The 57,671-nt window shown below is 61.0% G+C and carries 50 protein-coding genes (1 of these 50 running past the window's edge); 35 read left to right on the plus strand and 15 right to left on the minus strand.

What is annotated here, in order from left to right:
• The coding region (locus tag U1A53_RS07980) for a hypothetical protein (RefSeq protein WP_322280125.1) at nt 1-277 on the minus strand (277 nt) is incomplete at its 3' end.
• Nucleotides 278-336: 59 nt separating this feature from the next.
• Here U1A53_RS07980 and U1A53_RS07985 point away from each other — a divergent pair.
• Together U1A53_RS07985 and U1A53_RS07990 are read left to right on the plus strand one after the other, a co-directional pair.
• Nucleotides 337-1,215: a hypothetical protein gene (locus tag U1A53_RS07985; RefSeq protein ID WP_322280126.1), complete on the plus strand. Its 879-nt coding sequence runs from the start codon at nt 337-339 to the stop codon at nt 1,213-1,215.
• Nucleotides 1,216-1,851: 636 nt separating this feature from the next.
• Nucleotides 1,852-2,607, plus strand: a complete 756-nt coding sequence (locus U1A53_RS07990) for a choice-of-anchor R domain-containing protein (protein ID WP_322280127.1) — start codon at nt 1,852-1,854, stop codon at nt 2,605-2,607.
• Between the two features lie 96 nt (nt 2,608-2,703).
• Here the strand turns inward: U1A53_RS07990 and U1A53_RS07995 are convergent, their stop codons facing one another.
• From U1A53_RS07995 to U1A53_RS08005, 3 genes are all read right to left on the minus strand, one after another.
• Nucleotides 2,704-3,252, minus strand: a complete 549-nt coding sequence (locus U1A53_RS07995) for a cob(I)yrinic acid a,c-diamide adenosyltransferase (RefSeq protein WP_322280128.1) — start codon at nt 3,250-3,252, stop codon at nt 2,704-2,706.
• A gap of 98 nt (nt 3,253-3,350) precedes the next feature.
• Nucleotides 3,351-3,533, minus strand: a complete 183-nt coding sequence (locus U1A53_RS08000) for a hypothetical protein (RefSeq protein WP_322280129.1) — start codon at nt 3,531-3,533, stop codon at nt 3,351-3,353.
• Between the two features lie 16 nt (nt 3,534-3,549).
• A complete protein-coding gene (locus U1A53_RS08005; protein ID WP_322280130.1) occupies nt 3,550-4,536 on the minus strand; it encodes a rhomboid family intramembrane serine protease in 987 nt (328 codons plus the stop codon).
• 94 nt (nt 4,537-4,630) lie between these two features.
• Between U1A53_RS08005 and U1A53_RS08010 the strand changes: the two genes are divergently transcribed.
• Together U1A53_RS08010 and U1A53_RS08015 are read left to right on the plus strand one after the other, a co-directional pair.
• Nucleotides 4,631-5,833 carry a magnesium transporter gene (locus tag U1A53_RS08010; protein WP_322280131.1) on the plus strand — a complete coding sequence of 401 codons (1,203 nt, stop codon included), beginning with the start codon at nt 4,631-4,633 and terminating at the stop codon, nt 5,831-5,833.
• The gene (locus U1A53_RS08015; protein ID WP_322280132.1) at nt 5,830-6,714 is read left to right on the plus strand and encodes a hypothetical protein; all 885 of its coding nucleotides are present in this window, start codon (nt 5,830-5,832) and stop codon (nt 6,712-6,714) included. The genes U1A53_RS08010 and U1A53_RS08015 overlap by 4 nt, the downstream gene beginning before the upstream one ends.
• On the opposite strand, the gene U1A53_RS08020 is transcribed toward U1A53_RS08015, so the two are convergent.
• Nucleotides 6,704-7,618: a LysR family transcriptional regulator gene (locus tag U1A53_RS08020; protein ID WP_322280133.1), complete on the minus strand. Its 915-nt coding sequence runs from the start codon at nt 7,616-7,618 to the stop codon at nt 6,704-6,706. The two genes, U1A53_RS08015 and U1A53_RS08020, sit on opposite strands and share 11 nt — an antisense overlap.
• Before the next feature lie 93 nt (nt 7,619-7,711).
• Here U1A53_RS08020 and U1A53_RS08025 point away from each other — a divergent pair, with 93 nt between their 5' ends.
• The 12 genes from U1A53_RS08025 (at nt 7,712) to U1A53_RS08080 (ending at nt 24,379) form a co-directional block, all read left to right on the plus strand.
• Complete coding sequence (locus tag U1A53_RS08025; protein ID WP_322280134.1) at nt 7,712-8,812, plus strand: CmpA/NrtA family ABC transporter substrate-binding protein; 1,101 nt, start codon at nt 7,712-7,714, stop codon at nt 8,810-8,812.
• The gene (locus U1A53_RS08030; RefSeq protein ID WP_322280135.1) at nt 8,809-10,083 is read left to right on the plus strand and encodes a CmpA/NrtA family ABC transporter substrate-binding protein; all 1,275 of its coding nucleotides are present in this window, start codon (nt 8,809-8,811) and stop codon (nt 10,081-10,083) included. The genes U1A53_RS08025 and U1A53_RS08030 overlap by 4 nt, the downstream gene beginning before the upstream one ends.
• A 23-nt stretch (nt 10,084-10,106) precedes the next feature.
• Nucleotides 10,107-10,991 carry an ABC transporter permease subunit gene (locus tag U1A53_RS08035; RefSeq protein WP_322280136.1) on the plus strand — a complete coding sequence of 295 codons (885 nt, stop codon included), beginning with the start codon at nt 10,107-10,109 and terminating at the stop codon, nt 10,989-10,991.
• Nucleotides 10,992-11,010: 19 nt separating this feature from the next.
• Nucleotides 11,011-11,931: an ABC transporter ATP-binding protein gene (locus U1A53_RS08040; protein WP_322280137.1), complete on the plus strand. Its 921-nt coding sequence runs from the start codon at nt 11,011-11,013 to the stop codon at nt 11,929-11,931.
• Entirely contained in the window at nt 11,928-12,806 is an 879-nt protein-coding gene (locus tag U1A53_RS08045) for an ABC transporter ATP-binding protein (RefSeq protein ID WP_322280138.1), read from the plus strand. Before U1A53_RS08040 ends, U1A53_RS08045 begins: the two co-directional genes overlap by 4 nt.
• A gap of 35 nt (nt 12,807-12,841) precedes the next feature.
• On the plus strand, nt 12,842-14,245 hold the full coding sequence (locus U1A53_RS08050) for an alginate export family protein (RefSeq protein ID WP_322280139.1): 1,404 nt from the start codon (nt 12,842-12,844) through the stop codon (nt 14,243-14,245).
• 172 nt (nt 14,246-14,417) lie between these two features.
• Complete coding sequence (locus tag U1A53_RS08055; protein ID WP_322280140.1) at nt 14,418-15,623, plus strand: MFS transporter; 1,206 nt, start codon at nt 14,418-14,420, stop codon at nt 15,621-15,623.
• 20 nt (nt 15,624-15,643) lie between these two features.
• The gene (locus tag U1A53_RS08060; protein WP_322280141.1) at nt 15,644-17,275 is read left to right on the plus strand and encodes a protein phosphatase 2C domain-containing protein; all 1,632 of its coding nucleotides are present in this window, start codon (nt 15,644-15,646) and stop codon (nt 17,273-17,275) included.
• Nucleotides 17,276-17,297: 22 nt separating this feature from the next.
• Nucleotides 17,298-18,917, plus strand: a complete 1,620-nt coding sequence (locus tag U1A53_RS08065; protein ID WP_322280142.1) for a flavodoxin domain-containing protein — start codon at nt 17,298-17,300, stop codon at nt 18,915-18,917.
• Between the two features lie 22 nt (nt 18,918-18,939).
• Complete coding sequence (locus U1A53_RS08070; protein WP_322280143.1) at nt 18,940-20,649, plus strand: NirA family protein; 1,710 nt, start codon at nt 18,940-18,942, stop codon at nt 20,647-20,649.
• Nucleotides 20,646-22,193 (plus strand): DmsC/YnfH family molybdoenzyme membrane anchor subunit, encoded by a 1,548-nt coding sequence (locus U1A53_RS08075; protein ID WP_322280144.1) that lies wholly within the window; start codon nt 20,646-20,648, stop codon nt 22,191-22,193. Before U1A53_RS08070 ends, U1A53_RS08075 begins: the two co-directional genes overlap by 4 nt.
• A gap of 2 nt (nt 22,194-22,195) precedes the next feature.
• On the plus strand, nt 22,196-24,379 hold the full coding sequence (locus U1A53_RS08080) for a nitrate reductase (protein ID WP_322280145.1): 2,184 nt from the start codon (nt 22,196-22,198) through the stop codon (nt 24,377-24,379).
• 54 nt (nt 24,380-24,433) lie between these two features.
• Here the strand turns inward: U1A53_RS08080 and U1A53_RS08085 are convergent, their stop codons facing one another.
• Together U1A53_RS08085 and U1A53_RS08090 are read right to left on the minus strand one after the other, a co-directional pair.
• Nucleotides 24,434-25,375: a YHYH protein gene (locus U1A53_RS08085; RefSeq protein ID WP_322280146.1), complete on the minus strand. Its 942-nt coding sequence runs from the start codon at nt 25,373-25,375 to the stop codon at nt 24,434-24,436.
• Between the two features lie 51 nt (nt 25,376-25,426).
• On the minus strand, nt 25,427-26,161 hold the full coding sequence (locus tag U1A53_RS08090; RefSeq protein ID WP_322280147.1) for a hypothetical protein: 735 nt from the start codon (nt 26,159-26,161) through the stop codon (nt 25,427-25,429).
• A 224-nt stretch (nt 26,162-26,385) separates the two neighbouring features.
• On the opposite strand from U1A53_RS08090, the gene U1A53_RS08095 reads away from it, so the two are divergent.
• The gene (locus U1A53_RS08095; RefSeq protein ID WP_322280148.1) at nt 26,386-27,537 is read left to right on the plus strand and encodes a DNA-binding transcriptional regulator; all 1,152 of its coding nucleotides are present in this window, start codon (nt 26,386-26,388) and stop codon (nt 27,535-27,537) included.
• Nucleotides 27,538-27,749: 212 nt separating this feature from the next.
• A complete protein-coding gene (locus U1A53_RS08100) occupies nt 27,750-28,157 on the plus strand; it encodes a S4 domain-containing protein (RefSeq protein WP_322280149.1) in 408 nt (135 codons plus the stop codon).
• Nucleotides 28,158-28,198: 41 nt separating this feature from the next.
• Here U1A53_RS08100 and U1A53_RS08105 read toward each other — a convergent pair whose 3' ends face one another.
• Complete coding sequence (locus U1A53_RS08105) at nt 28,199-29,833, minus strand: sulfatase (protein WP_322280150.1); 1,635 nt, start codon at nt 29,831-29,833, stop codon at nt 28,199-28,201.
• Nucleotides 29,834-29,930: 97 nt separating this feature from the next.
• Here U1A53_RS08105 and U1A53_RS08110 point away from each other — a divergent pair, with 97 nt between their 5' ends.
• Together U1A53_RS08110 and U1A53_RS08115 are read left to right on the plus strand one after the other, a co-directional pair.
• Nucleotides 29,931-30,242, plus strand: coding sequence for a hypothetical protein (locus tag U1A53_RS08110; protein WP_322280151.1), 312 nt, complete (start codon nt 29,931-29,933; stop codon nt 30,240-30,242).
• A gap of 57 nt (nt 30,243-30,299) precedes the next feature.
• Nucleotides 30,300-31,706 carry an efflux transporter outer membrane subunit gene (locus U1A53_RS08115; RefSeq protein WP_322280152.1) on the plus strand — a complete coding sequence of 469 codons (1,407 nt, stop codon included), beginning with the start codon at nt 30,300-30,302 and terminating at the stop codon, nt 31,704-31,706.
• Nucleotides 31,707-31,796: 90 nt separating this feature from the next.
• Here the strand turns inward: U1A53_RS08115 and U1A53_RS08120 are convergent, their stop codons facing one another.
• Nucleotides 31,797-34,433, minus strand: coding sequence for a hypothetical protein (locus tag U1A53_RS08120; RefSeq protein ID WP_322280153.1), 2,637 nt, complete (start codon nt 34,431-34,433; stop codon nt 31,797-31,799).
• Between the two features lie 44 nt (nt 34,434-34,477).
• Here U1A53_RS08120 and U1A53_RS08125 point away from each other — a divergent pair, with 44 nt between their 5' ends.
• Nucleotides 34,478-36,562, plus strand: coding sequence for an FAD-dependent oxidoreductase (locus U1A53_RS08125; protein ID WP_322280154.1), 2,085 nt, complete (start codon nt 34,478-34,480; stop codon nt 36,560-36,562).
• Nucleotides 36,563-36,677: 115 nt separating this feature from the next.
• Nucleotides 36,678-39,134 carry a PPC domain-containing protein gene (locus U1A53_RS08130; protein ID WP_322280155.1) on the plus strand — a complete coding sequence of 819 codons (2,457 nt, stop codon included), beginning with the start codon at nt 36,678-36,680 and terminating at the stop codon, nt 39,132-39,134.
• Nucleotides 39,135-39,194: 60 nt separating this feature from the next.
• On the opposite strand, the gene U1A53_RS08135 is transcribed toward U1A53_RS08130, so the two are convergent.
• The 4 genes from U1A53_RS08135 to U1A53_RS08150 form a co-directional block, all read right to left on the minus strand.
• Entirely contained in the window at nt 39,195-40,049 is an 855-nt protein-coding gene (locus U1A53_RS08135; protein ID WP_322280156.1) for a hypothetical protein, read from the minus strand.
• A 19-nt stretch (nt 40,050-40,068) separates the two neighbouring features.
• Nucleotides 40,069-40,860 (minus strand): dienelactone hydrolase family protein, encoded by a 792-nt coding sequence (locus U1A53_RS08140; RefSeq protein WP_322280157.1) that lies wholly within the window; start codon nt 40,858-40,860, stop codon nt 40,069-40,071.
• 70 nt (nt 40,861-40,930) lie between these two features.
• On the minus strand, nt 40,931-41,608 hold the full coding sequence (locus U1A53_RS08145; protein ID WP_322280158.1) for a DUF1080 domain-containing protein: 678 nt from the start codon (nt 41,606-41,608) through the stop codon (nt 40,931-40,933).
• An 83-nt stretch (nt 41,609-41,691) separates the two neighbouring features.
• Entirely contained in the window at nt 41,692-42,396 is a 705-nt protein-coding gene (locus U1A53_RS08150) for a hypothetical protein (protein ID WP_322280159.1), read from the minus strand.
• Between the two features lie 167 nt (nt 42,397-42,563).
• On the opposite strand from U1A53_RS08150, the gene U1A53_RS08155 reads away from it, so the two are divergent.
• The 3 genes from U1A53_RS08155 to U1A53_RS08165 all read left to right on the plus strand — a co-directional run bounded on the left by U1A53_RS08155 (nt 42,564) and on the right by U1A53_RS08165 (nt 46,465).
• A complete protein-coding gene (locus U1A53_RS08155) occupies nt 42,564-44,243 on the plus strand; it encodes a ribulokinase (protein WP_322280160.1) in 1,680 nt (559 codons plus the stop codon).
• Nucleotides 44,244-44,376: 133 nt separating this feature from the next.
• Nucleotides 44,377-45,681, plus strand: coding sequence for a PQQ-binding-like beta-propeller repeat protein (locus U1A53_RS08160; protein WP_322280161.1), 1,305 nt, complete (start codon nt 44,377-44,379; stop codon nt 45,679-45,681).
• Nucleotides 45,682-45,865: 184 nt separating this feature from the next.
• Complete coding sequence (locus U1A53_RS08165; protein WP_322280162.1) at nt 45,866-46,465, plus strand: hypothetical protein; 600 nt, start codon at nt 45,866-45,868, stop codon at nt 46,463-46,465.
• Nucleotides 46,466-46,830: 365 nt separating this feature from the next.
• On the opposite strand, the gene U1A53_RS08170 is transcribed toward U1A53_RS08165, so the two are convergent.
• Together U1A53_RS08170 and U1A53_RS08175 are read right to left on the minus strand one after the other, a co-directional pair.
• On the minus strand, nt 46,831-47,085 hold the full coding sequence (locus U1A53_RS08170; RefSeq protein WP_322280163.1) for an alpha/beta hydrolase-fold protein: 255 nt from the start codon (nt 47,083-47,085) through the stop codon (nt 46,831-46,833).
• A 268-nt stretch (nt 47,086-47,353) separates the two neighbouring features.
• Complete coding sequence (locus U1A53_RS08175) at nt 47,354-48,439, minus strand: substrate-binding domain-containing protein (RefSeq protein WP_322280164.1); 1,086 nt, start codon at nt 48,437-48,439, stop codon at nt 47,354-47,356.
• 64 nt (nt 48,440-48,503) lie between these two features.
• Between U1A53_RS08175 and U1A53_RS08180 the strand changes: the two genes are divergently transcribed.
• The 10 genes in view from U1A53_RS08180 to U1A53_RS08225 are tightly spaced (at most 13 nt apart) and all read left to right on the plus strand, a layout consistent with a single transcriptional unit that may run on beyond the window.
• On the plus strand, nt 48,504-49,265 hold the full coding sequence (locus U1A53_RS08180; RefSeq protein ID WP_322280165.1) for an RraA family protein: 762 nt from the start codon (nt 48,504-48,506) through the stop codon (nt 49,263-49,265).
• 13 nt (nt 49,266-49,278) lie between these two features.
• Nucleotides 49,279-50,388, plus strand: coding sequence for a sialidase family protein (locus tag U1A53_RS08185; RefSeq protein WP_322280166.1), 1,110 nt, complete (start codon nt 49,279-49,281; stop codon nt 50,386-50,388).
• A 5-nt stretch (nt 50,389-50,393) separates the two neighbouring features.
• Nucleotides 50,394-51,578: an SGNH/GDSL hydrolase family protein gene (locus tag U1A53_RS08190; protein WP_322280167.1), complete on the plus strand. Its 1,185-nt coding sequence runs from the start codon at nt 50,394-50,396 to the stop codon at nt 51,576-51,578.
• 6 nt (nt 51,579-51,584) lie between these two features.
• Entirely contained in the window at nt 51,585-52,400 is an 816-nt protein-coding gene (locus U1A53_RS08195; RefSeq protein ID WP_322280168.1) for an aldolase/citrate lyase family protein, read from the plus strand.
• A gap of 7 nt (nt 52,401-52,407) precedes the next feature.
• Nucleotides 52,408-53,352, plus strand: a complete 945-nt coding sequence (locus U1A53_RS08200) for an aminoglycoside phosphotransferase family protein (RefSeq protein ID WP_322280169.1) — start codon at nt 52,408-52,410, stop codon at nt 53,350-53,352.
• A complete protein-coding gene (eno, locus tag U1A53_RS08205) occupies nt 53,349-54,641 on the plus strand; it encodes a phosphopyruvate hydratase (protein WP_322280170.1) in 1,293 nt (430 codons plus the stop codon). Before U1A53_RS08200 ends, eno begins: the two co-directional genes overlap by 4 nt.
• The gene (locus U1A53_RS08210; RefSeq protein WP_322280171.1) at nt 54,638-55,450 is read left to right on the plus strand and encodes an aldo/keto reductase; all 813 of its coding nucleotides are present in this window, start codon (nt 54,638-54,640) and stop codon (nt 55,448-55,450) included. The genes eno and U1A53_RS08210 overlap by 4 nt, the downstream gene beginning before the upstream one ends.
• Entirely contained in the window at nt 55,447-56,187 is a 741-nt protein-coding gene (locus U1A53_RS08215; RefSeq protein WP_322280172.1) for a phytanoyl-CoA dioxygenase family protein, read from the plus strand. The genes U1A53_RS08210 and U1A53_RS08215 overlap by 4 nt, the downstream gene beginning before the upstream one ends.
• Entirely contained in the window at nt 56,184-57,362 is a 1,179-nt protein-coding gene (locus U1A53_RS08220) for a hypothetical protein (protein WP_322280173.1), read from the plus strand. The genes U1A53_RS08215 and U1A53_RS08220 overlap by 4 nt, the downstream gene beginning before the upstream one ends.
• Nucleotides 57,359-57,671: the beginning of a hypothetical protein gene (locus tag U1A53_RS08225; RefSeq protein WP_322280174.1), read on the plus strand. 992 nt of this gene lie beyond the right edge of the window; the window shows 313 of its 1,305 coding nt (coding positions 1-313); its start codon is at nt 57,359-57,361; its stop codon lies off the right edge, out of view. The genes U1A53_RS08220 and U1A53_RS08225 overlap by 4 nt, the downstream gene beginning before the upstream one ends.

Raw genomic sequence — 57,671 nt, forward strand, 5'->3', positions numbered from 1 at the left:
GCGAACGTGGAACCACTGCAACCGCGAGGACGATTCCAAACCATTCATTCTCCCGAATAACTTCAAGAGCAGGCTGGTAAAAGATGGGCGGTAAAAAATGAAAACCGTCATTTTTTACCGCCCATTTTTTACCAGGAAAAAAGACCCAAGTTACTCCCTGCACCACAATCCGCCCACGCGGCGTGCGTATCCTGTTTCCCCAAGGTGATGCCGCGGGGCATGGCACACTGAAAGAGGGGGCTGGGAATGAATGACGAGCCGGGCTCAGTGGTGGCATGCGAAAAACGGAGTTGCCGTTTTTGAGGTGGGACGCTTATCATGGCCCAACTTCATCTCATGAACGCGTCCCACCTCCTTCTGATGATCGGCTGTCTTGTCCCACTGGACTGCCCTGCCTTGGACTTTTGGTTCGTGGGCTCACTGCCGGCCAGCCATGCGGCCTACACTGGGGAGGCGCGATTTAGGCTGGCCTTGATTCCGGTGTCCGCCAATCCGCCCGTGGCGCGCCCCGAATCTCCCGGAAGTCTGCCGCTGCGCGTGGTCAACGGCAGATTTGCCGTGAAGCTGAAAACACCTGGGGGCGCAGCGCATGATTGGATGCTGAAAGCGGATTTTTCGGAAGACGGGAAGACCTTTGCCGCCCTGCCGGATCAGCGCGTGGTGCTCATCACTCTGCACCTGGACAAGGGGGTGCAGGGGCGGCTGCTAGGCCCGACGATCGTCGATCCTTGCACGGACAAGACGGTGCTGGCCATGATCCCGGGGCAAAACTACCAGATGTGCCTCCAGCGGCGGGCGGCGGGAAGCGTTTCCCATTCCAGGTCCGGCTGGTTCTCCATGGACGATGGAACCGCGCTGTTCGACGGGAAGCCGAGCGTCTTCACGGCGGCGAGTCTGACGATCCGTGAGAACGAAACGAAGTACTGGGCGATGCGGGCACCGGTTGTCCCTGTTTCCAAAGGAAAGTCAGCGTTGGGACCTGAAAAAGTATTCGCCGTCCCTCCAGCGCTCGCCATGCGGCAGGCAAGTGCGGATGAATACGGGATCGAACGCCCCTGGACGGACGCGCAGGGCAGAAAACTCATGGCGGCACTCGTAGGGACCGATGCAACGACCGTGATCGTGAGGGTGCCCACCGGTGGGTTGCAATTGATGCCCCTCAATCAACTCTCGCAGTTAGATCAGGACTACGTGCGTCAAGTGGCCCAACCTTGAGCTGGAAGCGCGAGGGAGTCGAAAGTGAAAAGCAGAAAGCAGAAAGGCTGAAAAGCTGAAATGGGAAAGCTGAAATGGGAAAGCTGAGCCGAGCACGGTGGCGACGTGCGAACCGAAGCGCAGCGAAGATAGCCAGCCGAAGGCTGCCCGAAGGGCGAACGCAGTGAGGCAAACAGGCAACGCGCAGCGTTGGGCAAAGCCCGAGATAACCGACCGGAGGGAACCGGAGCGCAGCGGAGATAGCCGAAGGCAAATAGACTGCTGAAAAGCAGCCCGAAGGGTGAGCGCAGCGAATCAACCGTGGGGCGCGAGGGAGTCAAAACTGAAAGGCTGAAAAGCTGAAATGGGAAATCTGAAATAGGAAAGCGGAAAGCGGAATGGCTGAGCAAGCATGGGCAGTTCTCAGATGGCGAAGAAGGCAAGCAGCCGGGGTTCCGACTTGGCCGGGCGGGCCTGAACGTGTCAGCCACGGCATGCCATCGGGGATGGAAACGGGTGTTTCGATGGCAATGAGTCCGAGCTGCCCGGCGCTCCATTGGGGGAAAGAGTTCGCTCCCACACCGGATATGTGGGAATCATAGGGTGGTTAAAATCAAATCGTAAATTCATGACCAAAAACAAATTAAATACAACCTTGTGAAAACATCTCCTCTGAACGCCACCCTGCGGGTGCCCTGCACCCTCAATCCAACCCCCAACGCCTTCTGGGCGGGTCTGCTCCTTCTGCTGACCTCCTGGTGCGTCGTTGTTCCGGCCTCACACGCCGCCCTGACCGTGACCAATCTGTATAACACCCATGCCGTACCCGGTTATGAGATGGTGGACGACATCGGCGGCATCGGCCACGATCTGGCCAATTCTTTCACCACGGGAGGGTCGAGCGTGCTGCTCAACAGCGTCAGTGTGGAGTTTGCCGGCGGTTTTGTCGGTATTGGCAGCGCCTTCACGGCCTATCTTTATAATGATGCGACGGGCATGCCCGGCGCTTCGCTGGTGACTTTCACCGGGAACAGCGATCCCCATAGCGGCGGCACCTTCGCCTACACCCCGTCGGCACCGACCACCTTGCTGCCCAGCACCACGTACTGGCTGGTGTTTAACGCCCAGGCCGGAGCGCCCGATGAGCAGTATCCCATCTACACCACGGCCGATGTAAGCCAGACCGGCGACCCTGGCTGGAGCATCGGTGACAGCTTTGTCTATCGGGATGTGATCAGTGGCACTCCAGGTTCTTGGATTGGCCAAAATGTCCTGGCCCCGCCGAATGCTTTGCAGTTTGAACTGGACACCACCGCTGTGCCCGAACCGTCCCGCACGCTGCTGTTTGGAAGCGGTCTGGCTTCGCTGCTCTTCGTGAGACGCCGCCGCAGCTTCCCCGCCACGCGTCTTTGAGGCTTCTGAGCCGAGAAATGGGAAAGTGGAAATTCGGATCTGATTTCCCATTTCTATTTTCCCCTTTTTGCTTTTCCCGAGCCGAACGGCGGCGCATCATTCCGTTGTTTGTTGCTCCTCCCAGCGTGCGAGGAGCCACAGCACATCGGAGAGGCGGTTGAGGAAGCGGATGATCTCTTCATTGGGCACCCCATCAGGGGTGCCTTGCAGGTCGATGACGCTGCGCTCCGCACGGCGGCAGGCGACGCGGGCGAGGTCGGCATAGGCACCGCTCATGACGCCGGCTTCGCCGGGCAGGGCCCAGCCTTGGAACTTGAGCGCCCCGCCGGCTTCGAGCTTGGCCACCCTGTCATCGAGCCAGAGCACATTTGGGGTCGAGATGCGGTCAGGATGCGTTTCGGCGTAACGTGTTTCAGCGCCGGGGGGCGTGGCGAGCTCGCCCATGAGGCCGATGAGCCAGCGCTGCACCTGCGGCACGATTTCCTTCGTCTCCGTGCGTGCGGCGGCGATGCGCAGCGGGCCGAGGGCGGCGTTCAATTCATCCACGGCACCGAGGGCGTGGACACGAGGGTGGGATTTGGCGAGGCGGCAGCCGAACAGCAGGTCGGTCTGGCCTTGGTCTCCTTTACGGGTGGCGATGGACATGGGGGGAGCGAAGGGCGAAGGGCGAAGAGCGAAGGGCGAAGGGCGAAGGGCGAGGGAGGGAGTGAATGGCGAAAGCGGACGGCGGAATACGTCCGGGATCACTCGTCGGGGAAGACGTTTTTGGGTGGTTCGTTCACCGGGATCTTCACCGGAGCTGTCACGGCGGGCGGGACGGTTGGAATGACGGTCGTTTTGCCCTTGCGATACGCGCGCATCGTCCAGCCAAACAGCAGCACCAGCAGCAGGATGGCGGCGAGACGGGCGGAACGTGAGGCGAGCATGAGACGAAGGGCTGCTTCAACCGCCTGTCTTCTGCCGGTGGCGGTCCAGCTCGCGGCTGGCGCGTTCGAGGGTGCGGCGCTCGTCGTCGGTGAGGCTGCCGATGCCGTGCAGGCCGATCTTGTCGAGGATCGGGTTCACCTCTTCTTCGATCAGGGATTCCACGGGATTGGCAGGACGGACGGGAGGCGGGGACGTGGGTTCATTTTCCAGATCGAGCAGCGGCCGCACGCGTGTGCGTGCCATCTGCGGCTTGCGCATGCGCTGGGACTGCGGGGGCTGCCACTGGCTGGCGTAGGTCATGGGTCTGCCGCCGTAGCCTAGGCTGCGCGCGTAGAACCAGCCCAGCGCGGCACCGCCGAGATGCGCGAAGTAGGCGATCTGCAAGCCCTCCGGCAGGAAGCTGAACAGCACCCCCGCCAGACCGAAGGCGAGCTGAATGAGGAACAGCGCCTTGGCCAGCGTCCACAGCCGCATGCGCACGGGAATGATGAAGTAGATGAAGGCGGTGATCTCCTCTTCCGGCATCACCACCGCCAGCGCCATCAGCAGCCCGAAGACCGAGGCCGAGGCGCCGACGAGCGGCGTGATCGTGTCGCCACGCACATAGCCGTTCACCGCCATCTCCGCCGCCGCGCCGACGATGCCGGCGAACAGGTAGATCAGCGTGAAATGGCGGCTGCCGAAGAGCTGCTGCACGCCGCGACCCGCAAAATAGAGCATGAGCATGTTCAACAGCAGGTGTCCCAGGCTGCCATGCACGAACATGTACGTGAGAAGCGTCCAGAGGTGCCCTCGGGCCAGTTCATCGATGCTCACTCCTCCCAATGGAATCGTTTCTCCATGCAGGGGGTGCCTGAGGACGCCGGTTTCAAACACATACTGCATGACGAACACCGCGATGTTGATCCCCAGGACGATCTGAAATGCCGTGAGATCCCGCAGCATCCGCGTGAGCGGACGGTGCGGGGCTTCGCGCATGTAATCGCGGTCAGACAGGGCCATGGGCGGGAATGTGCGCGCCACCGCGTCCTGTGCGAGGTTTTTTTCGCCCTTGGCGATGACAAGCGCGTATCAGTCGGTTACGCTTTCCAATCGCATGAACTCGTCCTCCGAATCCCTGCTTGCCGCCGTTTCAAAAAGCGGGGCGCACGATGCCGCCGACCTCCTCGAACAAGCCTCGGGAGAGGACGCCGCCAAGGTGCTCCAGCAATTGAACCCCATGGTCGCGCAGCAGGTGCTGGAGGAGATGGAGGAGGAGCCGCGCACCGTGGCGCTCACCTTCGCCCCCATGGACAAGGCGAAGCAGTGGATCAGCAACCGCGATCATCCCGAGGACAGCGTCGGTTGGCTCATGGAACCGCCGGTTGCCGTCTTCAAGCCTGGGGCCACCGCGCGTGACACCATCGAGGAGGTGCGCAAGCTGGCGAAGAAGGCCTTCATCACCTACGGCTACGTCACGGATGATCAGGACCGGCTGCTCGGCCTGCTGGTGATGCGCGACCTCATGCTGGCCGAGCCGGATGCGAAACTGGCGGATGTGATGGTGCAGCATCCCTTCACCCTCGATCCTGAAATGGAGCTCACCGACGCGATGAAGGTGGTGGTGAACAAGCACTACCCGGTCTATCCCGTCTGCGACAAGGAAGGCGTGCTGCTGGGCCTGGTGCGCGGGCAGACTCTGTTTGAAGCGCGTGCCATCGAGATCAGCGCCCAGGTCGGTTCGATGGTCGGGGTGAAAAATGAAGAGCGTCTGTCCACACCGCTGCTGCGCAGCCTGCGCTTCCGTCATCCATGGCTGCAGATCAATCTGCTCACCTGCTTCGTCGCTGCCGCTGTGGTCGGTGTTTTCCAAGGCACGCTCGATCGTCTGGTGCTCCTCGCCGTTTTTTTGCCGGTCCTTGCAGGACAATCCGGCAACACTGGCTGTCAGGCGCTCGCCGTGGCGTTGCGCGGCATGACTCTTGGCGATTTGAAGGCAGGAGATGAGCGCAACCTTGTCCTGAAGGAAGGATTGCTCGGTTTGCTCAACGGCATGCTCGTCGGTGTCTCCGCCGGTCTCGGCATGTATGTGTATGCGCGTATGGAGGGCAATCCCAGCCCTGGTGTGCTCGCCGTTGTCGTGTGGCTGGCGATGGTGGCAAGCTGCGTGGTCAGCGGCCTCAGCGGCGCTTTGATTCCGCTGACGCTGCGCAAGTTCGGCGCTGATCCGGCCACCGCGTCGAGCATCTTCCTCACCACCGCCACGGATGTCATCAGCATGGGCACCTTCCTCGGCCTGGCGACGCTGCTGGTGCCATGATCGTCCTGCATCGCGATGAATGGCGCTCGCGCATGCAGGCGCATCACGCACGAGTTGCCGCCCATGCGGATGCCTTTGTGGACCGCCGCAGTCGTGGTGCGAAGCATCCGGTGCATGATTTTCTCTTCACCTACTACAGCTTCGCACCGGCGAAGTTGAAGCAATGGGTGCCGCAGCATGGCGTGAGCCTTGAAATCACTGCCGCTGATCTTGAAGCATGTCCTTGGCTGCAAAGCGACCGCTTCATTCGCGAGAACGACCTGCTGCGCCTCAACGAGCACCGCTTCATGAATCGTGAGCGTGAATTCGCCGCGTGGGTCGCGATGCTTTGCACCCGCATCCTCGGCAGGGCAGGGCGCTTCACCTGCTTCGGCCTGCATGAGTGGGCCATGGTCTATCGCCAGTCCTCCCAGCAGGTGAGGCATGAGGGTTACGAGTTGCGTCTTCCAACGCAGGAGCTCGCCGCTTTTGTCGAATCACAGCCGGTTTGCTGTTCGCACTACGACGCGTTTCGCTTCTTCACGCCCGAGGCGCGACCGTTGAATTCCTTGCAGCCCACACTCGAAACGCGGCCAGATCTCGAACAAGCTGCCTGCCTGCATGCCAACATAGATTTGTACAAGTGGTCCTCCAAACTCTGGCCCTGGACTGGTTCCGATCTCATCGGTGAATGTTTCCTCCTCGCTCTGGATGGACGTGATCTCGACATGCGCGCCAGTCCGTATGATTTGAGCGCCATCGGTTACGAACCCGTGAAAATCGAAACACTCGAGGGTCGTGCCCACTATGAACGCGAACAACGCGATCTGGCCGCCAGGGCGACGGTGTTGCGCCAGAAGTTGCTCACCTGCTGCGAATCGCTGGCTGCCATCAATGCCTGACATCAATCATTCGTCGTCCCACTTCCTCGCATAGGCCGATGAATGTGCGCTCCGGCAGATTGAGCGGGCGGCCCTTCAGGGTGGAGACCACCCAGCGTCGTTTGAGCTTCGCCTTCGGCAATGGCAGAGCTATCAATTGTCCGGCCTCGATCTCGGTGCGCGCGATCCAGCGCGCGGCGATGGCGACGCCGATGCCCAGCTTCGCGAGTTCCTTCGTCGCCTCCGAACTGCCCAGCTCGATGAATGAATTCAAGCGCACGCCCTGCTTCATGAAGAAATCCTGCACCAGGGCAAAGTTCAGACTGTTGCGGCTGGCGACGATGAAGGTCTCGTTGGCGGCGTCTTTGATCTTCGGTGCCTTTTGCGCCCACGGATGCAGCGGCGAGACAAGAAACTCCAGCTCGTCATCAAAGATCGCGTGGCAGTTGAGTTTCGTGACCTCCTGCGGTCTCAAGCTCACGGTGATGTCCACCTGGTTTTTCACCAGGCGCTCGATCGTGTCCGGCGTCTCGCCGGTGATGACCTTGATCTCATACATAGGGAAGCTCTCTTTGAATTCACGGAACACTGTCGGCAGGATGAATTGCGCCGCGGCCGTGGTGCAGCCGATACGCAGCTTGCCACGCGGTGTTTGATCCAGCGTGCCGAGCACGGCACGCGCGTGGCTCATGGATTGCAGGATCGTCTCCGCATGCGGCAGCAGCTCGCGTCCGGCATGCGTGAGATGCACGCTCTTGCCCTGACGGTGGAAGAGCTGGCTGCTCAAATCGGTTTCAAGCGACTTGATCGCGTGGCTGATGGCGCTCTGCGTGAGATGCAGCTCGCGTCCTGCCTGCGTGAAGCTCCCGCTGCGTGCGAGGCAGACGAAGGCGCGGAGCTGACGGGTGTCGATGGCGTGGTCCATGAATGCAATTCATACTCGGAGTGAAAAACTTTGCGCGTTGTTTCTGAGTGAGTTTGGCATGCTGGCACTGCTGATGCTTGATGGATGGTTGTCATGTCAAAGCCAGCTTCCAGTTCCAAAGCCTCTCTCAGCGGGGTCATTCAGCCGGTGCGCATCGGGTTCATCCCGCTTGCGGACTGTGCCCCGCTGCTGGTGGCCAGGGAGCGCGAGCTGTTCCGCAAGCATGGCGTGCGCGTCGAGTTGAGTTGTGAGGTCGGATGGGCCACCATCCGGGAGAAACTGCTCTACGGCCAGGTGGATGCTGCTCATGCCATTGCCGGCCTTGCGCTGGCCATGCGCATGGGGCTGAGCACTCCGCCCTGCCGGGTGGTGGCCCCGTTCGTCTTCAATCTGCATGGCAACGCGATCACACTGAGCCGCGATCTCTGGAACCGTGGTGTGCGTGATGCCGCGAGCCTGAAAAAACTCATCCGCAGCACCACCAGCCGCCGTTTTACCTTCGGCGTCGTTTCGCGCTGCTCATCCCACAATTTCCTGCTGCGCCAGTGGCTGCGCTCCGGCGGCATCGATGTGGACAGTGATGTGCGCATTGTGGTTCTGCCTCCCACACAGGTGGTCGCCAACCTCGCCGCCGGTCTCGTGGATGGCTACTGCGTCGGCGAGCCGTGGAACTCCGTCGCTGTCGAAAAAGGCATCGGCTGGATCGCCGCCACCAGCGAGCAGCTCGCCCCCGGCCATCCCGAGAAAGTATTGCTCACGACCGAGAACTTCATCGAGGGCCACAGGGAAGAAGCCAGCGCCATCACGACGGCGCTCAAAGAAGCCTGTGTGTTTTGCGATGCCAAAGAAAACCGCGCTGAGGTGGCCCACCTACTCGCCACCAGCGGTTACTTCAATGGCAACGAGGAAATCTTGAAACGCTCGCTCGTGGGGCCGCTCGATCTCGGCACGGAGGACTCCGCCGACGTCACCAACTTCCACATCTTCCACCGTCGCGAGGCCAACGAGCCCACCAGCGAGCGTGGACGCTGGCTGCTGGATGAATTCATCGCCAACAAGTTGCTCCTGCCCGCGCAACGAGCCGAGGCCACCGAGGCCCTTCGCGCCTGCTGGACCTCAGACGCCCTCACTTTTCCCAAAGCATCCGCCGCCGCCCCCCAAACCAACAAACGCATCAAACACGCCCTCGCATGAACCCCACAACTCCAATCACCCGTCGTTCCATCCTCCGCACCGCCGGTCTCGGTGCTCTCTTCTCCGGCCTGCCGCAAGGCTGGATCGGCTCCGCCTACGCTGACGACTCCCCCGAAATGCCCGACATCAAACTCGGCATGATCGCCCTCACTGACTGCTCCAGCATCGTCGTCGCCCACGAAAAAGGTCACTTCAAAAAGTTTGGCATCAACTCCACCGTCAGCAAAGGCGCGAGCTGGGCCGCGATTCGCGATTCTCTCACCAACGGTGACATCCAGGCCACGCACATGCTCCTCGGCATGCCGATTGCCAGCACCATGGGCCTCGGTGGTGCGCCGAAGAAACCGATGATCGCCCCCTTCATCCTGAACCGCAACGGCCAGGCCATCACGCTCGCCAATTCGCTCAAAGGCAAGGTCGCAGCGGACCCTAAAGCGCTGAAACCCCTCGTTGATGCTGCCAAGGCCAGCGGCAATCCGATGACCTTCGCGATGACTTTCCCGCCGGGAACGCATGCCATGTGGATGCGCTATTACCTCGCCGCAGGTGGCATCAATCCAGGCGATGCCGCAGGTGCGGGCGCTGACGTTTCCCTTATCACCGTGCCACCTCCCCAGATGGTCGCAAACATGAAGGTCGGCAAGATGGACGGCTTCTGCGTCGGTGAGCCTTGGAACGCCAAGACCATTGCCGAAGACATCGGCTTCACTTCCATCGCCACACAAGGCATCTGGAAGGATCACCCGGAAAAAGTCTGTGCCTTCACGGAGGAATTCGCCGCCAAAAATCCCAAGACCGTCAAAGCCGTGATGAAAGCGCTGCACGAAGCCAGCGTGTGGCTCGACAAGATGGAGAATCGCGAGGAGCAGGCAAACATCGTCAGCGCCGCGACCTACATCAACTGCCCGCCGGAAACGATCCTCGGTCGTCTCATGGGCAAGTATGACATGGGTGATGGCCGCAAGATCAAAGACCCCGATTACATGATCTTCAGTGACCGCAACTGCAACTACCCGCAGGCCAAGTATGCCAAGTGGTGGCTCACGCAGCTCCGCCGCTGGGGCTTCACGGAAGGCGCTCCTGATTATGAGGGCGTGGCCAAACAGGTCATGCGCGCCGATCTCTACGAAGAAGCCATGAAGGAAATCGGCTACGCCCACGGCGGTGTCGATGAGAAACCGGAGACTCTCTTCGACGGCGTCACCTTTGATCCGAAGGCCGATCTCGAAGCCTATGCCGCGTCCTTCGCGGTCAAGACGCTCAAGGCTTAACCCCAAAACCGCATAGCCGCATCATGCACCTGATCCAACGCTTCAAACTCGATTCGATCTTCCTCCCGCTGGGAGCGATCCTGGTCACCTGCTTCTTTTGGTATGTGATCGCCGGGAAATCCATCGTCACTGAGAAAGTCGATGACTTCGGAGACAAGGTCAAAGTCACCAAACGCGAAGGCCTTTCCGCCGACCTGCCCACCCCGGCGGAGACGTGGACGGCGAGCAAGCTCTACATCACGGAGCCCTTCGCGAAGCGTGGAGAGTTGGATCAGGGCATCTTGCGGTTCACATGGATGTCCCTCGTGCTCGTCGCACAGGGATACGCCATCGCCCTCATCGTTGGGACGCCGATTGGCTTCTTCCTCGGCCTCTCGAAGCCATTCACGAAGGCCTTTGACCCGATCATCCAAGTGCTGCGGCCCGTTTCACCGCTCGCATGGCTGCCACTCGGCATGATTCTCTTCAGCGGGGTCAAGATCGTCAATGGTGAGGGTCGCACCACCTTCGGTGCCTCGGATGCCGCCGCGCTCTTCACCATAGCCATCTGTGCCATGTGGCCCACCGTCATGAACACCGCGGTCGGTGTCCGCGCCGTGCCGGTGGACTACCTGAATGTGGCCAAAGTGCTCAAGCTCTCGAAGAGCAAAACGCTCTGGAAGGTGCTCGTGCCCGCCACGCTGCCCTACATGTTCACCGGCTTCCGCCTCAGCCTGGGCATTGCCTGGCTCGTCATTGTGGCGGTGGAAATGCTCACCGGCATGCCCGGCGTGGGAGGCTTCCTCTGGCAGCAATACAACGCCAACAGTTACGCCCACATCATTCTCTGCATCCTCACCATCGGCGTCATCGGCTACGTGCTCGACCGCCTGATGAGTGTCGTCGAATCGCGGTTCAAGACCGCTTAACCCCAACTCTGATCGAGATATGCCGCTTATCGAAATCAAAGGAGCCTCCAAAGGATTTGGACTGCCGGGCAATCGTTCCGAGGTGCTCAAAAACATCAATCTCAGCCTGACTGAAGGCGAGTTCGTCGTCATCGTCGGTTATTCTGGCTCCGGGAAGTCCACGTTGATCAACCTGATCTCCGGCTTGGTCAAGCCTGACACTGGCGAAGCTCTCATCGAAGGCAAAAAGATCACTGAACCCGGTCCAGATCGCGGTTTGGTCTTCCAAAACTACTCGTTGCTGCCCTGGCTCACGGTGGAGGAAAACATTGCGCTAGCCGTCGATGAAGTCTTCAGAGACTGGACCAAGGAGCAGCGCAAAGAGCATGTACAAAAGTACATCGACATGGTCAAGCTCACTGCGGCGGCGCACAAACTGCCGAAAGAACTCTCGGGCGGCATGCGGCAGCGCGTTTCCTTGGCCCGAACTCTGGCCATGACACCGAAGGTGCTGCTGCTCGATGAGCCTCTGAGCGCGCTCGACGCCCTCACCCGCGCCACTTTGCAGGACGAGATCAGTGACATCTGGCGTGAAAATCTCACCACCGTGCTGTGGATCACGAATGATCCTGATGAGGCGCTGTTGCTCGCGGATCGTGTCATTCCGCTGCTGCCCACATCTCCGGCCACGCTCGGTGAACCCATTGTGGTGGATCTGGAGCGGCCACGCGACCGCAAGACTCTCAATCACGACCCCAAGTTCAAGAAACTTCGAACTCAACTCATCACCACGCTGCTGGACGCCAAAGGTCGCACGAAGTCGAAGACCAGCGTGAAGCTCACCATGCCCGACATCCTGCCCGAAGACCTTACTTACGTGAACTCGCTGCAGTTCCTCAATCGCAGCGGACCGAAACGCCGTTCTGACAACAAGCGCGAAGAAGTGGAGGTGGCCGCATGAGTGCGCATCTCCCCATGCTCGAACTGGACCGTCTGTGGAAGACGTATGCCACACCGAAAGGTCCGGCGACGATCGTCAAAAACTTCAACCTCAAGCTCAAGGAGGGCGAGTTCACCACGCTCATCGGTCACAGCGGCTGCGGCAAGAGCACTGTGCTCATGATGGTCGCCGGCCTCAGTGATCTGAGCCAAGGCAACATGATCCTCGGCGGCCGTGAGGCCACCGGCCCCGGACCCGACCGTGGCATCGTGTTTCAATCCCCATGCCTCCTGCCGTGGATGACCGCGTTTGAAAACGTCATGCTAGGCGTAAACCAGGTCTATTTCACCGCCAGCAAGGCCGAGCGCCGCCAGATGGCCGAGTATTATCTCACCATCGTCGGCCTAGGCGAGGCGATGCACAAATACCCCGGCGAACTCTCGCAGGGCATGCGCCAGCGTGTCGGCATCGCCCGCGCCTTCGTGCTCCAGCCGAAAATGCTGCTGCTCGACGAGCCCTTTGGCATGCTGGACTCGCTCACACGTTATGAATTACAGGAGGTCCTGCTCGAACTCTGGCGTCGTAACCGCATCACCACGCTCATGGTCACGCATGACGTCGATGAGGCCATCTTCCTCTCCGACCGCGTGGTGATGATGACCGACGGCCCCGAGGCCGAGGTGGGCGACATCTTGCAGATCCCTTTCGAGCGTCCGCGCAACCGCAAGCAGATCATGGAAGACCCGCGCTACTACGAGCTGCGCGAGCATCTCATCACCTTTCTCAACGACCGCTCGCACATCCGTCCGAGCCGTGAGCCGCAATTCAAGCCTTCGCCGGACATGGCGGCCGAAATGGCCGCTCATCCCTTTCCCCTCCCTGCAGCCGCCGCATAGCCGAAAAACAACACACCCACATAATAACCCATCATATGAAAAGGCTCATCCCGATCCTGCTGGCGACGTCCTCGCTAGCTCTCGCTCAAACCCCCGCGGCCAAACCCGCCGCGTCACCACCACCGGCTCCTGCCTATGGTCCGGCTCCCGCCGTTCCCACCTATACGCCGATCAAGTTCGGCAAACTCACCGTCGATGTTCAGGAGAAGATGCGTTTTGAGATCCGTGACAACAACTTTGACTTCGACAGCGCCATCAACGGCCCGCAGGATGCCTCCTGGCTGCTCCAGCGCTTTCGCCTTGGTCTTGGCTACGATGTGAATCCTTGGCTGAAGTTCTACATTCAAGGCCAGGACGTGCGTGAGCTCGGCGGCAGCCGCCCAAACAACATCGGCACCTTCGCTGCGGAAGGCGACGATGTGTTCGACATCCTCAAAGCCTATGTGCAGTTGGGGAACCCCAAAAAAGGTCTCAGTGCCACCATTGGGCGCCAGTTCCTCAACTACGGCGACCAACGCCTCGTGGGTCCGCTCGAGTGGCTCAATCAAGCGCGCACCTTTGATGCCGTGAAGTTTCGCTATACGACGCAGAAGTACGCGCTCGACTTCTTCGTGTCCTCGCCGGTGGCCTTCAGCGATTACATGTGGAACCAGTCCGGCTTCCTCGACAACGACGAGTCGCTCAATACCTATTTCAGCGGCCTCTACTTCTCGACGGGGTTCATCCCGATCAACACCACCACCGACTTCTACGTCTTCCACAAGCGTGACGACGGTGACGCCACCTTCGGCCCTCGTCGTGGCAAAACGGACTTCCTGACCTTCGGCACCCTTTGGAAAGGCGATCCGAAAAAGCTCGGCGGTTTCGATTATGAAACTGAAATGGCCTTCCAGACTGGCGAAGTCTCCGGCCGCAATCTCAGCGCCTACGCCGGTCACTGGGGTGTGGGTTACAACTGGCTGAAGAACTCGTGGAAGCCACGTCTCGGCATCCAGTATAACTACGGTTCAGGCGACGGTGACCCGAATGATGGTGACATCGGCACGTTTCAAAACCTGTATCCCACCAACCACATGTTCTACGGTTACATGGACACCACGGCGTGGATGAACATGCACAACCCGCAGATCAACCTCAGCTTCACGCCAACGGCCAAGCTGAAGGTCATGCTGGACTACCATCTCTATTGGATGGCGAACACGGCGGACGCCTGGTATCGGGTGAATGGCGCCACCCGCGTGCGGCCGGTCAATGGTGCCTCAACCTCGGCCAGCAGCTTCCGTGGCCAGGAGATCGATCTCACCGCCATCTACAAGCTCAATTCGCATGTGGCGCTCCAGACCGGTTACAGCGTGTTTCTTCCTGGCGACTATCTCTCTGACACGGGCCCGCACAGCACCGCCCACTTCGGTTACTTCCAGGTTCAGATCGACTTCTGATCTGCCTCCCCTTTTGCCCGCATGCCAGGGTGATGACACCCGGCATGCGGGTCAAAATGGATGAGAACCATTCATCAATATCATAAAAAAGATTCAAGACGCTATTTGATGCCGGGGCCAAAGTTGGCACGCCTGCGGCTTATGAGATGGGAGCAACCAACCAAGCTCCCTGATGAAATTCTCCGACCTTAAAACCTCCGGCCACTGGCCCACACTGCTCACAGCTTTCCTCTATTTTGATGTCAGCTTCATGGTCTGGACCATCCTCGGCGCGCTCGGTGCGCAGATCGGCAGCACGCTGCATCTCACCCCTGAACAAAAAGGTCTCATGGTTGCCATCCCTTATCTCTCCGGTGCTTTCATCCGCATCCTGCTTGGCATGCTGGTGGACCGCATCGGCGCGAAGAACACCGGCATCATCGCCCAGCTCATCGTCATCGCGGGCATGACCACCGCCTGGCTCACCGGGTTGCATCAGTTCTCCCACACGCTCATGCTCGGCCTCGTGCTTGGTGTGGCGGGTGCCAGTTTCGCCGTGGCGCTGCCGCAGGCCGGCCGCTGGTATCCGCCGAACATGCAGGGCCTCGTCCTTGGCCTCGCTGGAGCCGGGAACGTCGGTGTCGTCATTGATGCGATCCTCGCGCCGCGACTCGCTGCCGCGTATGGCTGGAATGCCGTGTTCGGCCTTGCGCTCATCCCGTTGCTGCTCGTGCTCGTCGTCTATATGATTTTCTCCAAAGAGGCGGTCGTGAAGGTGAAAAAGAAGACGCCGAAGGACTATGTGAACCTGCTGAAGGAAAAAGACGCGCACTGGTTCTGCTTTTTCTACACCATCAGCTTCGGCGGCTTCTCCGGCCTGGCCGCCTCCCTCATCATTTACTTCACCTCGGAGTTTCAGCTTTCTGCGGTTGATGCGGGCTCGTGGGCGGCTCTTTGCACGCTGGTCGGCGCGCTCGGCAGGCCGGTGGGCGGCGCGCTGGCGGACCGCCTTGGCGGCATTCGTGCGCTGCATGTCTTCTTCATCGTCGCCGCGCTTTCACTCGTGCTTGCTGCATATGCCGGATCGCTGGCGTTGTGTGCAGTGGGCTTCTTCCTCGCCTCCGGGGCGTTCGGCATGGCCAATGGCTCGGTCTTCCAGCTCCTGCCACAACGTTTTGCCAAGGACATCGGTGTCATGACCGGTCTGGTCGGCTGCGGCGGTGGTCTTGGTGGCTTTTTACTCGCCAGCTCGCTTGGTTATTCCAAGGGCCTTACCGGCACCTATCATGTGGGCCTGCTCGCCTTCGCCGCTCTCTGCATCCTCGCCCTCATCGGCCTCAATCTCGTCAAACTGCGCTGGCGCACGACTTGGGGTGCTATGGCTGAAGCCCGCATCTGATTCAAAGCACGTTTATAGCGATGAAAATTCTCACCACCAGCTACGGCATGGCCAGCGAAGAGGGAACTCCCTCCTCGGACGCCTTCGACGTGCGGTCGTGGAATCAAACGGTCATTGCGGTGCTCAGCGATGGCGCGGGCAGCGGCGAACCTGCGCGCGAAGCCGCCCAGCGTGCTGTCGGATCGCTCATCGAGCATTACAGCGCCCGCCCGCGCGCATGGTCGCCACAGCAGGCGCTCAGCACCTTTGCCCGCGTGCTCAACCGCACGCTGTATCAGGAATCGCAGGTGCGTTACGAGCGCACCGAGATGGTTGCCACGCTCGCCGCCGTGGTCATCGAGGGCGACACCCTCCATGGCATCAATCTGGGTGACTCCACCGTCTGTCTCTGGCGCGATGGCACTCTGCGCACGCTTTCCACCGCGCATGTCGAAACGGAACGTTCCCACATCCTCACGCGTGCCCTGGGCATGAGTGAGGACGTCGAGCCGTTTTGCTTCACCACCACCCTGCAAGATGGGGATGTCGCCATGCTTTGCTCCGACGGCGTCTCCAATCACATTTCCGACGACGATCTCACCGCGGCCCTCGCCCTTCGCAGTTCCGCGCGCAGCATCGTGCTGGCCGCCCGCCAGAAGGCGAAGGCGGAAACGCTCGACGACATGAGCGCCCTCGTGCTCGACATTCATCAAACCGGCCGACTTCACGCCATGAATGCCCGCACCCTCACCATTCCCGCCGCTTTGAACAAAGGGGATCAAATCGACGGCTACGAACTGCTGCGCTCATTTCATGGCACCAGCCGCGTTTGGCTGGCCGAGAAAGACGGCCAGCGTGTCGTCATCAAATTTGCCCCGGTCGAGGCCATCGACAGCCCGCAGCACCTCGAAGCCTTCACGCACGAGACCTGGAACGCCACCCGCGCGCAGTCCGCGCACTTCGTTCGCGCTTATGAGCCTGCCGGACAGACCATGCGCTACTACGTCATGGAGTTTGCCGATGCGCCCAGCCTGCAGGCCGTGCTGCGCGAACGCATGCTCTCCGTGGACTCCGCCATCGCCCTTGGCAAATTTCTCGGCGATGCCACGCAGACACTGCTGCGCCTCGATCTCGTTCATGGCGACATCAAGCCGGAAAACATCCTCTGCATCGGCGACTACACGAGTCTGAGCTTCAAGCTTGTCGATCTCGGCAGTGCCGCCGCCATCTTCTCCGTTTCCTCACGCGCAGGCACGGCCAGCTATCTCGCGCCGGAGCGTTTTCACAGCGCGCCCATCAGCGAGCGCACCGAGATCTTCGCCATTGGCGTCACGCTGTATCAGTCGCTCACCGGCAAGCTGCCCTACGGCCAGATCGAGCGCTTCCAGACACCTGTTTTTCATCCCGCGAAGCGCCTTTCCAAGATCAATCCAAACATCCCTTCCTGGCTGGAGGCCGTCATTCATCGTGCCATCGCCATCAAGCCGGAGCGCCGCTACCAGCACTGCTCCGAGCTGGCCCACGATCTCGCGCATCCCGACCGCGTGCAGCCTTTCTTTGAAGCAGACACCCCGCTGCTGGAGCGCAACCCGCTCGCCTTCTACAAGACCGGCTTCTTCACTTTTCTGATCACCACGCTCTGGCTGGTATTCAAGCTGCTCAGTCAGAAGTGAACCTTATTTCTCCTCCGCCGCAATGACACACGTCCCCCTCATTCCTGACAACGCTCCCTTCAGCAGCGAACAACGCGCCTGGCTCAATGGCTTCCTCGCCGGTGTGCTGAATCGTGGAGCTCCCGCCGGCATGTCTGCCCCGGTGGAGTCAAAACGCCCGCTGCTCGTCGCCTTCGGCAGTCAGAGCGGCAACGCGGAAAGTTTGGCCAAGCGGCTGGCCAGGGAAGCAACGAGTCGGGGTTTCACGGCGCGAGCCGCGGGCCTCGATTCGTTGCAACCTGCCGATCTCGTCAAGGAACAGAACGTCCTCGTCATCACCAGCACCTGGGGTGAGGGCGACATGCCGGACAACGCCGTCTCCTTCTGGGACAGCATCAATCAAAACGGCAGCAGTCCGAAGCTCGACGGCGTCAAATTCAGCATCCTCGCCCTCGGCGACAAAAACTACGGCGAAACTTTCTGCCTCGCTGGCAAAAAACTCGACGAACGTCTCGCCGAACTTGGTGCCACGCGAATCACCGAGCGTGTTGATTGCGATGTGGACTTCGACGATCTCGCGAAGAAGTGGTCCAGCGCCGCCTTCACCGCGTTGACCGGCTCCACCGAGACAACGGCCGCGACGGCTGAACCCGAGGAGACAGGCTTCACCAAGAAAAATCCCTTCCAGGCCAAGCTCGTCGCCAACGTCAATCTCAACGCGCGCGGCAGCGCCAAGGACACTCACCACATTGCCCTTTCGCTGGCTGGTTCCGGTCTCAATTACGAAGTGGGTGACGCTCTCGGCGTCTATGTGCAAAACTGCCCCGAAGTGGTGGATGCCATCATCGCTGCTCACGGCTTTGATGCACAGGCCGAGGTCACGCTGCCTGATGGCGGCACAGCGCCGCTTCGCGAAGCCCTTCTCAAGCATTACGAGGTGCGCAGTCTCTTTGGCAAAACTCCCGAAGCCAGCGTCACGCTCACCGCCTTCATCGAAAATCTCCGCAAGCTCCAGCCCCGCCTCTATTCCATCGCCTCCAGCCTCAAGGCGCATCCTGAGGAAGTGCATCTCTGCATCGCCGCCGTGCGCTATAGCGCTGACGGTGTGCCGCACAAAGGCGTCGCCTCCACCTTCCTGTCTGATCGCCTCGCGCTCGATGACACCACCGGCATCTACTTCCACGCTGCGAATCACTTCCGCCTGCCTGCGGACACGTCGAAGCCCGTCATCATGGTGGGCCCCGGCACCGGCATCGCGCCTTTCCGCGCATTCCTCGAAGAACGTGAAGCCACCGCTTCTCCTGGCAAAAACTGGCTTTTCTTCGGCGATCAAAAACGCGCCTGTGACTTCCTTTACCACGACCAGATCATTGAGTGGGTCCAGAAAGGTCATCTCACCCGCCTCGACACCGCCTTCAGCCGCGATCAAGAGGAGAAGATCTACGTCCAGACCCGCATGATGCAGGCCGCCAGCGAGCTTTGGCAATGGCTGGAGGAAGGCGCCCACTTCTACGTCTGCGGTGATGCCAAGCGCATGGCGAAGGATGTCGATCAGGCCCTTCACGACATCATCCAAGCCGCTGGTGGAAAGTCCGCAGATGAGGCTGCCGCCTACGTCGCCCAAATGAAAAAGGAGAAACGCTATGCCCGCGATGTCTATTGAGCCCGCCACACTCGCGAATCCGATGAGCACCGACTTCTCGGCTGAGCAGAAGCACTACCTCGAAGGTTTCTTCGCAGGCATCGCCGCTGGTGGCGTTTCCTTCGGCGATCTCGCACCCGCGCCTGCCGCCGCACCCGCGGGTCCGTCCCTCGACGACCTCACCAAGGAAGAGCGCATCAAACGCGAGCTGCATCCCTTTGATGCCATTGAGCAGCTCGTCATGGATGCTCGCTGGAACTCGAAGCCTGAGCCCGAATCTGTTTTTCGCTACAAGTGGAATGGGCTGTTCTGGCTGAACCCGGTCAAAGACGGCTACATGTGCCGCCTGCGCATTCCTGGCGGCGTGGTGAAGAGCTACCAGCTTCGCGAGATCGCCGCCATCGCGCGCGATCTCACCACCGGCTACATCCAGATCACCACGCGGAACAATTTCCAAATCCGCCTCATCGAGCCGAAAAACTGCCCTGAAGTGCTGCGCCGCATTCAAGGCTGCGGTCTTCATTCCAAGGGCGCGGGCGCGGACAACATCCGCAACATCACGATGAACCCGTGCGCCGGTTATGATCCCTATGAGATCATCGACGTGCGTCCGCTCGTGAACGAACTCGCGACTCTGATCATCGGCTCCAAAGAGTTCTACGACCTCCCGCGCAAGTTCAATATCGCCTACGACGGTGGCGGCCTCATCTCCGCTGTCGAAGACACCAACGACATCGGAGCGAGCGCCGTGAAGATCGGTGAGAACAGTGAAGGCATCGAACCCGGCGTTTATTTCCGCATTGCCCTCGGTGGTGTCACCGGTCATCAAACCTTCGCCAGTGACTGGGGTGTGATCGTGAAGCCGGAGCAGCTCAACGACGTCATGGTCGCTCTGCTGCGCGTCTTCATCAAATTCGGCGACCGCACCAACCGCAAGAAGGCACGCTTCAAGTATGTCATCGAAGACAAAGGCCTCGATGGCGTTCTCGCCGAGACAGAAAAGCTGCTGCCCTTCAAACTGACGCGTCTTGCTCCCGATTCTGCCATCCAGGAGAAGCGCACGTTCTCACAGCAAGGTCACTCGCACGTCGGCACCTACCCGCAGAAGCAGGATGGCCTCGTGTATGTCGGTGCCACCGTTCCGGTGGGGCAAATGACCTCCAAGCAGCTCGAACGCGTCGCTGATCTCGCGGACAGCTACGGCAGTGGCGAAATTCGGCTCACCGTCTGGCAGAACTTCATCATTCCGAATGTCAAAACGGCCTATGCCGCCACCGTGGCGAAGTCCTTGAAGAAACTCGGCTTCCCCTGCGAAACTTCGCATCTGCGCAACGGCTTCATTGCTTGCACCGGCAACAAGTACTGCAAATTCGCCGCTAGCGACACCAAGGGTCACGCCATCGCCATGATGGAGTATCTCGACAAACGCGTGAAGCTCGACCAGCCCGTCAATGTTCACTTCACCGGCTGCGCCCACTCCTGCGCCCAGCACTTCATGGGCGACATCGGTCTGCTCGGGACCAAAGTGAAATCCGAGTCCGGCGAAGGCTACCACATCACCGTCGGCGGCGGCTTTGGTGAGAATCGCAAGATTGGCCGCCAGATTTTTAGCGGTGTGGCCTTTGAAAGTCTCGGCACCACGCTTGAAGCCATGCTCAAAGGCTATCTCGACAAACGTAGCGCTGGAGAATCCTTCCACGCCTTCTGCAATCGGCACACCGTGGGCCAGCTTCAAGAGGCGTTCAGCGCATGAGCTATTGCGTCACAGAGGCCCTACGTGAGCAGCAGACACTGCGCACCCCGGTGGCTCTGTTCGCCGATGAATACGACTCCAAATCCGTCCGCGAGCGCTTCACGCATCTCATTCCGCTCTCGAAGCCGAATCCAGGGGAGCAGTATGGCTTTGAAGTGAATCTCGATGCCTGCACCGGCTGCAAGGCCTGCGTGGCGGCCTGCCACTCGCTCAACGGCCTCGATGAAGGCGAATCCTGGCGTGACATGGGCCTGCTCGTCGGCACGCGGAAGCAGCCGTATCTGCAAACCGTCACCACCGCGTGTCATCACTGCGCCGATCCCGCCTGCGCGGAAGGCTGCCCGGTACTCGCTTATGACAAAGATCCCGTCACCGGCATCGTGCGTCATCTCGATGACCAATGCATCGGCTGCAGCTACTGCATCCTGAAGTGCCCGTATGACGTGCCGAAGTTCAACTTGAAGCGCGGCATCGTGCGCAAGTGCGACATGTGCCAGGGCCGTCTCGCCGAGGGTGAGGCACCCGCCTGTGTGCAGGCCTGCCCGAACGAGGCGATCAAGATCAAGGTCGTGAAACTCGACGCCGTGCCGGATCGCGGGCAGATCATCGCCGGTGCCTTCGATTCGAGCTACACGCGGCCCACCACGACCTACATCTCGGAAAAGCCGGTTCCCTCAGCCGCCAAAGCGGCAGATGCAGGCCGCATCGAGCTTGATCACGGTCACGAACCGCTTGCCTGGATGCTCGTGCTCACGCAGATGAGCGCCGGAACCTTCATCGGCTGCGCCGTGGCGATGTGGATGAATGCTCTGACACTACAGCAAGCCGCGATCACGAGTGCTGCGGCGCTTGTGATCGGTCTCGCAGGCATCGCCGTGAGCGTGCTGCATCTCGGCCAGCCGCTGAAAGCCTGGCGTGCGTTCCTCGGCTGGCGGAAGTCTTGGTTGTCGCGTGAGATCATCGCCTTTGGCGCTTTACCCGGCGGTGGCGCTGTGATCGCGGCGACGTGGTGGCTTGGAAATTACGAATGGATGCGCCTTGCCGTCACAGGCACCGCTGTTGCAGCCTTGGTGGCCGTGTTTTGCTCCGTGATGGTCTATGTGGACACGCGCAGGCCGTTTTGGTCGCTGACCATGACCGCAGGCAAGTTCTGCGGCACGATGCTGCTGCTTGGGGCCTGCGTTTGCGCGGCGGTGTGGGTCTGGTTCGGCATCGTGGCCGTTTACTGGGCGATGGCGATCAAAGTGCTGCTGCGCTGGAGCCTTTCGATCTGGGAAATCTCGCGTTTTCGGCTCGCTCTGGAGGATGAAACCTGCCCATGGCACAAATCGGCGCGTGTGATGCAGAAACATCTGTCGCATCACCTCGAAGTGCGCGGTCTGTCCCTCATCATGACGGGCCTCATGATTCCTGTGCTGATTTCCGCTGGTGCCTCCGCGCAGTGGATGCTCCTGCTGTCGTTGCTGCTCACCTTTGGCAGCCAGCTTATTGAACGCCGTTATTTCTTCACCGCCGCCTCAGGCTCCAAAATGCCAGGAAACTGACCATGATCACCGCACCTGCCATGACCTTTCGCGAGTGGGATGGACCGCTCACCACCGATCTCGTTCGTGAGCCGGCAAAGTTCGGTCTCGGCCAGGTGCCGTCACGTTTGGTGCCGGACGCCACCACGAAGGCCATCTGCGGCTTTTGCTCCACGGGCTGTGGCTTGAAAATTCATCTCAAGAATGGCGAGGCGATCAATCTCACGCCTGATCCCGACTATCCCGTCAATCTCGGCACCGCCTGTCCGAAGGGTTGGGAGGCTCTCACGGTGCTCGATGCGCCGGATCGTGCCACGATGCCGTTGCTGCATGGCAAGGAGGTCGATTGGGACACCGCGCTCAAATACTTCTGCGAGAAGATGCGCGAGATCCTCGACAAACATGGCCCCGAAGCGGCTGCTTTCTTGAGCACCGGCCAGATCATGTTCGAGGAGATGGCCTTCCTCGGTGCGTTGGCGAAATTTGGCATGGGCATCCTCCACGGTGATGGCAACACGCGTCAATGCATGGCCACCGCCGTCACCGCCTACAAGGAGAGCTTCGGCTTTGATGCGCCGCCCTTCACCTACGCGGACTTTGAGGAGAGCGACGTGCTCGTCTTCGTCGGTGCGAATCCGTGCATCGCACATCCGATCATGTGGCAGCGCGTGCTGCGCAATCAGCGCAACCCGGAGATCATCGTCATCGATCCTCGCACGACGGAGACCGCGATGGCCGCCACGCAGCATTACGCCATCAAGCCCAAGAGCGATCTCACGCTGCTTTACGGCATCGCGCATCTCATCATTCGCGAGGGCGGACTCGATGCGGCCTTCATCCGCGAAAACACCAACGGCTTTGAGGACTTCGAGAAATTCGTCGCCGACTTCACGCCGGATCGGGTTGCTGAAGAAACCGGCATCAGCACCGAGCGTCTCGCCCATTTTGCCCGGACGATCATCACTGGAACACCCCGCGTCTCCTTCTGGTGGACGATGGGCGTCAATCAAGGCCATCAGGCCACGCGCACGGCCCAGGCCATCATCAATCTCGCGTTGATGACGGGCAACATCGGCAAACCCGGCACTGGAGCCAATTCCATCACCGGCCAGTGCAATGCGATGGGATCGCGCCTGTTCTCAAACACCACGACCTTGCTCGGCGGTCACGATTTTCGCAACCCGAGGCATCGTGAGAAGATCGCCGCCGCCACGGGCATTCCCGTGGAGCGCATCCCGGATCGCCCCAGCCTCGCGTATGATCAAATCATCAAAGCGGCTGATGAAGGCACCGTGAAAGCCATCTGGTTTGTGGCCACGAATCCGAGCCACTCATGGATCGACCAGAACGAGATCAACCGCATCCTCGACAAGCTCGACTTCCTCGTCGTGCAGGACATGTACTGCACCACCGAGACCGCGAAACGCGCGCATCTTGTGCTTCCGGCCGCCGGTTGGGGTGAGAAGGAAGGCTGCTTCATCAACAGCGAACGCCGCATCGGCTACTCGCCCAAAGTGCGCCGCGCTCCCGGCCAGGCGCTGGCCGATTTCCACATCTTCCGTCTCCTCGCCCACTACTGGGGCTGCGAGGACTTGTTCCGAGGCTGGAGCAGTCCGGAGGCGGTCTTTCGTGTGCTGCAACGCTGCTCGGAAGGGCAGCCTTGTGACATCACCGGCATCGACGGCTATGAGATGGTGCGGAAATCAGGCGGCGTGCAGTGGCCGTTGCGGAAAGATGAAAAATTAAAGATCAAAGCTGAAAGGCGCTTGTTTGCCGATGGGAAGTTCTACACGCCGGACAAGCAGGCGAAGTTTGTATTTGATGCGCCTGTGGAAGCGCCGGAGCAGTGCAGCACGGAGTTTCCGTTCATTCTGATGACAGGGCGCGGCACGAGCGCGCAGTGGCATACGGAGACGCGCACGCGGCATTCAGCGGTGCTGGCCAAGATGATGCCGGAGGAACTGATGCTTGATCTGAATCCAGCCGACGCGGCTCGGCTCGGCATCCGCGATGGCGCGAAGGTGCGCGTCATCTCCAAGCGCGCTGAAATCACTCCCAAAGCCCGCATCACCTCCTGCGTGAAGCCCGGCGAGGTGTATCTGCCGATGCACGATGCCCGGGTGAATCAGCTCACGCACGCATCATTTGATCCGCACAGCCGCCAGCCGAGCTACAAGCACTCGGCGGTGCGGGTGGAGGCAAAGTAGCCCTGTTGCTGTGCAACAGGCTTCTGAGCAGTTGCACAGCAACTGCGCTACTTTTCAAAACGGAGGCGGTGGAAATCCAGGCGGCGGGCGCATGCCGGGGCCGCCGCGTCGGCCACGACCACCAGGAGGCGGACCGAATCCACCGCCGGGCGGGCCTCGACGTTCAAAGCTGGCGTCCGGCGTGCCGGCAAACTGACGCGGAATGAAAGGATACTCATTCGTGAGCACATAATAATAGGTGCCCGCAGGAAACTCCGACGTGACGCCGAAGCGACCGTTGCTGGCATCGAGATCGCCCGCGCCTTCGATGTATTCGTAGTCGTTCACGAAAGCGCCGTCGTACTTGCCGCCGGGAGAGCCTGTGGGCCGTGCACCTTGTTTGATGGCGTAGCTGGTGGCGAGCTTCTTCAAGCCGCTGCCGGCATCCTTCGCCTCGCTGTAACCCCACGGCCCATAGATCGGGAAACCATCCGCCGCCCAGCCGATGAGCGTCATCTTCGGCTGGTCACCGCCGAGTTTTTCGAGCAGGCCGTTCGGGATGCCGTGGTAATGATACGCGCCGTTTGGCTGCACATGCGCGTTGCTGGAGTCGAGGCCGAGATTGATCGCGCCGCCATGCGGTTCGTACTGCCAGCCGCTGCCGGGATCACCTTTCCACCATTCGGCGGCGAAGGGATCAAACACCACACCGTTCACGGCGATGCCGAAGGGCTGCATGCGGTAGGCCACCGGCTTCCCGGCCACCTGCGGTTTCAGCGGCACCTTGTAGTCGTAGTTCTGCGGCGCGATGACGTTGGGATTGTTGCGATTGGGAAACTGCCCCGGCGTGTGATCAGGAATGCCGTTCGCCTGGATGCGGCGGTACTTCCCATCCGTGGTGATCTTGACCTGGCTCGGTGGCAGTTGCGTGGAGGCGGCGAGACAGGCCGAAACGAAAACGACGCCACTGGTGCGGAGCAGCAGTGCAGGGAAGGTGATGGTGCGGGAGAACCTCATGTTGCGAACATAACCCCGGCGATCTGCCAATGTTACCGAGGTTTTTCGTCTTCAGGCCCGCTCGAAGGCTTTCATGAGATGCGTGATCTCGTCCTCGATCTCCGCCTTGTCCTCCACCGTCTCGGCCACTTCCTCGCGCAGCATGTCGCGGAAGCTGTCCAGCAGGCGGGTTAAAGCGGTGCGCAAAGAGCCGGGCGACATGTCGAGGGCGGCGGCGATGGCCTCATGATCATGGCCGCGCAGGCTGCCGCCATCCAGCAGCACGGGCTTGAGAGCGTCAAACAGCGCCTGCTTGCCGCGTGCGGCATGCTCGCGCTTCATGCGACGCAGGACGTGGCGGATGAGTTCGTGCGCCCATTTGCGCTCAAACAGGCGCTCCGGCGTCTCGTCATCGCTGAGACGCTCGCGCTGGAAACGCTGCTCGGCGGCAGCGAGGTCCATCTCCTCATCAAGGCTCACATCATGGGCACGTTTGCTTTGGGATGAGTGCCAGCTTGAGAGAAAGCGCGACAAGGCGGTGCCGAGAAAGCCGCGCAGGCGGCCTTTCTCCTCCTCCGCCGTCTGAAAGGACTCCAGCCGGATGAGCTTGGCCAGGAAATCATGCAGCACGTCCTGCGCGTCGTGATGATCGAGTCCGCGTCGGCGGATGTAGCAATAGAGCGGGTAATGATACTGCGCGCACAGTTCGTCCAGCGCCCGGCTCGAGACAGCATCGTCATGGCTGCGCAGACGAGAGATCAGTGTCCACTGCGTGGTGGGGAAGTGGGCGTTGGGAGTGTCTGCCATGTGAGGGAAATCGGATGCGGCAGGGAAAGCTCATCGGAAGGATGACAGCCTTCTCGAATCGGACGAGATGCTTCAGAGATTCATCCACGGTTACAGCAGGAACTCTAAAAGATGGCAAGGAGGAAATGATGATCGGAGCGGTCAAGCATCGTCAAGGCAGTCAAGAAGGGCCGCTCTTTGACAACGACTTGACCTCTTGACCACTCCTTGACCCATTCTCCCTCATGCCCGCCCGCATTCCGCAAGTCGCCATCCTCGTCGATACCTCGCGCTCGTATGGGCGTGACATCGTGCGCGGCATCCGGCGCTATGTGGCGGAGCAGGGGCCGTGGTCGTTGTATCTGGAGCCGCGGGATCTGCGCAGCAGCTTTCCAGACTGGCTCAAAAACTGGCAGGGCGAGGGCATTCTCTCGCGCACGGTCGATGAGACGATGCTGCGGCAGCTCAAGGCCACGAAGCTGCCAGTCATCGAGCTGCGCACCACGGTGCTGAAGCATCCGTTTCCGTTTGTCGGCATGGACAACAGCGTCATCGGCGCGCGTGTGGCCGAGCATTTTCGAAATCGCGGCTTCCAGCGCTTTGCGTGCGTGCTGGACGTGTCCGAGGCCTTCTTCATTGAACGCAGCGAGCGTTTCGTCGAGGCGGCGGGCGGATTTGGCTTCGACTGTCCGGTGTTTCAATCCAAGCGCATCAATTGGGAGCAGCATCAGCGTGATCTCGTCGCCTGGCTGCGCGAGCTGCCCAAACCGGCCGGTGTTTTTGCCGTGAACGACCAGCTCGGCTTCTGGGTGCTGGATGCCGCGCGGCGTGCAGGCATCGCCGTTCCGGAGGAACTCGCTGTCGTGGGCGCGGAGAATGACAACATGCTATGCGAGACCGCCTCTCCGCCGCTTTCCAGCCTGCGGCTGCGTGGGCAGGTCGTCGGTTACGATGCGGCGCGCATCCTTGACGACTGGATGACGAAGAAGCGCATCCCGAAGCCCGGCGAAAAGCACCTTCACCTGCCCGGCGACATCGTTGTGCGTCAGTCCAGCGACATCGTGGCCGTGGAAGATCCGCGCATCGCCGCCGCGCTGCGCTTCATCCGCCAGCATGCCACCGAGGAGGACATCGACGTGCCGCGTGTCGCGCGTGAAGTCGCGCTGTCACGCACCGTGCTGGAGCGCCGCATGAAAGCGCTCATCGGCCGCAGTCCCGGCGAGGAGATCAACCGCCTGCGCTTTGCTGCGGTGGAGAAACTTCTCACGCAGACCGATCTCACGCTCGATGCCATCGCCGCGCGCTGCGGCTTCACGCATCCGCAGTACATGGCCGGAGCCTTTCGGAAGCGGAAGGGGATCACGCCCGGCGAGTTTCGGAAGCGTGCGGCGGTGTGAGGCTGCCACGAAAACCAGCCTGTCTAGGAATCGTGTCCCATGAGAAATGAATCTGAACCGACAAACCAGGGTGAGCAGCACCCGATGCAAGGATGAAGCCTTCACCACGAGCTTGCGCGTCTGTGCGCCAGACGGACACGCCCGTGTGTGAGATTGCTTTACGCGGATTTCGTGTGTTTCGTGGGCTCATTCAACGACGTCCGTCCCCGATCATGCCCGAGCCTGTCCTGACCCAGCGTGCTGACAAGTACCTGCATCACATTCGCGTCTTCAAAACGCGAACCATCGCCACGCAAGCCTGCGCACGTGGCAATGTGACGATCGGGGGCCAGCCGGTGAAGGCGTCGCGGGATCTGAAGCCGAACGATGTGCTGGAAGTCGAGCGCGGCGACCTGCGGCTCAAGCTGCGCGTCATCGCCTTTTCACCCCAGCGCCTCGGCGCATCCCGTGTGCCGGAGTTCAGCGAAGACCTCACGCCGCCGGAGTGCTACCAAAAGGCGGCGGAGCTGAGACGCGAACGCTTGCTGATCACTCCGCGCGCGCATGAGATGGTCGCGAAGCCGGACAAGAAGCAACTGCGGGAACTGCGGAAGTTTTGGGAGGAGCAGGGAGATGCATGAGTGCGTTGTTCACGCTTCAGCGTGAACAACGTGCCGAGGATTCACTCGGCCTTCGCCTTGCCTTTGCCCTTCTTGCCCTTGCCTTGCTGGCTGGTCTTCGTGTCCTGCGTAAACGGCGCATGCTCAAACGGCACTGGATCGGCGGTGACACGCGGATCGCCGACAGCCTTGAGCTTCGTCATCAGTTCTGCGGCCATCTTTGCCTTCACCTCGGCGTAGCCCGGCTCGGCGGCAACGTTGATCATCTGCGCGGGGTCTTTGCTGAGGTCGTAGAGCTCTTCCTGCGGACGTTTGGCGAAGGCGTAGTCGAAGTGCCACTTGTACTGCGAATCGTTGCGATGCGCGATGAGCCAGGCCTTCGCGGGTGAGGAATCCATGTCCGGGAAGGCCTCATAGGTGTTGTTTTCGAGCGCGTCTTGAGCGGGCGTGAAGCTGTCGGTCAGATTCTTGTAGTCTCCCATAGGCATGCGCTCGGGTTTGAAGTTGTGGATGTAGAGGATGCCGTCTTTGCGCAGCGCGCGCTGTGGGTAGGGCAGGTTGCCCTCGCGGGCGATGCTCACATGCCGCTCTCGGCCAGTGATGACGTAATCGCGTTCTGTCTCGACCTGGCCGGATTTGCCGGACTTCATGACGCTGACGATGCTTTTGCCGTTCACACCGGGCGGAATCGTCGCGCCGCCGATTTCCATGAAGGTGGGCGACAGGTCCATGAGATTCACAAAGTCGTCGATGAAACGCCCGCCGGGCTGCCCGGGCCAGCGAATCGCCAGCGTGACGTTCACGCCGAAGTCATAGAGGTTGCATTTGCCGCCGGGGAAGCCGGGTGCGCCGTGATCGCCGCTGATGACGATGACGGTGTTGTCGAGTTCGCCTGCTTCTTCGAGTTGTTTCACCAAAACGCCCACCTGCGCGTCGAAGGCCTGGATTTCGCCGAGGTAGCTGGCGAAGTCCTCGCGGAACTCCGGCACGTCCGGCAGATGCTTCGGCAGTTTGCCCTTCAAATCATCGGGATTGATGCCCCACAGCGCCTGTCCGCTTCCTTTGATCCACTTGCGATGCACATTCGTCGGCCCATGCCAGAACAGGAACGGAGTGTTCTTGGGTCGTGCGGTGAGGAAGCTGGCAAAATTGCCATGCACCTCGTCATACATCAGTTGCTTGGCCGCATCGAGCGCCGTGCCGCCTGCGACGAGCTTCGTGACCTCCTCGGAGAAGTTGTTGAAGCGCCCGCCGGATTTCTGATACGCGTGCGCCTGCCCGCCGAAGGGAGCATCCGCCGGATCGCCCGGGCTCCACACCTTGAAGGCCTTGCCGATGTGGTAGCCCTGGTCCTTCAGCAGCAGCGGAAAGCTCGGAATCGCCGGATCCCACACCGCGCCGTTCAAGATGGCCGCGCGTCCCGTGTTGAAGAAGTAGCGTCCGGAAAGCAAGGCACTGCGGCAAGGCGTGCAGCTCGGCGCATTCACATAGGCACGGCGGAACAGCGCGCCTTCGCGGGCGATGCGGTCGATGTTCGGTGTCTTCACCACCTGATTCGGCGACGGAAACTTCTCATGCTCCGCGTAGATGCTCGCGTAGCGGCCCCAGTCGTCCGCAAAGCAGAACAGGATGTTCAACGGCTTCTCAGCGGCAGGACTGAGCGTGGCAAGGGCAAGGAGGCAAAGCAGGATTCGCATGGCCGCACCTTAACGACGGCCCGGTTGCCGAACCTTCGACAAAAATGGTCGCAAACTCCCCATGGACACGCCGTCGTCTGCTGAGCAAGCATCTCTCATGCTCCATTCCCTGCTCGACACCACGAAAGTCATCCACACCGTCGAAATCGCAGGCGCCACCTATGAACTCTGCGCCGAGGCCGTCGCCAATCATGACCGACATGGCAACCAGCTCACCGTGAACCTGCGTGCTTTCCTCCGCGCCATGCGGCAGGACCACATCGGCGAAACCGCCGTTCCCGTCTGGTTGCCGCCGCCGCAGTCCATCACCGAGCATGTCGATGCCGGGGAGGCGCACGAACTGGCGAACGATGTTTTCTCGAGCTGGTGTCACAAGGTGGCGGACGCGGCCCCTCCCGCTGAGGTCTGAGCGAAGGTGTTTCTTGGTGGTTGCGCGTGAAAGGTTTCACCGCATGAATGCACGCGCATGAACAACCTGAGAATCCTCTGCCTCACGACATCGTTGACGCTCGCCTCCTGCAACGTCGGGCCGAATTTCAAGCTGCCTGAGGTGCTGATGCCGACCCATTGGAAAAATGGCGGACGTGCGAGTACGGCGGACATTCCCGTTCCGGGCGAGTGGTGGAAGCTGTTTGGCTCCTCGGAACTCAACCGGCTGGTGGATCAGGCGCTGGAGGGCAACCAGGAGCTACGTGGCGCCCTGGCCCGGGTGGAGACGGCGCGTGCTCTCGTCGGCACACAGCAGGCGGACTGGTTCCCGCAGCTCAGCATGAAGAATGCCATGGCTTATGAGCGTCTGTCACAGATCTCGTTTGGCGCGAACCTGCCGGCGGGGATAACGCTGCCGGAAACGCAGCGCCGTCGCTTTCAAAACTTCCTGGAACTGGGCTGGGAGTTCGACCTGTGGGGGCGTGTGCGTCGTGGCGTGGAGGCTTCCCGCGCCTCGCAGTTTGCCGCGATCGAAACGCTCTCCGCACAGCGCCTGACCCTCGCGGCGGAAGTGGCGCGGTTGTATTTCCTGACGCATTCGCTGGACCGGCAGATGCAGGTCGTGCGCAGCACGCAGACCTGGCGTGAGGAGGCCGTCAAATTGCAGGAGTCACGCTTCAAAGGCGGTCTGGCGAACGAAATGGATGTGGCGCGTGCCACCACGGAGCTGGAACTCGCACGCAACGATTACGCCGTGCTGGAACGTCAGCGTGGCAATGCCGAAAATGCGCTGGCCGTCATCTGCGGTGAGATCCCATCGACCTTCCGCATTGCCAGCAGCGCGAACCTGCCATCGCCGCCAAAAGTGCCCGGCGGACTGCCTTCCACGCTGCTGCAACGGCGCCCCGACATCCGTGCGGCAGAGCAGAAGATGCGCGAGGCGAACGCCAAGGTCGGTGTGTCCAAGGCGGCGTTCTTTCCGGCGTTCAGCATCGTTGGCAGCGGCGGTCTGGAGAGCATCGGAGCGGCGCATTTCTATGATTCGCGCAGCAGGGTGCTCACCATCGGCCCCAGCATGACGCTGCCGATGTTCCAAGGCGGCAGGCTGCGTGCCAATTTGAAGGCGAGCAAGGCCGCTTACGATGAGACACTGGCCGGTTACCGCCAGAGCATCCTCGTCGCCCTCCAGGAAGTCGAAGACAGCATGCTCGACGCCCGTGCGTACGCCAAGCAGGCCACGGCGCTTGATGCGGCCATTGCCTCTTCCCAGGAGACGCAGCGGCTGGCCGAATTGCGCTATCAGAAAGGCCTGGCGAGTTACTTTGATGTCGTGGATGCGAACCGCACCGTGCTGAATGCGAAGCTGCTCGCCGCACAGGTCGAGGGCCAGCGCCTCATCGCCACCGTGGCGATGCTCAAGGCGCTCGGCGGCGGGTGGAAGTGAGTTTGGAGGTCAGGGGTTATATGAGTTAAGGGTTATGAGTTAGGGGCTCTGTTCACCTAACCCATAACTTCTAACTTCTCCCCACAGCCCTTACTTCACCTGCACCCACACCGGCGATGACCACGCCATGTTGCCGTCCACCTGCTCCACCCGGAGGTAGTAACGGTTTTCTCCGGCGATGGTCGTTTCATCGGTGAAGCTTTGCTCGAAGGTCTTGGCGTTCGGCTCCCACTGCTGATGATTCTTCTCGTTGCGCACGAGGGTGACGCGTTTGATGGCGGCGGTGCCGTCGATGCTGAATTTGAGGACGGGTTTGCCGGTGACGGCGATCTCGGTGCCGAGGAGTTTGTCGTTGCAGGTGAACTCGACGAAAATCTTGTCGGTGGCGGCGATGGTGCGGCGGGCGTTGAGGCCCTCGATGATGCCTTCGCGGGTGAAATCCTTCACATAGACTCCGCCGTAGCTGGTGTGCGTGCTGATGTGGTCGCTGTTCGCCCACACGCCGAGTTTGTGGCCGAGTTCGAGCGCATGTTGATACACGCCGTTGTTTTTCTCGGTGAAACTGCGAATCGGTTCACCGACGACAGGCTTGCCGATCACCGTGGAGGAGTGGTTGTAGTCCTCGCCAACACGCAGGCCGACGGTGGGCTGCGGGGCGTTGAGACCTTCGTAACTGACGCGCGCGCCTTGATAGATCTCGATCACGTTTTCGACGCGGTGGTCGATCGGCGGGATCTGATCCCAGTCGGTGCCCATGCCGGTCGCGCCGGTGTGGGAGATGGCAGTGACGGGCTTGCCGTAGCGCGTGAGCACGTCCCACAGCTCGGTGGGGTGCAGTTCGGGCGTGCCTTCGGTCTTCACGGGGAAAATCTTCTGCCAGGGCGAATCGACGTAGTTCTTCCGCTGGATGTACACGATGGGCCCGCCGCGCTGGGCGAAGACCATGTTGCGATGGCCAAAGGGCCACTTCTGCTCGCGCTCATACGCATACATGCTGGTGAAGAAACCGGGCGCGTAAAACACATCGACCATCTTCTGGTTCAGCCACCACTCGTAGGGGTGATAAATCTTCGCGATGTCCGTGTGGTCGCTGGTGCCGAGGGTGTCGAGCTTGCCCATGTCGATGGCGTAGCGGAACTGCTCCAGCACGCAGCCGTCGTTGGCGGTGATGCAGTTGGAAATGTCGGTGTGGCGGTGGTAGTCGCCCCAGTAGAGCTTGTAGGTCACGCCGTCGTGCGTCCAGGTGTGGCGGTCATGGTGGTCACGCTCGGGCGTGACGGGATTGATGTAGGCGGGGAAGAGCTCGTGGGCTTTGGGCGCTGGTGCGGCGACGAGCGGCACATCCAAATCGGTGGCGACTTTGGCGAGATGGATGCCGGCGGTTTGATGGAGCTTGGAACTGCGCAGATCACTCGGCCAGGCGATCCACAAACTGCCATCCTTGCCGAGAGCGTGCACGGTTTGGCGATCCTGCGAGTAAACGCTGCCGGGGATGGCGAAGGGCTTCGTCCACTGCTTCGTCGCGGCATCGTAACGTGTGAGGCCGATGCGCCAGCAGTAGGCTTTGAAGTAGCGCACGGTCAGCCACGGGCGGCCTGCGGCATCGAGCATGAGGTGCGGCAGATTCAGCGCGGCGACTTCATTCGGTGGCGGCTGATTGCTTTTCTTTTTCGGCTCGGCGGCTTTCGCCTTCGCTTTGGCCTCGGCCTTTGCCTTCGCTTTGGGATTGTTGCCACGCGGAGCGGCGGCTTTCGCAGGCTGTGGGCCGGGGAGCTCGTCGAAGAGAGTGTCAGGAGAGGTCAATTCATCCAGTTTGCCGCTCGCGAGATCGAGATAGGCCACCACCGTGTCTTTGCGGCCATTGAGGCCTTGCAGGCGGCCATGGGCGCGCATGTCGAGGCCCCACTGCTGATTGCCGCGTTCGCACGCCAGCCAGATGCCCTGGCCGTCTTTCGCGCCGACGGCCGAGACGCGGCCTTCGTAACGATCTGTCGCGATAAGCTGCTTCGTGCCGCCGACCAGCAGGTCTGCGCTGATCTTCGTGGCGTAAAGGTTGAATTCATTGCCGCGTGACGAATCAAAGAGCACCCACGCATCCGCGCCCGCAAACGCCACGCACGGCTCCCAATCGCCCCCGGCGTCCTTGGTGATCTGGATCTCGTCCGACCACGCTTTCTTCTTCGCCTCAAACACGCGGCAGAACACATCACCCAGCATGCCGCGCATGCCCTGCCAGACGACCCAGACGTTCCCGGCGTGATCGGTGGTCGCCTTGGCAAAGGCATTGCCACCGTTCGGCGAACTGGCGAGCGTGGTTATCGCGCCATCGAGCTTGCCTTCGCGAATGGATGCCGTCTTCAGCTCCATGAGGTCTTTGCCGTTCACCTGGGACCACACCACATGCAGCGTGCCGTTGCCATCGGCGGCGATGGCGGGCTGATGGATGATGCCCGGCTCGCCAATCGTCAGCACGGAGGTCAAAGCCTCGCTCGAGGCCTGGGCGAGGTGCAGGGTGTCCTGCTGGCCGTCCCACTCGACGTAAGCGACCCAAGGAACGCCCTTGGCATCGACGCAGAGGGTGGGGAAGTCGGATTGTTTGCCGCTCTCTCGAAGAGCGAGCGGCTTCGGCAGCAGATCCTGGCCGAAGGTGGCGGAGGCAATGACCGCGAGGAGGCTGAGGGTGCGAAACATGCGGCTGTAAACATTCTGTTTGCCGATTCCTTTCATGCAGCGATGGAAACCGACCACCTCAACCAATCCCGACCTTCGCCATGAAACTCAGTGCCTGTTTTGCTTCCCTGTTGGTCTTCGGCCAGCTTCTCACTGCCGCCGAGCACGACGTCGTCATCTACGGCGGCACCTGCGCCGCCGTCACCGCCGCCGTGCAGGTGAAGAAGATGGGGAAGTCGGTGATCATCGTCTCGCCGGACAAGCATCTCGGTGGATTGAGCAGCGGCGGGCTGGGATTCACGGACACGGGGAACAAGTCCGTCATCGGCGGTCTGGCGCGCGATTTTTATCACCGCATCTACATGCACTATCAGAAACCGGAGGCCTGGGTGCAGCAGAAGAAGGACCAGTATGGCAACAAGGGGCAGGGCACACCGGCGATGGACGGCGAGAACCGCACGATGTGGATCTTTGAGCCGCATGCGGCGGAGCAGGTGTTTGAAGATTACGTCAAAGAGTTCGGTCTCGAAGTCGTGCGCGATGAGTGGCTGGACCGCGCGAAAGGCGTGAAGAAGGACGGCGACAAGATAGTCTCGATCACCACGCTCAGTGGCAAGACCTACGTGGGGAAGATGTTCATCGATGCCACCTATGAAGGCGATCTCATGGCCGCTGCGGGCGTGGATTACCACGTCGGGCGCGAGGCGAACAGCGTTTATGGCGAGGAGCACAACGGCATCCAGGTCGGCGTTCTGCATCACCGCCATCACTTCGGCGCGGTGAAGGAGAAGATCAGCCCCTACAAAGTGCCGGGCGATCCGAAGAGCGGCGTGCTGCCGCGCGTGAGTGCCGCAGACCCCGGCGTCAAAGGCGAGGGCGACAAGCGCGTGCAGGCCTACTGTTTCCGCAGTTGCTACACCACCGACCCGAGCAACCGCATCCCGTTTCCAAAGCCCGAGGGCTACGACGCCAGCCAGTATGAAATCCTCCTGCGCGTGCTGAACACCGGCTGGGGCGAGTTCTTTGAGAAGTTTGATCCGATCCCGAATCACAAGACCGACACGAACAACCACGGGCCCTTCAGCTTCGACAACATAGGCATGAATTACGATTACCCCGAGGCCAGCTACGAGCGCCGCAAAGAGATCATCGCCGAGCACCGCACTTATCAGCAAGGCTTGCTCTGGTTCGTCGCCAATGATCCCCGCGTGCCGAAGAAAGTGCAGGAAGAACTGCAAACGTGGGGCCTGCCGAAGGATGAATTCACCGACAACGGCAACTGGAGCCACCAGCTCTACATCCGCGAGGCGCGCCGCATGATCGGGCATTATGTGATGACCGAGAACGAGCTGCGCAAGAAGAAGCCCACGCCCGAGTCCGTCGGCATGGGCAGCTACACCATCGACAGCCACAACGTGCAACGCCACATCACGCCGGAAGGCTTGGTGCAGAACGAGGGCGACATCGGCGTGAGCACCAACGGCCCGTATGAGATCGCCTACGGCTCGCTGGTGCCGAAGAAAGGGCAGGGGAGCAATCTGCTTGTTCCCGTGGCCATGTCGGCCACGCACATCGCGTATGGCAGCATCCGCATGGAGCCGGTGTTCATGATCCTCGGCCAGAGCGCGGCCACGGCGGCGGTGCTGGCCATCGATGGCCATCTTCCGGTGCAGCAGGTGCCGTATGCGAAGCTGCGCGAGCAGTTGGTCAAGGACGGGCAGATTCTCGTATTCAGCGGGCCGAAGTCCTCACGCGGTGTCGATGCGAAGACGCTCAAGGGCATCGTGCTGGATGATCTCGACGCCAAGGTGACCGGTGACTGGAAAGAAAGCGGTGCAGCGAAGAATTTCATCGGCGATGGCTACCGTCACGACAACAACACGAAGGATGGCCAATGCAGCCTGCGCTTTGAGCCCAAGCTGACGAAAACCGGCACCTACCGCCTGCAACTGGCCGCACCGCCGAATAACAACCGTGCCAGCAATGCCCAGGTGTCAGTGCAGCACGCGGGAGGCGTGAAGGAACTGCTCATCAACCTCAAAGCTCCCAAGGAGGCCGAGGGCGTGTTCTGGATCGACCTCGGCGAATACGAGTGTGGTAACGACACCGCCATCACCATCAGCAACGCAGGCGCGGACGGCTACGTCGTCGTCGATGGTGTGCGCTGGCTGCCGGTGGAGGAGTGATCCAGGCTCAAACCGCCTTCAAAGCTGCTCTGTGGGCGACTGAAACTCTTTTCCTCCGGGCGTAATTTCTCCCTTGGCGACGGCGTATGTCTGCCAACCCCCTAAAACCACTGTCATGTCCTCCATCCGTCATCTTTTCCTGACCGTTGCCTCGCTCGTGTGTGCCACGAGCGTTTTCGCCGCCTACCCCACCTTCACCAGCACGACGCCGAATGGCGGCCAGCGTGGCACGGAGGTGAAGCTGACTGTCACGGGCAGCCAGCTCGCCGATTTTGAGAGCCTGATGTTCTTCTCGCCCGGCTTCACCCAGAAGAGCGTGGAAAAGGCGGAAAATGGCAAAGTGGAACTGACCATCGCCATCGCGCCGGATGTGCTGCCGGGAAATTACCTGATGCGCATCCGCACGAAGACGGGCATCTCGCACCCGCGCCAGTTCTTTGTGGGCATCTTCCCGAACGTGGCGGAGAAGGAGCCGAACAGCGACTTTGAGACGCCGCAGATCATCAACTTCAACCAGACGGTGGAAGGCGTGGTGCAGACCGAGGACGTGGACTACTACAAGGTCACGGCGAAGAAGGGCCAGCGCATCTCGGTGGAGGTGGATGGCCTGCGTCTCGGCTACACGGTGTTTGATCCCTTCCTGGCGATCATCGACAAGGATCGCTTCGAGAAGGTGATCTCGGACGACACGATCCTGCACCGCCAGGACGGCTACTGCTCCTATGTGGCCGAGGAAGATGGCGACTACTCCGTGATGATCCGCGAGTCTTCGTATCGTGGTGGCGGCAATTCATTCTACCGCCTGCATGTGGGCGGCTTCCGTCGTCCCGATGTGGTCTATCCTGCCGGGGGCAAGATCGGCTCCAAGACGAAGGTGCGCTTCATTGAGCGTGAGGGTTCCTTTGAAGAAGAGGCCCAGCTTCCGGCGGACATCGACCCCGGCTACATGATCTACTCGAAGACCCAGGAGCCCGCGCCCTCCGGCAATCCCTTCCGTCTGGTGAATTATGACAACGTGCTCGAAGTCGAGCCGAACGAAGACCAGGCCAAGGCCACCGCCGCCGCCACGGGCGAGCCGATCTCGCTGAACGGCATCATCGAGAAGCCGGGTGACGTGGATTACTTCAAGCTGCCGCTCAAGAAGGGCATGACGCTGGAAGTGCAGGCCTTTGCGCAGAGCCTCGGCTCGCCGCTCGATAGCGTGGTGAACATCTACAATGAAAAAGGCGGCAGCCTCAGTGGCAACGATGACGGCGGTGGCCGCCGCCGCCTGGACAGCAAGTTCAAGATCGGCATTCCGGCCGATGGCAATTACTTCGTGCGTGTGACGGATCATCTGGAGCGCGGCGGGCCGAACTTCGTCTATCGCCTCGAACTCATCGCCGCCGAGCCGGAGGTGTTCTTCGCCTCGCCGCAGTTCACGGTGAATGACACGCACTACCGCCAGTTCATCGCCGTGCCGAAAGGCGGCCGCTATGCCACGCTGGTGAACGTTTCCCGCGTCAATGTGAGCGGCGATTACAAGTTCGAGGCGCCGAACCTGCCGCAGGGTGTCAAGCTGCTCACCGATCTGGCACCGAAGGATCTCGGCAACGTGCCGCTGCTTTTCGAGGCCGCTCCAGATGCCCCGCTGGGACATCAGATCGTGCCGGTGAAGCTCAATCCCGTGGATCCCGCCAACAAGATCGTCGGCAAGCTGCGCCAGGAGTTTGACGTCGTGCGCAATGGCAACGTGATCTATTACACGGACGTGGAAGACCGCCTGCCGGTCGGCGTCGTGGAAGAAGCGCCGTACTCGCTGGAGATCGTGAAGCCCGCCGTGCCGCTGGTGAACAACGGCATCCTGGAGCTCAAGGTTGTCTCCAAGCGCAAGGAAGGCTTCAAGGCACCGATCCGTGTGCTCATGATCTGGAAACCCAACGGCATCAGTTCTCTGGGCGAGCAGACCATCGCCGAAGGCCAGAACGAATGCACTTTCCAGCTTGATGCGAACGGTGCGGCTCCCGCTGGCACCTGGAACTTCACCGTCATGGGCGAGGCCGACGCGGGTGCTGGCCGCATCTACAACGCCTCCCCCTTCCAGCAGGTCATCACCGCCCCGGCCTACATCAACGCGCCTGCCATTCCGCTCGTCGCGGTGGAGCAGGGCAAGGAGGCCGTGATGGTGGCCAAACTGGAGCAGTTGCTGCCGTTTGAAGGCGAGGCCACTGCCCAGGTGCTCGGCGTGCCGGACACCATCCCGATCGAGCCTGCCAAGATCACCAAGGACACGAAGGAAGTGGCCTTCAAGGTGAAGACTGACGCGAAATCCCCCATCGGCAAGCAGGCCAATCTGTTTGTGCGCGTCGATGTGCCGGTCAAAGGCACCAATACCACCACCATTCACCGCATCGCGCTTGGCTCCATCCTGCGCATCGACGCTCCGCGCAAAGTGGTCGCTCCACCGCCCGCCGCGCCGGTCGTCGCCGCGAACAAGCCGAAAGAAGAGGCGAAGCCAGCCGCGCCGCCTGCCCCGAAAGTGCTGTCACGTCTGGAGCAGCTTCGTCAGGAAGCCGCCGGAGTGAAGAAGTAAGTTCTGCCTGCATTCGTGCAGCGCTCAAAGAAAGGCGAAGGCATCCAGCCTTCGCCTTTTTTATTTCTCGTGCGGTAGATCCCACGCTGTGAGCCAGTCGATCTTTGTGCGCTTGAAGCCTTTCTTCAGCAGCCGCTCCTCCATGTCCGCGAGATGCGCGGCGCCGTAGAAGATGGCGAGGTGCTTCTTCCCGGCGGCGATCTGTTTGTCCATGACCTCCAGGGCCACGCGGTTGCGTTCGCCGACGAGCACGGTGCCGTCACCAGACTCGACACCGGCCATGATGTCCTCCACGCTGTCGAACTCCTGGGCGATCATGCGCTTCAGCCCGGTGCTGCTGTCCTTCATGGTCAGGACTTTCAGCAGCATCACCATGCCGGCGGCGTCGGAGCTGACGCCACGTTTTTCATTGGCCGCCTTCTGCGCCTGCATGGCCTTGAGGTAGAGGGTGAGGAAGCTCTCCTGCTTGGTGTCCTGCGTTTGGGTGAACTGGGACATGTTCATGTCGGCGTGAACGAAGTTCTTCGCCTGATAGTCGATGCCTTCGAGCTGCCCGTGAAGTTTCAACGCATCACGCATCATCGTTTGAAGCTGGCCCACCCATTGCAGCTTCTGCGCTTCCTTCATGGCGTCTGGTTTGCCACGTTCTTCAAACGAGGGCCCGACGAGTTCATACAGCACGGCCTCGTAGCCTTTGAAGCGTGTGTTCAAGGCGTCGAAGTAGGCTTTGTCAGCGATGTGGATGGCACCGACGAGATCGACCCGCGCCTTCTGCGGTGATTCGTAGCTCACCACGGCGGTTTGCAGGCTGTCGCTCTTCTCTTCTTCGACGAAGCGGATGAAATCCGTGGGTTCCTCCGCTGCTGATAGCAATCCGAAGGCCAGGGTGGCTTGCAGCAGCAGGAATCGCTTCATGGGCAGTGAGGCAGCAGGGTTAACCGTCAGCTTTGAAGATGCGCGCGAAGAACGCCTTCATCTCGTCCCACGAGGCCTTGTCGGCGGCTTCGTTGTAGGCGGCGCCTTTGCTGTTGTCATTGCCGGCGGCCTTCTGGGTGAAGGCATGCACCGCGCCGGGATAGCTCACCAGCTTGTAGTCCACCTTCGCGTCCTTCATCTCCTGCTCGAAGGCGGCGATGTCCTTGGCCGGAACGAAGGGATCTTCCGCGCCATGCAGCACGAGCAGCATGCCCTTGATGTTCTTGCCGTCGGCAGGCGTTGGAGAATCGAGCCCGCCGTGGAAACTCACCACGCCCTTCAACAACGCCCCGCTGCGGGCCAGTTCAATCACACCCGTGCCGCCGAAGCAGTAGCCGATGGCGGCCACCTTCGAGGAATCGGTCTGCGGGTTTTGGCACAGCACCGCAAGCGCCGCCAGCATGCGCTCACGGTAGAGCTTGCGGTCCGTCTTGTACTTGCCGGCTTCCTGGCCTGCCGCCGGTGGCTGCGGGCGGATGCCCTTGCCATATACATCGGCGGCGAAGACGTTGTAGCCCAGTTCGGCCAGCATGCGGGCGCGCATCTTCTCGTTGTCGCTCAAGCCGGTCCATTGATGGATGATGAGCACCGAGGGCAGCTTGCCTGTCTTCGCCGTATCGACGACATGCAGCCCCTCGCAGACCACATCGCCGGACTTGTATTCGACGATGGTCTCCTTGATCTCGGCCTTCACAAGGCTGGCGGAACAAAGCAACGAGGAGATGAAAAGCAGAGCGCGGTTGGTTTTCATGGTTGGCGGATGATAGTCGGCGTAGAACGAGTTTTCCAACTCGTTTCCCGAACGAACTGGAAAGTTCGTTCTACTTCAGCTCCTGGATGCGGATGTTCCGCCACATCACTTCCTTGCCCACGGCCTCTTCTTTCTTGCCAATGCCATGCACCTGAAGGGCGATCACGCCTTCCTTGGTCAGGTCGTCGGTGAAATCAGCGGCTGGAACGCCATTGATGAAGGTCTTGATGCTGCTGCCGCGGCACTCGATGCGCGCCTGGTTCCACTCGCCCTGCTTGAAGGCCTTGCGTGCGGCCTCGTTGTTCTTCAAGTCGAAGAGCCAGCCGCGGCGGCCTTCGTCATACACGCCGCCGGTGTAGGCACGTGAGCTGGGATCGATTTCAAACTGGTAGCCATGCACGCGGTCGGCGGGGAATTTCTTCTTCTTGCCCGCGATCTCTACCTCCGTCTCCTCCGTGTAGTAGTTGCTGCGGAACTGGATGCCCGAGTTCATCGAGGGGTCCACCTTGAACTCCACCTCGAGAATGAAGTTCGAGTACTTCTTCGCCGTGCAAAGGAATGAATTGCCCGTGTTCGGCACCGTCTTGCCCACGATCACACCGTCCTGCACGCGATACTCCGCCGCGCCGCTGTGCTGCTCCCAGCCGGTGAGCGTCTTGCCGTCAAACAGCGGCACAAAGGCATCCTCGGCATGGAGGAGCGCGGCGAAGGAGGCGATGGCGGCGAAGGATAGCAGGCGATTGGTCATGGGGCGGTGGTAAACGGGACAGCCACAGCGCTCTTTCCGGCTGTTGCATCAACAAACGTGCCGTTCCGCACCGTTGTTGCCTGCTACTGCGAGGGAGCAGGTGCCGGTTTTGTCTCAGAGGCTTTCTTCGCCTTCAGCCACACGATCTCGGTTTCGATGGCATAGGGCAGGGTGCCTTTCGGGCGCTCTTTGCTGTCGATGGGATAGACGATCTTCACCAACGGCCGCCCGCGCAACGGGTCAACAAGCCCGTAAACGAAGACATGGCTGGGCGTCTGCTGTTTGATGCCGGGTTTCGTCAGCGGCGCTCCGCTCAGGTCGCGCTTGCCCGGAATTTCAACGGGGACAATCGGCCACGCACGGCAGAAACTGCCCTCGTCGGTCACCGCAGCCACGTCGAGCCGCATCTGCACGCCCGTTTTCTCAATTTGCCGCATGGACGCGATCTTGCCTTTCAATTCCTGCAACTCCTCGGCCCGTTTGATGTGGCGGTGGGAGCTTTCGATCATGCCCCGGCGGCGCTCGGCCTGGATGCGTTTCATGTCCGCGTTGGCGACGTCGGCATCAAATTCGAGGGTGTCCTGCACCTCGATGGGAAGCAGGTCGATCTGCACGGCGGCGGCTCCGGTGGCATGAATGAATTGAATGCGGCCGCCGGTGAAGCGCACCACCTTCACCTGATGGAAGGTCCGCCCGTCCTTGGTGGTGAACGAATCAAACGTCAGTGGAACACCCGCCGTCGCACGGGCAATGAGAATCAGCAGGCCGATAATGAGGCAGGGCTTCATGGGGATGGGGCGGGAGTGATGGTCCGCAGGAGGAAGAACCCCGTCATGAGGCAAACGTTACCAGGAATGAAATCAAGAACCGGCAGCCACAGGTCAACAAACCATGTCCGGTTTTGGCTGGCCTTGCGGGATGAATCCGCTAACACTCCGGCACTCTTTTCCAACCCATGAAGCGCTACTCCCTCGGCATCGACTACGGCACCAATTCCTGCCGCTCCCTTTTGATCGACCTCGACAACGGCGCGGAGGTCGGCTCGACCGTATTCAACTACCCCAGCGGCGAGATGGGCATCCTGCTGGATGCGCGCGACCCGCATGTGGCGCGGCAGAATCCTCAGGACTACCTCGACGGCCTCGAAAGTGTCACACGCGGCGCTTTGCAGCAGGCGAAGACCAAGATCGCTGGATTCGATGCCTCGTATGTTGTTGGCATCGGCATCGACACCACGGGCTCCACGCCCATTCCCGTGAACCAGGACGGCACGCCGCTCGGTTTGCTGCCTGAATGGAAGAACAACCTCAACGCGATGGTCTGGCTGTGGAAAGACCACACCGGCCATGCCGAGGCGGCAGAGATCACCAAGCTCGGCAGCGAGATGCGACCGAACATCATGGCGAAGTGCGGCGGCATTTACTCCAGCGAGTGGTTCTGGAGCAAAATCCTCCGCCTCAGCCGCGTGGACGCGAAGGTCTTCGAGGCCGCTTTCAGCTTCGTCGAGCACTGCGACTGGATTCCCGCCGTTTTGACCGGCAACACCGATCCGCTCACGCTCAAGCGCAGCGTTTGCGCTGCCGGGCACAAAGCGATGTTCAGCGCCGAATGGGGCGGCCTGCCGGACAAAGAATTCCTCGCCAAGCTCGATCCGAAGCTCGCCGATCTGCGTGATCGACTCTATTCCGAGGCCCACACCGCTGATACGAAGGCCGGTGGTCTCTGCATCGAATGGGCGAAGCGTCTCGGGCTCAAAGAAGGCACGGCGATCTGTGTCGGTGCCTTCGATGCGCACACCGGCGCTGTCGGCGCGGGCATCAAAGAGGGCACGCTGGTCAAAATTCTCGGCACGAGCACCTGCGATCTGATGATTTCACCCACCAGCAAGCCGCTGGCGGACATCCCCGGCGTGTGCGGCATCGTGAATGGCAGCGTGTTGCCCGGCTACTACGGCATCGAGGCCGGTCAGAGCGCCGTGGGCGATCTTTTCCTCTGGCTCGTCAATCACCTCGTGCCCGACAGCTACGGCAAGACCGTGGGCGAGAAGTTTGTGGCCATGGAAAAGGCCATGGAAGGCCAGAAGCCCGGCGCGACGGGCCTGCTCGCGCTCGATTGGAACAACGGCAACCGCACCATCCTCGTCGATGTGCGCCTCACCGGTCTGCTGCTCGGCCAGACGCTGCACACCGAGGCGCACGAGATCTACCGCGCCTACATCGAGGCCACGGCGTTCGGAGCGCTCACCATCATCAAACGCGTCGAGGAATACGGCGTGAAGGTCGAGGAAGTCGTCAATACCGGCGGCCTCTCCATCAAGAATGCCACGCTCATGCAGATCTACGCCGACATCATCGGCAAGCCCATGAAAGTCAGCCAGAGCGAGCAAACCTGCGCCCTCGGTGCCGCCATCTTCGGTGCCGTCGCCGCCGGAGCCGGCACCTGGCAGGAGCTCCAATCCAAAGTCACCGCCATCCGTGAGAAGGTGTATCACCCGATCCCCGAGAACGTCGCTGTTTATCGTGAGCTTTATGCGCTGTATCGTGACGTGCATGACGCCTTCGGCGTGGCCGACTGGAGCGGCAAGCTCAGCCATGTGATGAAGCAGCTTCTCGACATCCGGGCGCGGCAGAGCTGACGGAGCGCGAGTATTTTACTCGCCACGCATTCCTACCGCCTTCGCCCACCAACAAAGTGGCGAGTGGTCTTCGACACACTCGCGCTCCAACTCTCGCAAGCTCCACCCGCCTTCCCCCGTTCTGCTTCACTCCATGATCTCCTCTCGCGTCCTTCTCTCTCTGCTCCTCTCCCTCAGCACTCCGCTCTTCGCAGAAGACTGGCCCCAGTGGCGCGGGCCTCGACTCGACGGCACATCTCAAGACACCGGCTTTCCGATTTCGACTGAAGGCAATGTGACATGGAAGGCCGAACTGCCCGGCAGCGGGCATGCGTCGCCGATTGTGTGGCAGGATCGTATCTTCATCGTTTCTGCGGTGGCAGAAACGGAGCAGCGGGTGCTGATCTGCCTCGATCGTGCGTCGGGCAAAACGCTCTGGCAGTCGAACGTGGTCAAAGCGCCCATCGAGAGCATCCACCGCCTCAACAGCCAGGCTTCCAGCACGCCAGCGACGGATGGACAGAGCATCTTCACCGCCTTCCTCGACAACACCGAGACCGACGCCACGCGTGCGGCGAATAACGGACGCGTTATTGGCAAAGGCGAGGTGCCGAAGGGCACGGTCGTCATCTCCGCGCATGATTTCAGCGGCAAACAGATCTGGCAGGTGCGCCCGGGCCTGTTCTCCAGCAAGCACGGCTTCTGCTCCAGCCCCGTCGTGTTTGAAGACAAGGTCATCGTGAACTGCGACCACGACGGCGACGGTTACATCGTTGCTCTGGCCAAAACCGACGGTAAAGAACTGTGGCGCATCGAGCGGCCGAACCACACGCGCAGCTACTGCGTGCCGCTCATTCGCGACATCGGCGGGCGCACGCAGATGGTGCTCAGTGGCACGCTGTGCGTCACCAGCTACGATCCGCGCACCGGCAAGCTGCTGTGGATCATCGACGGCCCCACCGAGCAGTTCGTCGCCTCGCTCGTCTTCAGCGATCAAACCGGCCTGCTCTACATGACCGGTGGTTTCCCCGAGCACCACCTCCTCGCCATCAAGCCCGACGGCAGCGGCAACGTCACCAACACGCACATCGTCTGGCGCACGAACAAAGGCGTGAGCTATGTGCCGTCGCCCATCGTTGAGGGCGGCCACTTCCTCATCGTCTCCGACTCCGGCATCGGCCACTGCTTCGATGCGAAGACCGGTGACATTCTCTGGGAAGAGCGGCTGCGCGAGCATCACGCCTCCCTCGCCAGCGCTGAAGGCCATGTCTATTTCATCAACGACACCGGCACCCTGCGCACCGTGAAGCCCGGCAAGACCTACCAAGCCCTCGCCGAAAGCGAACTCGGCGAAAAAGTCTTCGCCTCACCGGCTCTCAGCGAAGGTCAGATCTTCATCCGTGGCGACAAGAGCCTCATCTGCCTCGGCAAACGCAGCGCGAAGACGGCGGCGAGGTAGGGAAGTCAAGACGTCAAGCAGGTCAAGGTTTAGGAGCCTTCGTAAAGGGGGCCTGTCTGCAACAGTTCGCCGCCCTTGCAGGGTGAATGCCTCAGGATAAGTGCGTTCAGTCACGAGATCGCCATTTTCTTCTCGTGGAATTGGCCTACAACCTGCCTGTTCTCAGACCGTATTGTCAAAACTCATGACCCCTTGGACCACCCTTCTCATCGCCACCGTGTGCCTTCTCACCCTTTCGGGATGCGAGACGCCGGCGCAGCGGGCGCAGAAGGTGAAGGAGGAACGGCTGCTGCAGGTCAAGCGGCCTGCCATGGCCGAACCCATCATCCTCGATGTGGTGGAGCTGCCGGAAGACAAGGATCCCACCATGTGGGACATCGCCCAGACCTTTCCCGCCTATGACTGGTCCATCAATGCCTTCCACCGCGATGGTCTGACGAAAGAGGAGGACGACCGCTTCCTGCTTGAAGGCGACCGGTCCCAACCCCCGATCGAGATCAAGCAGATCTCCGAGAAACCGCCGCTGAAGGTCGAACTGGCCATCGGTCCCATCCATGACGGCTTTGGTTTTCGGAAACCCAAGCTGCACTACCTCTTCAAGCGTGTGGAAGGCGGCTGGAAACGCGTGGACTGGCACGTCACCTACCACGGCCCCTCCAAGGGCGACGGCGAGGAAGAGCCGCCGCTCAGCGAGGAAGAGAACCGCGAGAAGATCGAAAAAAGCACCGGCGAGCCCTACGTGGACGAGGTCGAGGCGGCCAGTGCGGCGAGCGCGCCGATGTGAGCCCCTGCTGTGTTTTCGCCCCTGACGCACTCTCAGGATTCGGGAAGTGCCAGGTAGTCTCGGAATGACTGAGGGGGAACCCCGAAAAGCTCGGAGGAACTGGAAAACCCCGGGAAGGAATCCCCAAAACCTTGCAGGTTTCTGGCACCACCTTACTGGAGGTTTTCAATTCCCAACGAGGTCTTCGGAACTCCTTCCCAAGAATCCGTCCTAGCCAATGCGGAAATGGAAACAAGGCGAGCGGAAGCCAGGCGCAGGCATGCCTTTCTGCCGCAAAGGGTCTCCTTTTTCCCGCTCAGGCATGCTTATCTCCTCCTCTCCAAGTCTCCCCGTCTCCTCTTCTCCTAGTCCTTGGGATCTGCCGCTCAGCCCTTCATCAGCCATGCCAGTGCTTCCGGCAGTTCCGCCGCCCAGCAGGCGGAATCATGGCCGCCGTGGTATTCGTTCAAGTGGGTGACGTGACCGGCAGCAGTCAGCGCAGCGGACAGACGGCGCACGGAGTCGAGCTGGCTGGTTATTTGCACCAGCGGTGTGGGCGGATGGGAGACGTTGGGCGTCGTTTCGGTCGGTGTCAGTGACTGAAGCCTGTCCTGCTCACGGATTTGCCGCAGAGGGGCCAAGAGGCAAAGGGCGCGGAGAATGGGAACCTCTGCCCTCTCTGCCTCACTGCGGTGCTGGGATCGCGCTCGTAGTCGGCAAAGCGTTGCTCGTCCCCGACCTCAACGGGTCTGGTAGGAGTTCGGCCTGCACCACACGCGCTCAGGCGTGCTGGCCGTCACCAGCGCGCCTGAGTTCCAAGCCGCTGTTTATTTCGGCTCGAAATCAGAACGCCGCTACATACAAGTAGGAGTAGAAGTAGGATTTCGCTTGGCTCGCTTGCCAACAGCCTCACAGCGTTTCGCCACGCACGAGCTTCGGCATCAAACGAATCGCCTTGGGCGGCAAGGCGCCGGCTTCGGCGAGTTTTCGAGCCGCCATGCACACACTCCGTGCGAATTGCGAAGGATTTGCCGCATAGCGGGTGACGGCGGGAACGGTGTGCTGGAGAAAGGCCTCGTCATCACGCGAGATCACCGCCACGTCCTGCGGGATGCGTTTGCCGCGCTGCATGAGAAACATCATCACGGTGAGCACATGCACGGCGCGGGCCACCACGCACGCCGTGGGCGGCTGGGCGGAGCGCATCGCCTTGTCCAGCAGCGTGCAGAGGTGGGCTGCCGTGCCATCATGGCGGATCACCTGCAAGTGCGGCGCGCGGCTGCCGCCCAGGGCCTCACGCAGCCCCTGCTCGCTCTGAATGTCGCCGCCGTAATCGCCCTCGGGCCGGATGAGGGCGATGCTGCGGTGGCCTTTGCCACACAGCATCCCGCCCGCGTGGCGGCAGGTGGCCCGGTGATCGGCATCGACGGAGGGCAGGCTGATCCCCGGCGCGCATGATCCCACCACCAGGCAGGGGAGTTGGCGGCGCATGAACCAGCTCTGCACCGGCTCCAGCGCGCCAAACAGCAGCCAGGCCGCTGCAGGCGAGCGTGTGGTGAGCGCCTCCAGCGCACGGGCTGGCTTGGAGGAAAAGCACGCGGTGCTCACATGAATCTCGAAACTGAAACCGATGCGGGAAAGCTGATCGCGCAGCTCATCCACCATCACCACGGACGAGGGGGACATCTCCAGCAGCGGGCGTGGCGAGATGGCGGCGATCACCTGGGAATGCGCCGCCTTGGTCACCTGGGAGGTCAGCTTGATGCGCCGCCGCTGCCTCTCCGTCACCTCCAGGCTGCCATCGTGCTGGAGCTCCTGCAGCGCCGCGCGCAGCGTGTGGCGGCTCACCTGCAAACGGGCGCACAGCTCGCGCTCTCCTGGCAGATGCCCGTGCCAGTGCCCGGCCTGCATCGACTCGCGCAGGCTCTGCGCCGTCTGGGTCACCAGCGAAACACGTTGTGGCAGCCGGGGTGCCGTGGAGGGATTTTTTTTCATCTGGTGCATTGAACGAACCAGAAGCATAACCTTGTGGGGAATCGTTTCAATTCCCTCTTTCCCCATGTCCCCCAACGCGCGCATCCTCCCGCACAGCGACCTGCTTCAACTCAAGCGCTGGAACACCCCGACGATCTACAACGGCTGGGAGCAGATCACGAAGCACAACCCCGGAGCAGATGTCTTCAACATCGAGGAGACCCGCGACTTCATGCCGCAGATGGGGCCGATGGTGGGTTACGCGGTCACCTTGGTGATCGAGCCCGGTAACGCAACGCATCGAAAAACCAATCCCAGCGCTGGGGAAGAATACCGCCGCTACATCGCCAGCATTCCCGGTCCCAAGATCATCGTCGTCCAGGATCTCGACAAACCACGCGTCCTTGGCTCCGCCTGGGGAGAGGTCAGCGCCAACATGTTCCGCGCCCTCGGCTGCGTCGGCACCATCACCGACGGTGCCATCCGCGATCTCGATGAAATGACCAACGCCGGCTTCAAAGCGCTCGCGCGCCGTCTCTGCGTTGGTCATGCGCATGTGCATCCCGTGCGCTGGAACTGCGAGGTCGAGGTCTTTGGCCGCAAAGTCAGTCCCGGCGATCTCATTCATGCCGACAAGCACGGCTTCATGGTCATCCCACCCGAAGATCAGTCGAGATTGCTCGAAGCCGCTCGCTTCATGGACTCGAACGAATGCACCACCGTCATCCCCGCCGCCCGCGACAGCGCAGGCCGCAGCACAGACGAATTCCTCGCCAACCTCGAAGCCTCCATCACTCAGTTCAGCGCCAACGTGAAAGCCAAGTTCAGCCGCGAAGGCGAGTGGTAGCCCGATCAACCTCATGCACCTCATCCTTCCAATTCTTCTCATCACTCTCACGCTGTCGGCTGCATCTGCCGAGAGCATCATCACGCTCAATGTCGATCCGACGCCTGAGCATCCGCGCAACTCCGAAGGCTCCTTCGCCACGCTCGCCTCCGGGCGCATCCTCTTCATCTACTCGCAGTTCTACGGCGGCAATGGCGATGAGAGCCCCGCGCGTCTCGTGCGCATCCACTCCGACGATCAAGGCCGCACCTGGAGCGCACCCGTCACCGTCGTGGAAAACACCGCCGGCAACAACGTGATGAGCGTCTCGCTCCTGCGCCTCGCCAGTGGCAAACTGGCGATGTTTTACTGCATCAAGAACAGTTGGATCGACTGCCGCCCACACATGCGCCTCTCCACCGACGACGGCGCGACATGGACCGAGCCCAAGCTCATCCAGCAAGCCCCTGGCTACTTCGTTTTGAACAACGATCGCGTCATCCAGACCAGCAAAGGCCGCCTCATCGTCCCGCTCGCCTTCCACCGCTCACGCGGCACCGATCCGCACACCAGCAAATCGTGGGACGCACGCGCCATCGACACCTGGCTCTACTCCGACGACGAAGGCACCACCTGGACCGAATCTTCAAGCTGGTGGGCCATACCCGTGCGCAGCGGCAGCGGCTTGCAGGAGCCCGGTGTCGTCGAACTCGCCGATGGCTCGATCTTCTCCTGGTGCCGCACCGATCAGGGCGCTCAATACGGCTTCCGCTCCACCGATGCGGGCAAAACCTTTTCACCGCCCGAGCCCACCGAGCTGAAATCCCCCAACGGCCCCGCCAGCATCAAGCGCCTTCCCGGCAGCAGCAACCTCCTCGCCATCTACAACGACCACTCCGGCATGTTCCCGTTCCCGCCGAAGAAGCGCAATCCCTTCGTCGCCGCCATCTCCACGGACGGCGGCAAAACCTGGCCGCAGCGCAAGCTCATCGAAGGCGATCCCGACGGCCTCTACCACTACACCGCCATCCATTTCGTAGGCGATGCCATGCTCATCGGCTATTGCGCGGGCGACAGCAAAGTCGGCGCATTGAATCGTTTGCGCATCCGCCGCATCACCCTCGACTGGCTGAAGCAGCCCTGATCATCATGCGCATCCTCCTGTTCCTTCTCGCCTGTGTGAGCCTGCTGTCAGCAGCTCCGCTGAAAACCGCGCAACTCCTCGCCGCAGGCAGAGAACCCGTTCGCATCGTCTGCATCGGCGACAGCATCACCGGCGTCTATTACCACACCGGCGGCCTGCGTGCCTATCCCGAGATGCTGCAAATCGCCCTGCAAAAAATCCACCCGCAGGCCCAGGTCACCGTGCGCAATGCCGGCATCAGCGGCGACACCACCACCGGCGGTCTCAAGCGCCTGGAGCGTGATGTTCTCGCTCACAAGCCGCACCTCGTCACCGTCATGTTCGGCATGAACGACCTCGTGCGCACGCCCGTGGTCGATTTCCAAAACAACCTCCGCGAAATCATCCGTCGCTGCCGTGCCATCGACACCGAGGTGGTCCTCTGCACGCAAAACTCCATTCTGGAAACCTCGGCGCGTCCTGTCGCCAAGTTCGCTGAGTTTACCCAGGCCATCCGCGATGTCGCCAAAGCCGAATCACTCATCGTTGCCGATTGCTTCGGCGCCTACGAGGCCGTGCGCACCAAAGACTCACTCGATTGGACCCTGCTCCACAGCGACGCCATCCATCCCAACATGGACGGTCACAAACTCTTCGCTGAGACCATCGCTCAGGCCATTTCAGGCAAAGCCATCTCGCTCAAAGACATCGGCCCGCCATTACCAGCGCTGCGCCACACGCTCGCTCTCCTCAAAGCTGGCAAACCCGTCAAAGTGCTCGCCATGCCGCCTTACGACACGCTCATCGCTCCCGCGATTCAGCAGTTCTATCCCAAAGCCGTCATCAACGTCACCTCATGGCCCACGGAAGGCCAAACCCTCGCCCAGCTCGAAGAATCCGCCAAAAAAGTGCGCACCATGCAGCAGGATCTCGTGATCATCGCCGTGCCGGGATCGCTGCCCGTGCAACAGCCCGAGTCATTCCACAAAAGCTACTCCTGGATCATGAACTGGTCCCTCAGCTTCGGCCTGCAGCAATGGGATGTCATCGCCGCACTGCCCTCCGCGACGAAAACTCCGCTCACCCCTGAAGAACAACAGCACGTAGCCATCGCCCGTCGTTTGATTGAGTCTCAAGACCTCCACATGCTCGCTGGCGACGCCTCCGCATTGACCACTCTGCTCACCCAACACCTCAAACCCCAAAACTGATTTCTCATGAGACGCTCCAAAGTCCTCGCCAAGCTCCGCACTGGCAAAGTCGCCCGCATCTGCTGCTGCGGCTCGCCCATCGCCTTCTTCCCGGCCATGGCCGCCCATTTTCACTACGACGGTATCTGGTTCGATGGAGAGCATCGCGCGTGGGAGGCCCGTGAAATCGAAACCATGCTCGGTCGTCATCACGCTGCGGACATCGACTGCATGTGGCGTCCGCCGACCAAAGAAAAAAACGGCCTCTACCGCCTCCTCGAAGACGGCGCTGCCGGTCTGATGATTCCGCATGTCGCAAGCGCCGATGAAGCTCGCGCTCTCGTCAGTGCGATCAAATTTCCACCCCTCGGCGACCGCGGCTTCTGCGGTGGTGGGCGCGATGCCGACTACTGGATCGGAAAACCTGACGACTACACCGACGCCGCCAACCGCGAGACCTTCCTCACTGTCCAAATCGAAACGCCGCAGGCTCTCGAAAATGCCGAAGCCATCGCCGCCGTTCCCGGCGTGGACATCCTCTTCATCGGCCCCGGTGACATGTCCCTGCGCCTCGGCTGCACCCCCGGCGTGAACGACCCCGTCATGATGGACGTGCAGAAGAAAATCGCCGCCGCCTGCAAAAAGCACGGCAAAGCCTGGGGCCGCCCCGTCGGCTCCGCCGCTGATGCGAAGACCCTCATCGACCTCGGTGCCCAATTCATCGTCCACGGCAGCGAGTTCGGAGCCGTCCACGCCCACTTCACCGCCTGCGCCGCTGACTTCGACTCCATCCTCGGCGAAGTCGCTGGCGCTCCCGTCATTCCGGAAGGCAAAACTTACTGAGGCATCCGTGACCTCCGCCAATCTCCTTCCACGTCTGCGAGACGCCGGTTTGATCGACGGCGAGGCACGCGTGACACCTCTCACCGGCGGTGTGTCGAGCGACATCGTGCTCGTTGAGTCCGATAGAGGCCAGATCGTCGTCAAAACAGCCTTGGAGAAGCTCCGCGTCAAAGACGACTGGTTCGCCGATGTCTCACGCAATCGCGTGGAGCAGGCCTTCTTTGAATACGCTGCGCCCATCATTCCGGAATCCGTCCCGCGCATCCTCGGCGGCGGCGATGGCTGGTTCGCGATGGAATACCTCGGCGACATGCCCAACTGGAAAACTTCGCTCCTCACCGGCGATGCCGACATCGCCACCGCAAAGCTCGCTGGCGAAGTCTTGGGTCGCCTGCACGCCGCCTCGTGGCTCGATGATACCGCACGCACTCGATTCGACACGCTGCCCAACTTCCACGCCCTCCGCATCGAGCCTTACTTGCTCACCACCGCCAACCGCGTCCCTGAAGTCGCCGATCTCCTCCGCACCGAAGTCGCACGACTCGCTGAAACCAAGCTCGCCCTCGTCCACGGCGACTTCAGCCCCAAAAACCTCCTCACCGGCCCGCAGCGCCTTATCGTGCTCGATGCCGAATGCGCGTGGTTCGGCGATCCAGCTTTCGATACGGCCTTTCTGCTCACACACCTGCATCTGAAGGCGCTGCTGCATCCGCAAGCCATCGAACTCGTTCCCGCGTTTTGGTCCGCCTACACTGCCGCATGCGGTCGTGATCTTGAAGAACGCACCGTGCGCCTGCTACTCTGCTTTCTGCTCGCTCGCGTGCATGGCAAATCTCCTGTCGAATACCTTTCCGAGGCACAACGCGGCTTCATCACGCGTTTCGTTCTCGCTCATCTGCCTCATCCGCCTTCCACACTTGCCGCACTCACTGCTGACTGGATCACTCCATGAAAATCACCTCGCTCGATGCTCTGCAAATCTTCGACAGTCGCGGAAACCCCACCGTGGAGGTCATCGCGACGCTCGAGGACGGCACCACCGGCCACGGTCTTGTGCCCTCCGGAGCCTCCACCGGTCATCATGAGGCCTTGGAGCTTCGCGATGGTGATCCAAGCCGGTTTCGCGGGAAATCGGTCTTCCAGGTCGTCTCGCATGTGAAAGGCGAAATCGCCCGCGAGGTCGTCGGACGCGATGTGTTCGATCAAGAAGGCCTAGATGAGGCTTTGATCACTCTCGACGACACACTCGGAAAATCACGTCTCGGTGCCAATGCTATCCTTGGCACGTCAATGGCCGTCGCACAGGCCGCCGCGAATGCGAAACGCATTCCACTCTTTGAATCCCTCGGCGGTGGCGAGGGCACACTGCTGCCACTGCCCGAGATCCAAATCTTCGGCGGCGGCAAGCACGCGCAAGGCCGCATCGACATCCAGGACTTCATGATCATGGCCCTCAATGCCAAATCGTATGACGAGACGCTCGAAGTCACCTCCAACGTCTTCCACGCCGCCGCCGACATCATGCGGCAGCGCGGTCTGCTCGCTGGTGTGGCCGATGAAGGCGGTTACTGGCCCATGTTTGATCGCAACGAGGATGTTTTCGACGCCCTGCTCGCCGCCATCGAGCGCGCGGGATACGCACCGGGCCGCGAGGTCGGCATCTCGCTCGACATCGCTGCCACCGATTTGTATCACGACGGCTTTTACACGCTTGGTTTGGAGCAGCGCCGCTTCACCACCGAGGAGTTTGCGCAGCTCATGATCGGCTGGATCGAAAAGTATCCCATCGTCTCCATTGAGGACCCCATGGCCGAGGACGACTGGGACGGCTGGAAGATCGTGCGCCAGGCCATCGGTCATCGCTGTCAGCTCATCGGTGATGATCTTTTCACCACCAACATTGTACGCATCGAGCGCGGCATCGTCGCGAACACTGCCAACGCCGTGCTCATCAAGCTCAACCAGATCGGCACCGTCACCGAAACCATCGCAGCCATCCGCCGCACGCAGGCCGCAGGCTGGCTGCCCGTCGTCTCCGCTCGCTCCGGCGAGACAGAGGACGCCTTCATCGCCCACCTCGCCGTCGCCACGAATGCCGGCCAGCTCAAAGTCGGCTCCTTCAGCCGCAGCGAGCGCATGGCCAAGTGGAACGAAGTCCTCCGCATCCAGCGCCAGCTCGGCTCACGCGCCCGCTTCATCGGCGCGGGCATCTTTTCCAGCGCAGGCATCCAGCTCACATGAAAAAGCGCCCCCACATCGGCCTAGGCTGCGTCACCTTCGGTCGCGAGATCGACGAAGCGGCGTCCTTCGCGCTGCTCGATCACGCTTGGGAACGCGGCGTGCGGCATTTCGATACTGCGGCGGCCTATGGTGGTGGCGCATCGGAGACGATCCTCGGCAAGTGGCTGGCGTCTCGGAAACCCGAAGGCATCACCGTCGCCACGAAGATTTTGCCACCGTATGATCGCATCGACATCACCGGTAGTCTCAAGCGCCTCGGTGTGGAGAAGCTCGACCTGCTCTATCTTCATCAATGGCACGAAACCGCGCTTCAACTCGACTCCGCGCTCGATGAGCGAGAGGTAAAGCAACTCGGAGCCAGCAACTTCACCTTGGAACAACTCCAAGCTGTAGGACCGAGGTTCAGCTTCGTGCAAAACAACCACAACCTCGCCGTGAGCGACGTGAGTGACGAATTCCGCGCCTACTGCGGAGCGAACGGCATCTCCATCGTCACCTACAGCCCGCTCGGAGCCGGGTTTCTCACTGGAAAGCACCAAGGCGGCGTTCAGGCCGGTTCACGCTTCGAGATCATCCCCGGCCATCAGCAGGTGTATTTTCATGAGTCAGCTTATCAGCGACTCGCGAAGCTCGAAGCCGTCTCCAAACGCACCGGGCATTCGCAGGCACATCTCGCGCTCGCGTGGGCGCTTCATCAGCCGGGCATTGACACCGTGCTCGTCGGCGGACGTTCGCCCGCGCATCTCGATCAGGCCTTTGCCGCGCTGGATTTCGATGATGAAACCCTCTTGAACCAACTCATCTCATGAACATTCCCGACATACCCCAACTCGTCGCCGACTACGAACGCGACGGCGTCGTCCGCATCCCGCTGTTCCTCAGCGCCGATGAGGTCACCGCCGTGCGTGCCGAATTAGATCGCTACATACGCGACGATCTCGCCGCGCAGCCCGTTGATGCCCGCACCTTCGAGAAGGATGAGAAGACCGTGCGCAATCTCTGGCGCTTGGAGAAATACAGCACCTTCTTCCGCCAGCTCGGCGAACGTGAAGACATCCGCGCGCTCATCGCCCCGCTCGTGCATGGCGATCCCATCCTCGCCGGCGTCGAGACGTTCAGCAAGCCCGCCCGCATCGGCTCCGGCGTGCCTTACCACCAGGACAACGCCTACTTCTGCCAGATGCCACCGGACATGCTCACTGTGTGGATCGCGATTGATGCGGTGACCGAGGCGAACGGCCCCGTGTTCTTCATCAAAGGCTCGCACAAGGACGGCATGCAGCCGACGAAGCCCAGCGGCGTGCGTGGCAATAGCATCGGCTTGGCGGAGCCGCCGAGTGTGTCGCTCAGCGAGCAATTCTGCGGCCTGCTGGAGCCTGGCGACGCGACGATCCATCAGTGTGAAACGATCCACCACTCCGCGCCGAACACGACCGACTTTTCCCGCCTCGGCCTCCTTCTCGTCTATCGCGGCAGCCACACACAGACCGATCCAAAGCTCAAAGAAGCCTATGCTGCCGCTGTGGCCGCGACACCACCCGCATGAAACGCTTTCTCGTCATTGCTCTCGCGTTGCAAAACGCGGCCGCTGCCGACATTCATGTCGGCAAGGACCAGCCCACCATCGCGCATGCGATCAAAGCGGCGATGCCTGGCGACACGATTCATCTCGAACCAAAGGTGTATCGTGACTATGCCGGCTTCTATGACAAGAAAGGCGAAGCTGGGAAACCCATCACGCTCGATGGTCACGGCGCGACACTTGAAGGCTCCGACCCGCTTGATCCTGCGCAGTGGAAAGAAGTTTCCCCTGGCATCTTCGCTGCTGACAATCTGCTTCCTCAACTCAGCGACGCCCTCATTGGCCGTTGGTTCTTCCTCTTCGATGGCAAGATGCAGCTCATGGGTCGCACGTCGAAAGGGAGAAGCGAGCCTTTGAAGAAGCCGGAGGAACTCCAGCCAGGTGAATGGTCCTTCATCAAAGACCCATCGCGAGAGAAACCACCATCGAAGGCGATATACGGCACCTTCTTCATCAAGCTCGCTCCAAGCCAGAAGCTCGCCGAGGCGAACATCTTCGTGCCGGTGCGCAGTGCAGGCGTGCAGTTCAGCGGAGACAATGCGCACCTCGTGATCAAGAACCTCACCGCCACGCATCCCTACAATGACGGCTTCAACATCCACGGCGACTGCCGAGACTGCGTGTTTGAAAATATCCGCGCCATCGAGTGCGGTGATGATGGCATCAGCGCGCATGAGTCCGCGCAGTATCGCGTGAATGGCTTCGTCAGCATCGGCAATAGCACGGGCATCTGCGACACGGGCACGGCGCAGACGAGCTACACGAACCTCTTCCTAGCCCGCAATGTGGCCTTTGATCTCTATTTTCTCGATGAGGGCCGCTACTCCGTCACGAACGCACTCGTGCTCTCCTCGGCGCTGAATCCTTTCACCACAACGGGACGTGAAAAAGGCGACTGCCGACTCAATCTCGACAACGTGCTGCTGCGTCGCCTCGTGGAGCCTAGAATGGGCACCATCGCGCTGAATTCGACCGTCACCGGCAAGCACTGCACCTTTGAAAATCTCGACTTCAAAGTCACTGGCTCAGCTTCCTGGGAAAACTGCCTCATCAATGGCAAACCGATACCGAATGCAAAAGCGGAGGGCGCAGATGTGCAGGAATTGCAGAAACTCATCCCCCCAGACTACCGACCATGAAGCGCCTCCTTCTCATCCTCACACTCGCGGCATTTTGCGTGAGCGCCGCCGACCGCCTGCCTGCCTTTCCAGGCGCGGAGGGCGCGGGGAAGTGGTCGCTCGGCGGGCGTGGTGGCCGGTTGATTGAGGTGACGAATCTTCACGATGACGGGCCCGGTAGCTTGCGAATGGCGTTGGACGCGCGCGAGCCGCGCACGGTCATCTTCCGCGTCTCAGGCACCATTGAGCTGACCAAGCCCCTGCGCATCTTGCATCCCTTCATCACCGTCGCAGGCCAGACCGCTCCAGGCGACGGCATTTGTCTGAAGG

The organism is Prosthecobacter sp., assembly GCF_034366625.1.
Lineage (GTDB): Bacteria > Verrucomicrobiota > Verrucomicrobiia > Verrucomicrobiales > Verrucomicrobiaceae > Prosthecobacter.

Excerpts from the sequence above, each read along its gene's own strand:
- U1A53_RS07985 (WP_322280126.1), top strand. The coding sequence starts at position 337 with ATGAACGCGTCCCACCTCCTTCTGATGATCGGCTGTCTTGTCCCACTG.
- U1A53_RS07995 (WP_322280128.1), bottom strand. The coding sequence starts at position 3,252 with ATGTCCATCGCCACCCGTAAAGGAGACCAAGGCCAGACCGACCTGCTG.
- U1A53_RS08000 (WP_322280129.1), bottom strand. The coding sequence starts at position 3,533 with ATGCTCGCCTCACGTTCCGCCCGTCTCGCCGCCATCCTGCTGCTGGTG.
- U1A53_RS08005 (WP_322280130.1), bottom strand. The coding sequence starts at position 4,536 with ATGGCCCTGTCTGACCGCGATTACATGCGCGAAGCCCCGCACCGTCCG.
- U1A53_RS08010 (WP_322280131.1), top strand. The coding sequence starts at position 4,631 with ATGAACTCGTCCTCCGAATCCCTGCTTGCCGCCGTTTCAAAAAGCGGG.
- U1A53_RS08015 (WP_322280132.1), top strand. The coding sequence starts at position 5,830 with ATGATCGTCCTGCATCGCGATGAATGGCGCTCGCGCATGCAGGCGCAT.
- U1A53_RS08020 (WP_322280133.1), bottom strand. The coding sequence starts at position 7,618 with ATGGACCACGCCATCGACACCCGTCAGCTCCGCGCCTTCGTCTGCCTC.
- U1A53_RS08025 (WP_322280134.1), top strand. The coding sequence starts at position 7,712 with ATGTCAAAGCCAGCTTCCAGTTCCAAAGCCTCTCTCAGCGGGGTCATT.
- U1A53_RS08030 (WP_322280135.1), top strand. The coding sequence starts at position 8,809 with ATGAACCCCACAACTCCAATCACCCGTCGTTCCATCCTCCGCACCGCC.
- U1A53_RS08035 (WP_322280136.1), top strand. The coding sequence starts at position 10,107 with ATGCACCTGATCCAACGCTTCAAACTCGATTCGATCTTCCTCCCGCTG.
- U1A53_RS08040 (WP_322280137.1), top strand. The coding sequence starts at position 11,011 with ATGCCGCTTATCGAAATCAAAGGAGCCTCCAAAGGATTTGGACTGCCG.
- U1A53_RS08045 (WP_322280138.1), top strand. The coding sequence starts at position 11,928 with ATGAGTGCGCATCTCCCCATGCTCGAACTGGACCGTCTGTGGAAGACG.
- U1A53_RS08050 (WP_322280139.1), top strand. The coding sequence starts at position 12,842 with ATGAAAAGGCTCATCCCGATCCTGCTGGCGACGTCCTCGCTAGCTCTC.
- U1A53_RS08055 (WP_322280140.1), top strand. The coding sequence starts at position 14,418 with ATGAAATTCTCCGACCTTAAAACCTCCGGCCACTGGCCCACACTGCTC.
- U1A53_RS08060 (WP_322280141.1), top strand. The coding sequence starts at position 15,644 with ATGAAAATTCTCACCACCAGCTACGGCATGGCCAGCGAAGAGGGAACT.
- U1A53_RS08065 (WP_322280142.1), top strand. The coding sequence starts at position 17,298 with ATGACACACGTCCCCCTCATTCCTGACAACGCTCCCTTCAGCAGCGAA.
- U1A53_RS08070 (WP_322280143.1), top strand. The coding sequence starts at position 18,940 with ATGAGCACCGACTTCTCGGCTGAGCAGAAGCACTACCTCGAAGGTTTC.
- U1A53_RS08075 (WP_322280144.1), top strand. The coding sequence starts at position 20,646 with ATGAGCTATTGCGTCACAGAGGCCCTACGTGAGCAGCAGACACTGCGC.
- U1A53_RS08080 (WP_322280145.1), top strand. The coding sequence starts at position 22,196 with ATGATCACCGCACCTGCCATGACCTTTCGCGAGTGGGATGGACCGCTC.
- U1A53_RS08085 (WP_322280146.1), bottom strand. The coding sequence starts at position 25,375 with ATGAGGTTCTCCCGCACCATCACCTTCCCTGCACTGCTGCTCCGCACC.
- U1A53_RS08090 (WP_322280147.1), bottom strand. The coding sequence starts at position 26,161 with ATGGCAGACACTCCCAACGCCCACTTCCCCACCACGCAGTGGACACTG.
- U1A53_RS08095 (WP_322280148.1), top strand. The coding sequence starts at position 26,386 with ATGCCCGCCCGCATTCCGCAAGTCGCCATCCTCGTCGATACCTCGCGC.
- U1A53_RS08100 (WP_322280149.1), top strand. The coding sequence starts at position 27,750 with ATGCCCGAGCCTGTCCTGACCCAGCGTGCTGACAAGTACCTGCATCAC.
- U1A53_RS08105 (WP_322280150.1), bottom strand. The coding sequence starts at position 29,833 with ATGCGAATCCTGCTTTGCCTCCTTGCCCTTGCCACGCTCAGTCCTGCC.
- U1A53_RS08110 (WP_322280151.1), top strand. The coding sequence starts at position 29,931 with ATGCTCCATTCCCTGCTCGACACCACGAAAGTCATCCACACCGTCGAA.
- U1A53_RS08115 (WP_322280152.1), top strand. The coding sequence starts at position 30,300 with ATGAACAACCTGAGAATCCTCTGCCTCACGACATCGTTGACGCTCGCC.
- U1A53_RS08120 (WP_322280153.1), bottom strand. The coding sequence starts at position 34,433 with ATGAAAGGAATCGGCAAACAGAATGTTTACAGCCGCATGTTTCGCACC.
- U1A53_RS08125 (WP_322280154.1), top strand. The coding sequence starts at position 34,478 with ATGAAACTCAGTGCCTGTTTTGCTTCCCTGTTGGTCTTCGGCCAGCTT.
- U1A53_RS08130 (WP_322280155.1), top strand. The coding sequence starts at position 36,678 with ATGTCCTCCATCCGTCATCTTTTCCTGACCGTTGCCTCGCTCGTGTGT.
- U1A53_RS08135 (WP_322280156.1), bottom strand. The coding sequence starts at position 40,049 with ATGAAGCGATTCCTGCTGCTGCAAGCCACCCTGGCCTTCGGATTGCTA.
- U1A53_RS08140 (WP_322280157.1), bottom strand. The coding sequence starts at position 40,860 with ATGAAAACCAACCGCGCTCTGCTTTTCATCTCCTCGTTGCTTTGTTCC.
- U1A53_RS08145 (WP_322280158.1), bottom strand. The coding sequence starts at position 41,608 with ATGACCAATCGCCTGCTATCCTTCGCCGCCATCGCCTCCTTCGCCGCG.
- U1A53_RS08150 (WP_322280159.1), bottom strand. The coding sequence starts at position 42,396 with ATGAAGCCCTGCCTCATTATCGGCCTGCTGATTCTCATTGCCCGTGCG.
- U1A53_RS08155 (WP_322280160.1), top strand. The coding sequence starts at position 42,564 with ATGAAGCGCTACTCCCTCGGCATCGACTACGGCACCAATTCCTGCCGC.
- U1A53_RS08160 (WP_322280161.1), top strand. The coding sequence starts at position 44,377 with ATGATCTCCTCTCGCGTCCTTCTCTCTCTGCTCCTCTCCCTCAGCACT.
- U1A53_RS08165 (WP_322280162.1), top strand. The coding sequence starts at position 45,866 with ATGACCCCTTGGACCACCCTTCTCATCGCCACCGTGTGCCTTCTCACC.
- U1A53_RS08175 (WP_322280164.1), bottom strand. The coding sequence starts at position 48,439 with ATGAAAAAAAATCCCTCCACGGCACCCCGGCTGCCACAACGTGTTTCG.
- U1A53_RS08180 (WP_322280165.1), top strand. The coding sequence starts at position 48,504 with ATGTCCCCCAACGCGCGCATCCTCCCGCACAGCGACCTGCTTCAACTC.
- U1A53_RS08185 (WP_322280166.1), top strand. The coding sequence starts at position 49,279 with ATGCACCTCATCCTTCCAATTCTTCTCATCACTCTCACGCTGTCGGCT.
- U1A53_RS08190 (WP_322280167.1), top strand. The coding sequence starts at position 50,394 with ATGCGCATCCTCCTGTTCCTTCTCGCCTGTGTGAGCCTGCTGTCAGCA.
- U1A53_RS08195 (WP_322280168.1), top strand. The coding sequence starts at position 51,585 with ATGAGACGCTCCAAAGTCCTCGCCAAGCTCCGCACTGGCAAAGTCGCC.
- eno (WP_322280170.1), top strand. The coding sequence starts at position 53,349 with ATGAAAATCACCTCGCTCGATGCTCTGCAAATCTTCGACAGTCGCGGA.
- U1A53_RS08210 (WP_322280171.1), top strand. The coding sequence starts at position 54,638 with ATGAAAAAGCGCCCCCACATCGGCCTAGGCTGCGTCACCTTCGGTCGC.
- U1A53_RS08215 (WP_322280172.1), top strand. The coding sequence starts at position 55,447 with ATGAACATTCCCGACATACCCCAACTCGTCGCCGACTACGAACGCGAC.
- U1A53_RS08220 (WP_322280173.1), top strand. The coding sequence starts at position 56,184 with ATGAAACGCTTTCTCGTCATTGCTCTCGCGTTGCAAAACGCGGCCGCT.